Annotated in this window: 58 protein-coding genes, 2 pseudogenes and 1 riboswitch (2 of these 61 running past the window's edge); of the genes and pseudogenes, 30 read left to right on the top strand and 30 right to left on the bottom strand. The window is 72.8% G+C overall.

The genetic code is table 11. The features are described from left to right. The 6 genes and pseudogenes from ACIOD1_RS10575 to metE all read right to left on the bottom strand — a co-directional run. Positions 1-553 carry the 5' end (the start) of a copper resistance CopC/CopD family protein gene (locus ACIOD1_RS10575; protein WP_401901493.1) on the bottom strand. It extends 1,307 nt beyond the left edge of the window, so only the first 553 of its 1,860 coding nucleotides appear in the window; its start codon is at positions 551-553; its stop codon lies off the left edge, out of view. A gap of 301 nt (positions 554-854) precedes the next feature. Further along, positions 855-2,189: a diaminopimelate decarboxylase gene (gene lysA / locus ACIOD1_RS10570; RefSeq protein ID WP_401901491.1), complete on the bottom strand. Its 1,335-nt coding sequence runs from the start codon at positions 2,187-2,189 to the stop codon at positions 855-857. Between the two features lie 12 nt (positions 2,190-2,201). Then, positions 2,202-2,552 (bottom strand): SAV_915 family protein, encoded by a 351-nt coding sequence (locus ACIOD1_RS10565; RefSeq protein ID WP_365612560.1) that lies wholly within the window; start codon positions 2,550-2,552, stop codon positions 2,202-2,204. A gap of 331 nt (positions 2,553-2,883) precedes the next feature. Next, positions 2,884-3,513, bottom strand: a pseudogene (locus ACIOD1_RS10560) (3-hydroxybutyryl-CoA dehydrogenase); the annotation flags it as partial. Positions 3,514-3,521: 8 nt separating this feature from the next. Beyond that, the gene (locus tag ACIOD1_RS10555) at positions 3,522-4,256 is read right to left on the bottom strand and encodes an adenosylcobinamide amidohydrolase (protein ID WP_365612563.1); all 735 of its coding nucleotides are present in this window, start codon (positions 4,254-4,256) and stop codon (positions 3,522-3,524) included. Positions 4,257-4,345: 89 nt separating this feature from the next. Next, entirely contained in the window at positions 4,346-6,670 is a 2,325-nt protein-coding gene (gene metE, locus ACIOD1_RS10550) for a 5-methyltetrahydropteroyltriglutamate--homocysteine S-methyltransferase (protein ID WP_401901490.1), read from the bottom strand. Positions 6,671-6,854: 184 nt separating this feature from the next. Further along, positions 6,855-7,005: riboswitch (cobalamin riboswitch) on the bottom strand. Positions 7,006-7,331: 326 nt separating this feature from the next. Between metE and ACIOD1_RS10545 the strand changes: the two genes are divergently transcribed. From ACIOD1_RS10545 to ACIOD1_RS10535, 3 genes are all read left to right on the top strand, one after another. Continuing rightward, positions 7,332-7,610, top strand: coding sequence for a GlsB/YeaQ/YmgE family stress response membrane protein (locus ACIOD1_RS10545; RefSeq protein WP_365612569.1), 279 nt, complete (start codon positions 7,332-7,334; stop codon positions 7,608-7,610). Positions 7,611-7,923: 313 nt separating this feature from the next. Further along, positions 7,924-8,841 (top strand): helix-turn-helix domain-containing protein, encoded by a 918-nt coding sequence (locus ACIOD1_RS10540; protein WP_401901488.1) that lies wholly within the window; start codon positions 7,924-7,926, stop codon positions 8,839-8,841. Positions 8,842-8,930: 89 nt separating this feature from the next. Further along, positions 8,931-9,077, top strand: coding sequence for a hypothetical protein (locus ACIOD1_RS10535; RefSeq protein ID WP_365612575.1), 147 nt, complete (start codon positions 8,931-8,933; stop codon positions 9,075-9,077). 153 nt (positions 9,078-9,230) lie between these two features. Here the strand turns inward: ACIOD1_RS10535 and ACIOD1_RS10530 are convergent, their stop codons facing one another. Next, entirely contained in the window at positions 9,231-9,731 is a 501-nt protein-coding gene (locus ACIOD1_RS10530; protein WP_365612578.1) for an SRPBCC family protein, read from the bottom strand. A gap of 157 nt (positions 9,732-9,888) precedes the next feature. Between ACIOD1_RS10530 and ACIOD1_RS10525 the strand changes: the two genes are divergently transcribed. From ACIOD1_RS10525 to ACIOD1_RS10510, 4 genes are all read left to right on the top strand, one after another. Beyond that, a complete protein-coding gene (locus ACIOD1_RS10525) occupies positions 9,889-10,788 on the top strand; it encodes a helix-turn-helix transcriptional regulator (protein WP_365612581.1) in 900 nt (299 codons plus the stop codon). Positions 10,789-11,026: 238 nt separating this feature from the next. Further along, the gene (locus ACIOD1_RS10520) at positions 11,027-12,040 is read left to right on the top strand and encodes a hypothetical protein (protein WP_401901485.1); all 1,014 of its coding nucleotides are present in this window, start codon (positions 11,027-11,029) and stop codon (positions 12,038-12,040) included. Between the two features lie 196 nt (positions 12,041-12,236). Continuing rightward, positions 12,237-13,142: an MBL fold metallo-hydrolase gene (locus ACIOD1_RS10515; RefSeq protein WP_365612586.1), complete on the top strand. Its 906-nt coding sequence runs from the start codon at positions 12,237-12,239 to the stop codon at positions 13,140-13,142. A gap of 144 nt (positions 13,143-13,286) precedes the next feature. After that, positions 13,287-14,732, top strand: coding sequence for a carboxylesterase family protein (locus tag ACIOD1_RS10510; protein ID WP_365612589.1), 1,446 nt, complete (start codon positions 13,287-13,289; stop codon positions 14,730-14,732). A gap of 188 nt (positions 14,733-14,920) precedes the next feature. Here the strand turns inward: ACIOD1_RS10510 and ACIOD1_RS10505 are convergent, their stop codons facing one another. Further along, a complete protein-coding gene (locus tag ACIOD1_RS10505) occupies positions 14,921-16,840 on the bottom strand; it encodes an FHA domain-containing protein (protein ID WP_365612592.1) in 1,920 nt (639 codons plus the stop codon). A gap of 168 nt (positions 16,841-17,008) precedes the next feature. On the opposite strand from ACIOD1_RS10505, the gene ACIOD1_RS10500 reads away from it, so the two are divergent. Then, entirely contained in the window at positions 17,009-18,709 is a 1,701-nt protein-coding gene (locus tag ACIOD1_RS10500) for a serine/threonine-protein kinase (protein WP_401901483.1), read from the top strand. Between the two features lie 40 nt (positions 18,710-18,749). On the opposite strand, the gene ACIOD1_RS10495 is transcribed toward ACIOD1_RS10500, so the two are convergent. The 3 genes from ACIOD1_RS10495 to ACIOD1_RS10485 form a co-directional block, all read right to left on the bottom strand. Beyond that, positions 18,750-20,462 (bottom strand): glycerol-3-phosphate dehydrogenase/oxidase, encoded by a 1,713-nt coding sequence (locus ACIOD1_RS10495; protein WP_401901481.1) that lies wholly within the window; start codon positions 20,460-20,462, stop codon positions 18,750-18,752. 141 nt (positions 20,463-20,603) lie between these two features. Continuing rightward, a complete protein-coding gene (gene glpK / locus ACIOD1_RS10490; RefSeq protein WP_365612601.1) occupies positions 20,604-22,121 on the bottom strand; it encodes a glycerol kinase GlpK in 1,518 nt (505 codons plus the stop codon). A gap of 59 nt (positions 22,122-22,180) precedes the next feature. Continuing rightward, complete coding sequence (locus tag ACIOD1_RS10485) at positions 22,181-23,029, bottom strand: MIP/aquaporin family protein (RefSeq protein ID WP_401901479.1); 849 nt, start codon at positions 23,027-23,029, stop codon at positions 22,181-22,183. 246 nt (positions 23,030-23,275) lie between these two features. Here ACIOD1_RS10485 and dhaK point away from each other — a divergent pair, with 246 nt between their 5' ends. From dhaK to ACIOD1_RS10465, 4 genes are all read left to right on the top strand, one after another. Then, entirely contained in the window at positions 23,276-24,280 is a 1,005-nt protein-coding gene (gene dhaK / locus ACIOD1_RS10480; protein WP_401901477.1) for a dihydroxyacetone kinase subunit DhaK, read from the top strand. 57 nt (positions 24,281-24,337) lie between these two features. Then, positions 24,338-24,964, top strand: a complete 627-nt coding sequence (gene dhaL, locus ACIOD1_RS10475; RefSeq protein WP_401901475.1) for a dihydroxyacetone kinase subunit DhaL — start codon at positions 24,338-24,340, stop codon at positions 24,962-24,964. Further along, the gene (locus ACIOD1_RS10470; protein ID WP_401901474.1) at positions 24,961-25,431 is read left to right on the top strand and encodes a PTS-dependent dihydroxyacetone kinase phosphotransferase subunit DhaM; all 471 of its coding nucleotides are present in this window, start codon (positions 24,961-24,963) and stop codon (positions 25,429-25,431) included. The genes dhaL and ACIOD1_RS10470 overlap by 4 nt, the downstream gene beginning before the upstream one ends. 145 nt (positions 25,432-25,576) lie before the next feature. Then, the gene (locus tag ACIOD1_RS10465) at positions 25,577-26,320 is read left to right on the top strand and encodes a carbonic anhydrase (protein ID WP_365612615.1); all 744 of its coding nucleotides are present in this window, start codon (positions 25,577-25,579) and stop codon (positions 26,318-26,320) included. A gap of 417 nt (positions 26,321-26,737) precedes the next feature. On the opposite strand, the gene ACIOD1_RS10460 is transcribed toward ACIOD1_RS10465, so the two are convergent. Together ACIOD1_RS10460 and ACIOD1_RS10455 are read right to left on the bottom strand one after the other, a co-directional pair. Further along, a complete protein-coding gene (locus tag ACIOD1_RS10460; RefSeq protein WP_401901471.1) occupies positions 26,738-27,115 on the bottom strand; it encodes a hypothetical protein in 378 nt (125 codons plus the stop codon). Between the two features lie 133 nt (positions 27,116-27,248). Continuing rightward, positions 27,249-27,485 (bottom strand): hypothetical protein, encoded by a 237-nt coding sequence (locus ACIOD1_RS10455; protein WP_365612621.1) that lies wholly within the window; start codon positions 27,483-27,485, stop codon positions 27,249-27,251. 292 nt (positions 27,486-27,777) lie between these two features. Here ACIOD1_RS10455 and ACIOD1_RS10450 point away from each other — a divergent pair. Further along, a pseudogene (locus ACIOD1_RS10450) lies at positions 27,778-29,226 on the top strand (purine-cytosine permease family protein); the annotation flags it as partial. A 245-nt stretch (positions 29,227-29,471) separates the two neighbouring features. On the opposite strand, the gene ACIOD1_RS10445 reads toward ACIOD1_RS10450, so the two are convergent. After that, positions 29,472-30,755: a DUF3533 domain-containing protein gene (locus ACIOD1_RS10445; protein WP_365612626.1), complete on the bottom strand. Its 1,284-nt coding sequence runs from the start codon at positions 30,753-30,755 to the stop codon at positions 29,472-29,474. Positions 30,756-31,115: 360 nt separating this feature from the next. On the opposite strand from ACIOD1_RS10445, the gene ACIOD1_RS10440 reads away from it, so the two are divergent. Then, a complete protein-coding gene (locus tag ACIOD1_RS10440) occupies positions 31,116-32,255 on the top strand; it encodes an amidase domain-containing protein (RefSeq protein WP_365612629.1) in 1,140 nt (379 codons plus the stop codon). A gap of 122 nt (positions 32,256-32,377) precedes the next feature. Here ACIOD1_RS10440 and ACIOD1_RS10435 read toward each other — a convergent pair whose 3' ends face one another. The 3 genes from ACIOD1_RS10435 to ACIOD1_RS10425 form a co-directional block, all read right to left on the bottom strand. Further along, positions 32,378-32,761 carry a hypothetical protein gene (locus ACIOD1_RS10435; protein WP_401901468.1) on the bottom strand — a complete coding sequence of 128 codons (384 nt, stop codon included), beginning with the start codon at positions 32,759-32,761 and terminating at the stop codon, positions 32,378-32,380. A 320-nt stretch (positions 32,762-33,081) separates the two neighbouring features. Then, positions 33,082-33,693, bottom strand: a complete 612-nt coding sequence (locus ACIOD1_RS10430) for a hypothetical protein (RefSeq protein WP_365612635.1) — start codon at positions 33,691-33,693, stop codon at positions 33,082-33,084. Position 33,694: 1 nt separating this feature from the next. Next, positions 33,695-34,237: a hypothetical protein gene (locus ACIOD1_RS10425; protein ID WP_365612638.1), complete on the bottom strand. Its 543-nt coding sequence runs from the start codon at positions 34,235-34,237 to the stop codon at positions 33,695-33,697. A gap of 199 nt (positions 34,238-34,436) precedes the next feature. On the opposite strand from ACIOD1_RS10425, the gene ACIOD1_RS10420 reads away from it, so the two are divergent. After that, entirely contained in the window at positions 34,437-34,940 is a 504-nt protein-coding gene (locus tag ACIOD1_RS10420; RefSeq protein ID WP_365612641.1) for a hemerythrin domain-containing protein, read from the top strand. Then, on the top strand, positions 34,937-36,016 hold the full coding sequence (locus ACIOD1_RS10415; protein ID WP_401901466.1) for a cation diffusion facilitator family transporter: 1,080 nt from the start codon (positions 34,937-34,939) through the stop codon (positions 36,014-36,016). The genes ACIOD1_RS10420 and ACIOD1_RS10415 overlap by 4 nt, the downstream gene beginning before the upstream one ends. 15 nt (positions 36,017-36,031) lie before the next feature. On the opposite strand, the gene aroA is transcribed toward ACIOD1_RS10415, so the two are convergent. Next, complete coding sequence (gene aroA, locus ACIOD1_RS10410; protein ID WP_401902318.1) at positions 36,032-37,294, bottom strand: 3-phosphoshikimate 1-carboxyvinyltransferase; 1,263 nt, start codon at positions 37,292-37,294, stop codon at positions 36,032-36,034. A 221-nt stretch (positions 37,295-37,515) separates the two neighbouring features. Here aroA and ACIOD1_RS10405 point away from each other — a divergent pair, with 221 nt between their 5' ends. Continuing rightward, entirely contained in the window at positions 37,516-38,001 is a 486-nt protein-coding gene (locus ACIOD1_RS10405; protein ID WP_365612647.1) for a DUF6328 family protein, read from the top strand. A gap of 49 nt (positions 38,002-38,050) precedes the next feature. On the opposite strand, the gene ACIOD1_RS10400 is transcribed toward ACIOD1_RS10405, so the two are convergent. Continuing rightward, on the bottom strand, positions 38,051-38,326 hold the full coding sequence (locus ACIOD1_RS10400; RefSeq protein ID WP_365612650.1) for an isoamylase early set domain-containing protein: 276 nt from the start codon (positions 38,324-38,326) through the stop codon (positions 38,051-38,053). 193 nt (positions 38,327-38,519) lie between these two features. Here ACIOD1_RS10400 and ACIOD1_RS10395 point away from each other — a divergent pair, with 193 nt between their 5' ends. From ACIOD1_RS10395 to ACIOD1_RS10375, 5 genes are all read left to right on the top strand, one after another. Next, entirely contained in the window at positions 38,520-38,843 is a 324-nt protein-coding gene (locus tag ACIOD1_RS10395) for a plasmid stabilization protein (protein ID WP_365612653.1), read from the top strand. Between the two features lie 159 nt (positions 38,844-39,002). Next, complete coding sequence (locus tag ACIOD1_RS10390) at positions 39,003-40,205, top strand: hypothetical protein (RefSeq protein ID WP_401901464.1); 1,203 nt, start codon at positions 39,003-39,005, stop codon at positions 40,203-40,205. 151 nt (positions 40,206-40,356) lie between these two features. Continuing rightward, entirely contained in the window at positions 40,357-40,539 is a 183-nt protein-coding gene (locus ACIOD1_RS10385) for a hypothetical protein (protein ID WP_365612658.1), read from the top strand. Positions 40,540-40,600: 61 nt separating this feature from the next. Further along, complete coding sequence (locus tag ACIOD1_RS10380) at positions 40,601-40,966, top strand: hypothetical protein (protein ID WP_365612661.1); 366 nt, start codon at positions 40,601-40,603, stop codon at positions 40,964-40,966. Positions 40,967-41,342: 376 nt separating this feature from the next. After that, on the top strand, positions 41,343-41,699 hold the full coding sequence (locus ACIOD1_RS10375; protein ID WP_365612664.1) for an STAS domain-containing protein: 357 nt from the start codon (positions 41,343-41,345) through the stop codon (positions 41,697-41,699). Positions 41,700-41,713: 14 nt separating this feature from the next. On the opposite strand, the gene ACIOD1_RS10370 is transcribed toward ACIOD1_RS10375, so the two are convergent. Then, positions 41,714-42,451, bottom strand: coding sequence for a ribonuclease H (locus ACIOD1_RS10370; protein WP_401901463.1), 738 nt, complete (start codon positions 42,449-42,451; stop codon positions 41,714-41,716). 72 nt (positions 42,452-42,523) lie between these two features. Here ACIOD1_RS10370 and ACIOD1_RS10365 point away from each other — a divergent pair, with 72 nt between their 5' ends. The 3 genes from ACIOD1_RS10365 to ACIOD1_RS10355 all read left to right on the top strand — a co-directional run bounded on the left by ACIOD1_RS10365 (position 42,524) and on the right by ACIOD1_RS10355 (position 44,071). Then, complete coding sequence (locus tag ACIOD1_RS10365; protein ID WP_365612670.1) at positions 42,524-42,901, top strand: VOC family protein; 378 nt, start codon at positions 42,524-42,526, stop codon at positions 42,899-42,901. Positions 42,902-43,176: 275 nt separating this feature from the next. Continuing rightward, entirely contained in the window at positions 43,177-43,548 is a 372-nt protein-coding gene (locus ACIOD1_RS10360) for a hypothetical protein (protein ID WP_365612673.1), read from the top strand. Between the two features lie 154 nt (positions 43,549-43,702). Next, positions 43,703-44,071: a PRC-barrel domain containing protein gene (locus ACIOD1_RS10355; protein WP_365612676.1), complete on the top strand. Its 369-nt coding sequence runs from the start codon at positions 43,703-43,705 to the stop codon at positions 44,069-44,071. Positions 44,072-44,233: 162 nt separating this feature from the next. Here the strand turns inward: ACIOD1_RS10355 and ACIOD1_RS10350 are convergent, their stop codons facing one another. After that, entirely contained in the window at positions 44,234-44,581 is a 348-nt protein-coding gene (locus ACIOD1_RS10350) for an SH3 domain-containing protein (RefSeq protein ID WP_401902316.1), read from the bottom strand. Positions 44,582-44,832: 251 nt separating this feature from the next. Here ACIOD1_RS10350 and ACIOD1_RS10345 point away from each other — a divergent pair, with 251 nt between their 5' ends. Further along, complete coding sequence (locus ACIOD1_RS10345; RefSeq protein ID WP_401901461.1) at positions 44,833-45,336, top strand: helix-turn-helix domain-containing protein; 504 nt, start codon at positions 44,833-44,835, stop codon at positions 45,334-45,336. A gap of 40 nt (positions 45,337-45,376) precedes the next feature. On the opposite strand, the gene ACIOD1_RS10340 is transcribed toward ACIOD1_RS10345, so the two are convergent. From ACIOD1_RS10340 to ACIOD1_RS10330, 3 genes are read right to left on the bottom strand one after another with little or no spacing between them, the layout of a single operon-like run. Continuing rightward, positions 45,377-45,724: an Asp23/Gls24 family envelope stress response protein gene (locus ACIOD1_RS10340; protein WP_365612682.1), complete on the bottom strand. Its 348-nt coding sequence runs from the start codon at positions 45,722-45,724 to the stop codon at positions 45,377-45,379. After that, positions 45,721-46,413 carry a hypothetical protein gene (locus ACIOD1_RS10335; protein WP_401901459.1) on the bottom strand — a complete coding sequence of 231 codons (693 nt, stop codon included), beginning with the start codon at positions 46,411-46,413 and terminating at the stop codon, positions 45,721-45,723. Before ACIOD1_RS10335 ends, ACIOD1_RS10340 begins: the two co-directional genes overlap by 4 nt. Continuing rightward, positions 46,404-46,991, bottom strand: a complete 588-nt coding sequence (locus ACIOD1_RS10330; protein ID WP_365612687.1) for a sigma-70 family RNA polymerase sigma factor — start codon at positions 46,989-46,991, stop codon at positions 46,404-46,406. The genes ACIOD1_RS10335 and ACIOD1_RS10330 overlap by 10 nt, the downstream gene beginning before the upstream one ends. 185 nt (positions 46,992-47,176) lie before the next feature. On the opposite strand from ACIOD1_RS10330, the gene ACIOD1_RS10325 reads away from it, so the two are divergent. The 4 genes from ACIOD1_RS10325 (at position 47,177) to ACIOD1_RS10310 (ending at position 49,335) form a co-directional block, all read left to right on the top strand. Then, positions 47,177-47,662 (top strand): Asp23/Gls24 family envelope stress response protein, encoded by a 486-nt coding sequence (locus ACIOD1_RS10325; RefSeq protein WP_365612689.1) that lies wholly within the window; start codon positions 47,177-47,179, stop codon positions 47,660-47,662. Between the two features lie 103 nt (positions 47,663-47,765). Then, a complete protein-coding gene (locus ACIOD1_RS10320; protein ID WP_401901457.1) occupies positions 47,766-47,951 on the top strand; it encodes a hypothetical protein in 186 nt (61 codons plus the stop codon). Beyond that, positions 47,948-48,802 (top strand): DUF6286 domain-containing protein, encoded by an 855-nt coding sequence (locus ACIOD1_RS10315; RefSeq protein ID WP_365612694.1) that lies wholly within the window; start codon positions 47,948-47,950, stop codon positions 48,800-48,802. Before ACIOD1_RS10320 ends, ACIOD1_RS10315 begins: the two co-directional genes overlap by 4 nt. Continuing rightward, positions 48,799-49,335, top strand: a complete 537-nt coding sequence (locus ACIOD1_RS10310) for a hypothetical protein (protein WP_365612696.1) — start codon at positions 48,799-48,801, stop codon at positions 49,333-49,335. The genes ACIOD1_RS10315 and ACIOD1_RS10310 overlap by 4 nt, the downstream gene beginning before the upstream one ends. Positions 49,336-49,425: 90 nt before the next feature. Here the strand turns inward: ACIOD1_RS10310 and ACIOD1_RS10305 are convergent, their stop codons facing one another. The 6 genes from ACIOD1_RS10305 to ACIOD1_RS10280 form a co-directional block, all read right to left on the bottom strand. Next, the gene (locus ACIOD1_RS10305) at positions 49,426-49,695 is read right to left on the bottom strand and encodes a hypothetical protein (RefSeq protein WP_365612699.1); all 270 of its coding nucleotides are present in this window, start codon (positions 49,693-49,695) and stop codon (positions 49,426-49,428) included. Positions 49,696-49,907: 212 nt separating this feature from the next. Continuing rightward, positions 49,908-50,279, bottom strand: a complete 372-nt coding sequence (locus ACIOD1_RS10300) for a low affinity iron permease family protein (protein WP_365612702.1) — start codon at positions 50,277-50,279, stop codon at positions 49,908-49,910. Positions 50,280-50,370: 91 nt separating this feature from the next. Further along, positions 50,371-50,550: a CsbD family protein gene (locus ACIOD1_RS10295; protein WP_365612704.1), complete on the bottom strand. Its 180-nt coding sequence runs from the start codon at positions 50,548-50,550 to the stop codon at positions 50,371-50,373. 353 nt (positions 50,551-50,903) lie between these two features. After that, positions 50,904-52,373, bottom strand: coding sequence for an MFS transporter (locus tag ACIOD1_RS10290; protein WP_365612707.1), 1,470 nt, complete (start codon positions 52,371-52,373; stop codon positions 50,904-50,906). A 90-nt stretch (positions 52,374-52,463) separates the two neighbouring features. Continuing rightward, positions 52,464-53,660, bottom strand: a complete 1,197-nt coding sequence (locus ACIOD1_RS10285) for a glutamate--cysteine ligase (RefSeq protein ID WP_365612709.1) — start codon at positions 53,658-53,660, stop codon at positions 52,464-52,466. A gap of 163 nt (positions 53,661-53,823) precedes the next feature. After that, positions 53,824-54,007: the 3' portion of a class II glutamine amidotransferase gene (locus ACIOD1_RS10280; protein WP_365612712.1), read on the bottom strand. The gene runs 659 nt beyond the window's last position; the window shows 184 of its 843 coding nt (coding positions 660-843); its start codon lies beyond the right edge, outside the window; its stop codon occupies positions 53,824-53,826.

Raw genomic sequence — 54,007 nt, 5'->3', positions numbered from 1 at the left:
CGCCCGCGGCCGGCCAGCAGACGCGGACGAACGTCGCGGCTCCGACGAGCAACGCCAGGCCGCTGTAGGCGACGTAGCGGAAGAAGCCGTACAGCCGGCCGGCCCACGTGTCGGCGGGGGAGGTCCCCGCCACCACCGCGGTGGTCCCGGACGGCTTCCCGACGGAGAAGGTGAACGCGCCGGAGATGGGGTGACCGTCGGCGGAGACCACCCGCCAGGCCACGGTGTAGGTGCCCCGGGCCAGGTTCCCGCGCAGTGCCACCCGGGCCGTGTCGTCCCGGCCGTCGGCGTGCTGCGGCGGCCGCGGGTCGACGCGTTCGTTGCTCGGCGACAGCACGCGCAAGGCCCCGTCGGGGAAACTCACCGATTCGGTGAAGGTGAGCGTGATCCGTTCCGGGGCCGTGTCGAGGACGGCGCCGTCCGCGGGGTCGGAGCCGCTGAGGCCGGCATGCGCGGGGGCGGGGCCGGCCCCGCCGAGGACCAGGGCGCACAGGACGGCGACCAGGGTCAGGACGACCGCGGACATCCTCGCGGGGCTCGATCCGCTGGGCATGAGGGGCGGCCTCCGGGGCGATCGTCATCGGCGGCGCCGGTCGGCGGCGTCCGCGCCGGTCGCCGGGACCGAGGTCGGACGGGGTGCCGGGCCCGCCTGGGGTTCTGGGGCTCAGCGGTGGGGGACGGGCCCCCACCGCAGTGCTGGACGCTAGCCCCGCCCACGACGAGCGCGATCGGGTTGCGCAACTTCCGCCAAAGACCGCCGCGTCGTGCTCGACCGGCCCCTTCCTGCTGTATGGGTACGCCCGTCGGGCGAGGCCCCGCGCCGCTTCGTGACCGGCGACCCGCGCCGGTACGGCCTACCCCCCGATGTCCCGGCCGCGGAAGTCGGCCAGGGTCTCGCGCCGCACCAGGAGGCGTGCCGTGCCCTCGTGGACGGCGACGACGGGCGGGCGGCCGACCATGTTGTAGCCCGAGGCCATCGACAGGTGGTAGGCGCCGGCCACCGGAACGGCCAGCAGGTCGCCCGGGTGGACGTCCCCGGGCAGCTCCACGTCGGCGGCGAGGACGTCGCCCGCCTCGCAGTGCCGCCCGACGACCGTGGCCGTACGCGCCCCGGCGGCGCTCCGTCGGCCGATCAGGCGGGGCGCGTACCGGACCCCGTACAGGGCCGGTCGGGGGTTGTCGCTCATGCCGCCGTCCACGGCGACGAACACCCGCTCCCCGGTGTGCTTGACGGCGAGCACCCGGTAGACGGCGACCCCGGCCGGTCCGGCGACCGCCCGGCCGGGCTCGATGGCGAGGCGGGGGACGGGCAGCCTCGCCGCCGCGCAGCTCGCGGCGAGTTCGGCGCGCAGCCCTCGGGCCAGGACGGCGGGGTCGAGGGCGGCCTCGCCCGGTCGGTAGGCGATCGCGTGCCCGCCGCCCATGTCCAACTCCGGGAGGACGACGCCGTGGCTGTCGCGGATGCGGGCCATCAGCCCCACCATCCGGCGCACCGCGGTGACGTACGGTCTGACCTCGGTGATCTGGGAGCCGATGTGGCAGTGCAACCCGGTGAGTTCGAGTTGGGGTTGGCCCAGGATCCGGGCGATGGCGTGCTGCGCGGAGCCGTCGGCGAGGGAGAGGCCGAACTTCTGGTCGTCCGTACCCGTACGGATCTTCTCGTGGCCGCCGGCCGAGACCCCGGGGGAGACCCGGACCATCACCCGCTGGAATCCGCCCGTGCCCACGGCGGCGGCGATCCGGGCCGTCTCGGACGAGCTGTCGATGACGATCCGGCCCACCCCGAGCCGCAGCGCGGCCTCGATGTCGCGGGGCGACTTCGCGTTGCCGTGCAGGACGACCCGGTCCGCGGGGAAGCCCGCGGTGACGGCGAGTTCGAGCTCGCCCGCCGAACACACGTCCAGGCCGAGCCCCTCCTCGTCGACCCAGCGGACCATGGCCCGGGACAGGAAGGCCTTGGCGGCGTACAGCACGTCCGCGTCGGGGAAGGCCGCGCGGTAGGCACGGCAGCGGGCCCGCACCTCGCCCTCGTCCAACACGTACACCGGCGTCTCGAACCGGTCGGCGATCTCCGCGAGGGACACCCCGCCGACGGCGAGGCCACCGTGCGGAAGGCGGTCGGCGGAGGCGGGCCAGACGGACAGGTCGTCCGCGCCGGGGGCGACCTCGGGCAGAGCGGTGACGGTCATGGAGTTCCCCCTTCAGGCTCGGACGGTGCGGACCGGGTCCCGGTCCGGCCGGTGGGTCGCCGGCGTGACGGCGGGAGCCGACAGCGTCGGGTCGACGGTGATCAGCTCCGCGCCGAGCGGGGCGCACAACTCCCGCAGGAGGGACTCCGACAGGCGTACGCGGGCCTGGCCGTCGCCGAGGGTCGCGGTCAGTCGCTCCACACGGGTGAAACCGACGGCCGTGCGCAGGCCCAACGGCGTGCGGAACAGCCGGATCACCGTCCCCGCCGCGCCCGCGCTTCCCGGCCGGACGGGCACGTACAGGAGCCCGGCCGGGACGGGTTCCTCGGGCTCGGGGTCGTCTTCGTACCGGAACAGACACATGGCGCTCTCCCTGGGGAAACCACGAACGATGGGTGGCGCCCCGGCCGCGGGGAGGCGGTCCGGGGCGCGCTACCGAAGCTATCCCCGGCCCCGCACCTCGCGCCCGCCCCCCTGACGCCACCTTGACGCGGAACGCCCCGCTCCATACACCTCACTGACGCCCGTCGACCGCGGCGGAACGTGGTGAGGCCGGCGGGGCCGGTGAGGCCGGCGCCGGATTCCCACCGGCTGCCCCCGGTTGTGCGCGCGTGCGGTTGTGGGTCCGGCCGTGGAGGGCCGGAGCAGAACGCATCGTACGGCTCGCGATGCCCGTCTCGGAGGGGAATCCCGCTCAGTCCCGGCCGTACGTGTGGAACCCGCGGCCGGTCTTGCGGCCGAGCAGCCCCGCCTGGACCATCCGCAGGAGGAGCGGGGGCGGGGCGTAGAGGGGCTCCTTGAACTCGGCGTAGAGGGATTCCGCGATGGCGGCGACGGTGTCGAGGCCGATGAGGTCCGCGAGCTTCAGCGGGCCCATGGGGTGGGCGCAGCCGAGCACCATGCCGGAGTCGATGTCGGTGGCCGTGGCGAAGCCGGATTCGGCCATGCGGACGGCCGACAGCAGGTACGGAACGAGCAGGGCGTTGACGACGAAGCCGGCCCGGTCCTGTGCGTGGACGGCGGTCTTGCCGAGCGTGTCCCGTACGAACGCCTCCGTCGCGGCCTTGACCCGGGCCGAGGTGTGGAGGGAGGCGACGATCTCCACCAGGGGCAGGACCGGCACCGGGTTGAAGAAGTGGAGGCCGATGACGCGGTCGGCGCGGCCGGTGGCCATGCCCAGGCGCATGACGGGGATGGCCGAGGTGTTGGTGGCCAGGACGGCCTCGTGGTCCTCGACGATCTTGTCCAGGGCGGCGAAGACCGCGATCTTCGCCTCGGCGTCCTCCACCACGGCTTCGATCACGAGCTGCCGGTCGTCGAGGTCGCCGGACTTCACCCACCGCTGACCCCGCCCAGGTCGCTCGTCCCTCCCGGGGCGAGCGGCCGTTCCGGGCCACGACTGCGCAGACAGGCGTGGTACGTGGCCTCGTGCACGGCCCGCGCCAGCCGCGCGCCCCACACCGAACGCGGGCCGGCGAACGGCTCGCCCGGTCGTCCGGCCGCGGGATGCGGCGCGGCGACGCACACGGCGTCGGTCGGAGTGCCGGAGGCGTCCACCCCGGCGTCGCGCAGGGCTTGCACCTTGGCTTCGGTGGCCGTCGCGACCGCGTTCACCAGGGCCGCGTCGGAGAAGGCGACCGGTACGGACACCACGATGTTGATCGTCCCCGCCGACCGGGGCCCCGGGACGCCGGGGGCCGGGTCGGCGGCCCAGCCCCGTACACCGAGCCCGGCGGACGCCAGGGCCCACACGCCGCCGTCCGAGGCGCGGCCGTGATCGGCGACCGAGGCGGCCGTCATCAGGCCCACGCCCGGCCCCGACGCTCCGGCGCGCGCCGCGAGTGCGGCCAGGTGGACGTCCGGATCCGTCCGCCGGTATCCGTGCGCCACCTGCGCGTTGAGCACCCAGTGCCGCTCGCCGATGCCGCCGCCCAGGGGCGCGCTGGAGATCATGCGCCGGCTGTGCCCCGGCACCCACAGGAGCATCGGCAACGTCCGGCCGTCCTCCACGCGCGACAGGAGCGGCAGACGGTCCACGGCGGACAGGTCGAGGGGCGCGTAGGGCATCCCGCACCCTAACCCGCTGATCAGGGCCCCGAAGGAGCAGGTCCGGGGCGGACGGCCCGGCGGGCGTCCGTCCCGGACCCGCCACCGGGTCAGGAGCGGTCGGTCGTCAGATCCGCGCGGACCTCGCGCGCGGCGGCGACGAGGTTCTCCAGGGAGGCGCGGGTCTCGGGCCAGCCACGGGTCTTCAGACCGCAGTCGGGGTTCACCCAGAGCCGTTCGGCGGGGATCGCCGCGAGGCCCTTGCGCAGCAGGGCGGCGGCCTCCCCGGCGCTCGGGACGCGGGGCGAGTGGATGTCCCAGACACCGGGGCCGGCCTCACGGGGATAGCCGTGTGCGGCCAGCTCGTCGGCGACCCGCATGTGGGAGCGGGCGGCCTCCAGGCTGATGACGTCCGCGTCGAGGTCGTCGATGGCCCGGACGATGTCGCCGAACTCGGCGTAGCACATGTGCGTGTGGATCTGCGTGTCCGGCCGGACCCCGCTGGTGGTGAGCCGGAACGACTCGGTGGCCCAGGCCAGGTACGCGGCGTGGTCGGCGGCCCGCAGCGGCAGGGTCTCGCGCAGGGCGGGCTCGTCGACCTGGATGACCGACGTACCGGCGGCTTCGAGGTCGTCGACCTCGTCGCGCAGGGCGAGCGCCACCTGCCGGGCGGTCTCCCCGAGGGGCTGGTCGTCGCGTACGAAGGACCAGGCGAGCATGGTGACCGGCCCGGTCAGCATGCCCTTGACCGGCTTGGCCGTCTGCGCCTGGGCGTACGTCGTCCAGCGGACGGTCATCGGCTCGGGACGGGAGATGTCCCCGGCCAGCACCGGTGGGCGCACGTAGCGGGTGCCGTAGGACTGGACCCAGCCGTGCTGGGTGGCGAGGTAGCCGGTGAGCCGCTCGGCGAAGTACTGCACCATGTCGTTGCGCTCGGGCTCCCCGTGGACGAGGACGTCGATTCCGACCTTCGCCTGGAAGGCGATCACCTCGCGGATCTCGGCGGCGATCCGGTCCTCGTACCCGACGGCGTCGATCCGTCCGGCCCGCAGGTCGGCGCGGGCGGCGCGCAGCTCGTTCGTCTGGGGGAAGGAGCCGATGGTGGTCGTCGGCAGCAACGGCAGGCTCAGGAGGGCGCGCTGTGCGGCGGTCCGCTGCGCGTAGGGCTGCGAGCGCCGTCCGTCGGCGTCGGTGATCGCGGCGGTCCGCGCGCGGACGGCCGGGTCGTGGGTCAGGGCGGAGGAGGCGCGGGAGGCGAGGTCGGCGCGGTTGGCGGCGAGTTCGGCCGCGATGGCGCCGGTGCCCTGGGCCAGTCCCCGGGCCAGGGTGGTGATCTCGCCGGTCTTCTGGCGGGCGAAGGCAAGCCAGCGCCGGAGCTGCGGATCGATGTCGCGTTCGGCGGCGGCGTCCAGCGGGACGTGCAACAGGGAACAGGACGCGGCGACGTCCACCCGGTCGGCGAGACCCAGGAGCGTGCCGAGGGTGGTCAACGCCTTCTGGTGGTCGTTGATCCAGATGTTGCGGCCGTTGACCACGCCCGCGACCAGGCGCTTGCCGGGGAGGCCGCCCACCGCGGCGAGGTCGGCGAGGTTCGCGGCGGCGGCGTCGGTGAAGTCGAGCGCCAGGCCTTCGACGGGGGCGGCGGCGAGCACCTGGAGGGCGTCGCCGAGCCGTCCGAAGTACGAGGCGACCAGCAGCTTCGGGCGGTCGCCGGCGCTCCCGAGGTCGCGGTAGGCGCGGGCGGCGGCGTTCAGGTCCGCCGGGGTGCGGTCCTGGACGAGGGCGGGCTCGTCGAGCTGCACCCATTCGGCGCCGGCGGCGCGCAGGTCGGCCAAGACCCGTTCGTAGACGGGGAGCAGCCGGTCGAGCAGGGTCAGCGGCTGGAAGTCGTCCGCGACGCCGGGGGCGGGCTTGGCCAGCAGCAGGTAGGTGACGGGGCCGACGAGGACCGGGCGGGCGGTGTGTCCGAGGGCCAGGGCCTCCTTCAGCTCGGCGACCTGCCGGGTGGAATCGGCGCTGAAGAAGGTGTCCGGGCCGAGCTCGGGAACCAGGTAGTGGTAGTTCGTGTCGAACCACTTGGTCATCTCCAGCGGGGCCACGTCCTGCGTTCCCCGGGCCATCGCGAAGTAGCCGTCGAGGGCGTCGGCGGCGACCGCCGCGCGGTGGCGTGCGGGGACCGCGCCGACCATGACGCTGGTGTCCAGGACGTGGTCGTAGTACGAGAAATCGCCGGTCGGCACTTCGTCGATGCCGGCGTCGGCCAGCTGCCGCCAGTTCGAACGGCGCAGGTCGGCCGCGGTCTCCCGGAGGGCTTCGGCGCTGACCCCGCCCTTCCAGTAGCCCTCGACGGCCTTCTTCAGCTCCCGGTTCCGACCCTGGCGGGGGTAGCCGTACACGGTGGCTCGTGCTGCCGCGGCTGCGGGCTTCGATGTCACGGAACTCTCCTTCGCGAGATGTGTCCTGGACATCCCGGAGACGGGACGCGGACGCGAAGGAACGACAGAACGGGCGGCCCACATCGCGGAGGGAAGCCGCGCGTGCCGCTCGCTGTGTACGCCGACCCGCCCACGAGGTCACCGAGATTTCCGCACGCGAAACGGTCGCGTGCGGGCAACGGGCAGGTCTTCGGACTCGCGGGCACGCAGGCCACGGGGGCCGGCACCTACTGGCCGTCGCTTCCCAGACCCGTCCCGGGTCCAGTGCTCATGACGGCGGTCGTTCCCACTCACCGCTGCGGGGCAGTCCCGGATTCCCACCGGGTTCCCTCTTACGACGCACCCCGCCTGGCGGACGGGGGCGAACCAGCTGCACCGACCACCCTAAAGCGAGTGATCACCCACTGGCGACCCCCGCCTACCGTCCGAAGGCCGAAACCGGCCGCTCCGACGGAGGATCCGTCCGAATCTCGCGGTCCCGCAGGGCCGCGAGGCCGCGAGGCGGGGGCGCAGCGAGTCGACGTGCGGATGAACTTCGGCGGCGCGTCCGGTCCGGGATCGCCGCTCGCGTTTCGGCGGGTGCCACACCCGTTTGAAAGCGGCGGGACGGTGCAGACGATGCGATGAGAACGGCTGGACACGACGAGGTAGGAGAAGCGTCATGGGCATCATCGCTTGGATCTTGATAGGGCTGCTCGCGGGCGCCATCGCCAAGGCTCTTATGCCGGGCAGGGACCCGGGCGGCATCATCATCACGATGCTGATCGGCATCGCCGGTGGTCTGCTCGGCGGTTGGCTCGGCAAGGTCATCTTCGGTGTCGACTCCATCGACGGCTTCTTCGACGTCTCCACCTGGATCGCGGCCATCGTCGGCTCGGTCATCCTCCTCGCCGTCTACCGCCTCGTGACGGGCAACCGTCGCTCGCACCGACACGCCTGACCCCGCGGGCCGCGCTCCCGGCCCGCCACGACAACGGCTCCGTCCTCTTCGCGAGGGCGGAGCCGTCGTCGTGCCGCCGATCCGTCTACATGGGGTCGCGCTTGAAGGAGGAGGTGGACCAGCGCGCCATACGCAAGGCCCTGGCGGGGGAGGGGTGGGTTCGAACTGTGTGGAGGGCGTTTGACCTGCGGGGATGTGGTGGCGCGGCGTTGGCTCCCTGCTGAGCCAGGCGTGTGTTTGGCTCCACCGGTGCCACATGTGGCACTACGTGGCGACCTGTCTGCAGGTCGCAGGAGCATCCTTCCCCTCTGGGATGCTGTCCGTCGGCAGGAACCAGGGGGCGGGAGCGGGAGTGAGCGCAGGTACGCGGTCAGGCGCAGGCGTGGTCGGTCGTGGGGTTCGGATGACCCGGGTGGGTGCCCGGTGGCGGGTGAGCCGGCCGTGGCCGGCCCGGTTGCGGCCGTTCGTGCACAGCTATGCCGGGTATTGGGAGGCGACGACCACCCCGTACCGGGTGCGGTTGGTTCCCACGGGCCGGGCGGTCGTGGTGATCAGCCTGGGGGAGCCGTTCGCACGGGTGCACCGGCTGGGGGAAGCGCGTGCGGACGGGCAGGTGACCGGCTCGCTCGTCGCGGGGCTGGAGGACGGCCCCCGGGTGTGTGACCATCCGGGCGGGCAGGAGGCGATCCGTCTGGAGCTGACCCCGCTGGGCGCCTACCGGCTGTTCGCCGTGCCGATGAGGGAGTTGACCAACAGGGTGGTCGGGCTCGACGACGTCCTGGGACCCGCGGCCGCCGTGCTGGCGGAGCGCCTCACCGACACCCGCGACTGGGCGGCCCGGTTCGACCTGCTGGACGTCGCGTTGTCGGCGCGGATCGAGCGCGGCCCCGACCCGGCTCCCGAAGTGCGTGAGGCCTGGCGGCTGTTGGCCGACGCCGGCGGGGCTATCCCGGTCGGTCGGATCGCCGCCGAAGTGGGGTGGAGCCAGGGTCACTTGGTGCGCCGGTTCACCGAACAGGTGGGCCTGACGCCCAAGGCGTCGGCCCGGGTGCTGCGCTTCGACCGGGCCGTGGGGCTGCTCACCCGCGAGGGTGCGAACCCCACCGAGGTGAGCGCCGCCTGTGGCTTCTACGACCAGGCCCACCTCAACCGCGAGTTCCGCGCCCTCGCAGGGACCACTCCCGGCCGGATGGCCCTCGCCCGCGTCGCGGAGGGGGCCCTCGCCCTGTGAGCGACGCGACGCGGGCAGGTCAAAGACGCGGGCAGGTCAAATTCGTCCAAGTCAGGGCGACCGTCCCGTCGCTAGTGTCCCGTTCGTACGTGACCCAGAGACGGGAGAACCCGATGGAAGACCTGCTGCGCATCCTCGTGGGCGGGGCGCTGACCGGCGGCCTGATCGGCTTGGCGGGAGCCCTGGGCCGACGCCGCCGCGAGCGTAGGGAAGGCGGCGGACGGGACGGCCGCTGAGTATGCGTCCCTAGGCAGTCTCTTTCGGATCTTGCCGGGCTCACCGCCAAGATCCGAAAGAGACGACCTGGGCCGTCTCTTTCGGATCTTGCCGGGGCCGCGGCGCCCGGCACCGCGCGCCGGCATCGACGAAGGCACACCACCCCCGGAAGTTCACTCTTCGGCGATCCACTGGGCGAGGGAGACCAAGGTGGCTTCGACGCTGGTCGTCATGTAGTAGCGGAGTGCGTCGAGTTCGCCGTGGGTGGTGCCCAGCACCGGGTCGAGGCGCAGGAGTTGCCAGGACTGTTCGACGACGGTTCCGCGCCCCTGGGGGTGGAAGGTCCAGCTCCACCGCACGATGCCGTCCTCGGCGCCGCCGACCACGAAGGCGAAGGCGCTGCCGGGGTCGGCTCGTACGACCTGGGAGCGGGTGGTCCATTCCCTGCCGTCCTTGCGATTGCGGCCGCTGAACCAGGCGCCGGCCCGAGGACCGGCGCCTTGGTCGAACGTGACGTCGGTCGCGTTGGGGCTCCAGCGGCCGATCGCGGACACGTCACTGACCAGGCCATAGACCCGGGCGGGCGCGGCATCGACCCATGCGCGTCTGGTGAAGGCGTAGGCCGATGCGTTCAGGGTCTCGAAGAGGTCGTGTTCGCTGGTGGTGGCGCTCAAGGCGTCCTCCTGGGTGCGTGCACCGGGTGCGTATGGGACGGGGTGCCGGGTCGGCGACACCCACGTCATCACCGGTCGTACCGGGGAGCCAGACCCACCGGTGCCTATCCACAGCTGGGGCAGGCTGCGCGTTTCGAGTCGGCCCATACTCGGATCCATGACCGGAAAATCGCAGCTCGGGGACTTCCTGCAGGCGCGGCGCTCCCAGCTGCGCCCCGAGGACGTCGGGGTGCCCACCTATGGGGAGCGCCGACGTGTACCGGGGCTTCGACGCGAGGAGTTGGCACTGCTGGCGGGGGTCAGCGCCTCCTACTACACCCGCCTGGAGCAGGGGCAGTCGCTGAGCGCGTCGTCCGAGGTGCTGGACGCGATCGCCGGGGCTCTGCGGCTGGACGACTCCGAGCGGCGGTACCTGCACGACCTGGTCCGGGCGGACAGGCGTCGCACACAGGGCCGGCGGCCCGCGCCGGAGCGAGTGACGGAGGCGACGGCCCAGTTGCTGGACGTGCTGGCCGACGTCCCCGCGATCGTACTCGGCCTGCGCAGTGACGTACTGGCGTGGAACCGCCTGGGTCACGCGCTGTTCGCCGGGCACCTGGACCGTGGTGCGCCGGACCTGCCGGGGCAGCGCCCCAACATGGCCAGACTGGTGTTCCTCGACTGTCACACCCGCGACCTGTACGCGGACTGGCCGAGCAAGGCCAGGGCGGTGGTGGGGAACCTGCGCGTGGTGGCCGCCCAGCACCCGCAGGACACCGCGTTGCACGCGCTGCTGGGTGAACTGAGCGCCAGGAGTGCGGAGTTCTCCTCGATGTGGGCCGATCATCGGGTCAGGGAGTGCACCGTCGCCACCTACGAGATGCGGCACCCGTCGATCGGCCCGCTGACCGTCGTTCAGCAAACCATGAGCCACGGGTCGGGCCCCCACACGGTGGTCGCCACCACGGAGGCGGGCTCGTCCTCGCGGGCCGCGCTGGCCCTGCTCGCCCAGAGCATCACCCAGGACACCGTCGCGGCCGACCAGGTGCAGAGGGGGCCCCGGGCCGGCACTGCCTGACCTCCCACCACATCACCGGGCGCTCGGCCGACAACGGCGCGCACCCCGTCCCCACCCGGTACGGCCGACGGCCGGTTGCTCGGCCGTTCATTCGGCTTGTCAGTCGGCCCGTCATTCGACCGATCCTCGCCGGGAGCAGTTCCGGGGTCGCACGCCCCCGAGCCGACCCCTCCACCCGTCCCACCCCGCCCGTGCGTCGGCGTATCGCTGCCGCATGCCCGCAACCAGTGAAGGAACCATGTTCAAGAAACTCTCCCGGTCCGCAGTGTCGACGGCCGTCCTTGTCGCGGCCGCCGCCGTGGCGATCGCTCCGACGTCGGCATCGGCGGCGGCTCCTGCATCGGCTCCGGCGTCGGCGTCGGCGTCGGCGTCGGCCGAGCCCACCCCCCTCAGCCGCGCCCGGATCGCCGCGCATTTCGACCTGTCCAAGGGACAGACGCCGGAGAACCTCGCCCTGGCACCGGGCGGCGTCGCGTACGTCACCTTCGCCAAGGCCCGCCAGATAGCCGAGATCTCCCCCGACGGCACCACACGGATCCTCGCCACCCTGCCCGAGCCCGCCGACGGCGGTATCCACACCCCGGCCCTGGGCTTCCCGCTGACCGTCGGAATCGTCCGTGCCCACGACGGCACCCTGTACTTCCTGTACGCCACCGGCACCCCCGACCTGACCGGCGTGTGGCGGCTTCGCCCCGGCGGCCAACCGCAGCGGATCGCCGCACTGCCCGCGGGCGGCCTGCCCAACGGCCTGGCCCTGGACCCGCGCACCCGTACCCTCTACGTCACGGACTCCGTGCTCGGCACCATCTGGCGCGTACCCACCACGGGCGGCACCCCCATCGCCTGGTCCACCGCACCCGAACTGGCCCCCGCCGGCTTCCTCGGCGCCAACGGCCTGAAGATCCACAACGGTGCGGTCTGGGTCACCAACCTCGACAAGGGCACCGTACTGCGCATCCCCGTCCTCCCGGACGGTCGCGCCGGCCGAGTCCGGACCAAGGCCACCGGCCTGCCGGGGATCGACGACTTCGCCTTCACCGGCCGCGGCGATCAGCTGCTGGCCACCCTCAACGGCCCTGGCCAGGTCGCGCTCGTCCAGCCCGACGGCAGCCACTCCACGGTGCTGAGCCAGGCCGACGGCCTGCAGAACCCCACGGCCATCGCCCTGCGCGGGAAATCCGTCTACGTGACGAGCGCCGCCTACGTCACTGCCCAGGACCCCAACCTGCTCCACGCCCACCTGAACCGCTGAGCGTCGCGGGCACCGACCCGGCGAGGAGATGTACCGGCGGCTCGTCCCCGAACGACCGGGTACCCGTCGACGGGTACGCCCCGTCACGCCACCCCACGCACTCGAAGGCCGGCGAGTACTCCGAGTCCGCGCACTCGAAGGCCGGCGCACTCGCCCCCCGCGTACCCCCAGCCCGCGCACCGAACGGAGAAGCACCATGCAGGACACCCACGTGATCACCCTGGGCGATGTCACCATCACCCGGATCGAGGAGATGCGCGGGCCGATCATGCCCACGGACCAGTTCTTCCCCGACCTGCCCGAGCAGGCATGGAAGGACCAGCGCGCCATGCTCGTGCCCGACCACCTGGGCGCCGACGACGCCATGGTCCATGTGGCGATGCAGACCTGGCTGCTGCGCAGCGAGGGCCGCACCATCCTGATCGACACCGGCGTCGGCAACGACAAGGCCCGCCCGGCCGTCGCCGCGTGGGACCACCTGCGGCTGGACTACCTCGGCAACCTCGCACGCGCCGGGGTGCGGCCCGAGGACGTCGACCTGGTGATCAACACCCACCTGCACGTCGACCACGTCGGCTGGAACACCCGCCTGATCGACGGCGACTGGGTACCCACGTTCCCGAACGCCACCTACCTGATGCCCAAGGCCGACTTCGAGTTCTGGAACCCGGCGAACAACCCGGACATCGCCGGCGGCGTCAACGAGAACGTCTTCGAGGACAGCGTCGCCCCCGTGCACGCCGCGGGCCAGGTGCGGCTGTGGGAGGAAGGCCACACCATCGACGGCAGCCTGCGTCTGGAAGCGGCCCCCGGCCACACGCCCGGATCCAGCGTCGTCACGCTGACCTCCGGCAGCGACCGGGCCCTGTTCGTGGGCGACCTGATGCACACCCCCTTGCAGGTCACGCATCCCGACCACAACAGCTGCTTCTGTCAGGACCCGGCGCAGTCCCGCAGCACCCGCCGCAGGCTCCTCGGCCGGGCCGCTGACCAGGGCGCCCTCGTCCTGCCCGCCCACTTCAGCGGCCACGGTGCCCTGGAGGTCGAGCACCAGGGCAGCGGGTTCGCGATCAAGAAGTGGGCGCCGATCACCCGGTACTGACCCCGATTCCAGCCCGCCGCCGCTCCGGCCACCCCGGAGCGGCGGCACCCACCTGAGCAGCCGGCAGCCGGTGTCCGGCAATCAGCAGCCGCCCACCAGAAACCGCCCACCAGAAACCGGCAACCAGCAACCAGGAGAGCAGAGATGACACCCGCCGATCCCACCACCGTCACCACCACCTCAGGCCCCGTCCGCGGTCGCCGCCACGAACACGGGAGCGTCTTCTTCGACGTGCCCTACGCCGCACCGCCCGTCGGCCGCGAACGGTTCGCCGCGCCGACCCCGCACCAACGGTGGACAGGGATCCGTGACACCACGAGGCCGGGACCGACCGCGCCCCAGCCCGCCCGGGACTCCTTCGGCACCCTCGACATGTCGCCCTACTTCGGCCCGGGTTGGCAGCGCGGCGACGACTACCTCACCGTCAACATCTGGGCCCCGCAGCCGCAGGGGACGCCCCGACCGGTGATGGTGTTCGTACACGGCGGAGGGTTCGTCGCGGGTTCCAACCGTGCACCGCTCTACGACGGCACGGCCTTCGCGCGCGACGGCGTCGTGCTGATCACCGTGAACTACCGCCTGGGCATCCCCGGCTTCCTGTACCTGCCCGACGCCCCGGACAACCGCGGCATGCTCGACGTCCAGGCCGCCCTGCACTGGACCAGGGACAACGCCGCCGGCTTCGGCGGCGACCCCGGGAACGTCACGCTCTTCGGCCAGTCCGCCGGAGCCATCATCGTCGGCGGCGTCCTCGCCGACCCGGCATCGACAGGCTTGTTCCGACGGGCGATCATCCAGAGCGGCAGCGGCACCGGCGCCTTCACCCCCGACCAGGCCGGCATCGTCACCGCGGCCGTCGGACGCGGGCTGGACCTCGAACCCACCGCCAAGGCCCTGGCCGACGTACCCGATGAGCACCTCGTCGCCGTCACGGCCGGCCTGACCGGCCTGGACCTGCGCACCCCCACCCACCACGACCCGCTCGGCGGGATCACCTCCTTCAGCCTGGTCGGCGAGGACCAGCCGGCCACCGCGGTCGCCGCCGGCCAGGGCAGCGAGATCGACCTGTTGATCGGCGCCAATCGCGACGAGGGGGCCCTCTACCTGGCCCCGCCGGGACTGCTCGCGAACACCACCGATGCCGATGTCCGTAACACCGCGGCCAAGTTCCACCGGGATCCCGACGAAGCCGTGCGTGCCTACCGGACACGGCGCCCCGCCGCTTCAGCCGCCGATCTGCGCACCGCCATCCTCGGCGACGGGCTGTTCACGGACGGCACCCGGCGGATGGCCGCCGCCCACGCCGGCGCCGCGACCGGACGGACGTACTGCTACGCATTCGACTGGCGCTCCGACGCGATCGACGGGCAACTGGGCGCCTGCCATGTCATGGAGTTGCCGTTCGTCTTCGACTGCTTGCCCCTGCCATCGCTGCGCGGCCCCCGAGGGCTCCTCGGGAACGCCGAACCGCCCGCCCCACTCGCCGCGCGCATGCACCACTCGTGGACACGGTTCGCCGAGACCGGCAATCCCGGCTGGCCCGTCCACGAACCAGCCGGGCGCCACATCCAGCACCTTGGCGCCGCCTGACCGCCTGACCGCCTGACCGCCTGACCGCCTGACCGCCTGACCGCCTGACCGCCTGACCGCGGGGGCCGCGCCGCACCCGGCGTACCGGCGGTCCGTGTACCGGCGGTCCATCGGGCGGCGCCGATCAGTACCTCCGCTCCGCCTGAGGCACTCCCACCTGTCCGAGGCGGACCACTTGCATCGCCCCTTCAGGCTTGCGGCTGCCGTACAAGGCTCCGCGGGTCCGCCGGGCGGGGCACGAAGACGGGGGAGTCCGACTGGTAGAAGAGGTCGATGTCGGCCTCCTCACCGCCGACGATCAGCGTGTCCCAGGCGCCGCTCTCCCGCAGGGTGCTGAGGGTGGCCGGGGAGATGGACGCGAGATGGGAGCGTAGTTCTTCGTCGGTGGGCAGGCCCGGCAGCCGGGACCCCAGTCGGTCGCGGATCCCCGCCATCCGGTCCAGCAGCGCCTCCAGGTCGCTCCCGTCCGCGGTGTGCGAACCGGCCCCCGCGCCCGCCCCGGCCTCCGCGCTGCGCGCGATGATGTCCCGAATGGCACGGGTGACGCCCTGGTCGTCCGTGGTCACCATGGCGTTCCACGCCCGGCTCTTGTGCCGGTACTGGAGCATCGACATCGCTGCCTCGTGCCGAATGAAGTCGGCGTCCCGCAACGGCTTCCCCTGCCAGGCACGGCTGAGCGACCGGGCCAGTGACGTGGCCGAGGCCAGGCCGCTGTTGAGGCCGCGACCCGGCCAGAAGTGGATGGCGTTGGCCGCGTCCCCCAGCAGGAAGCCGTAGGTGCCGGGGCTGGTCGCGGTGGGCCGGTGCAGCTGTGCGGTGAATCGCGGGCGCTGCACCATGTCCAGCCGGAACGAGGTGATCGCCGACAGGTCGTCCTCGGCCACCCCGAACAGGCTGAGGCCCTGCCGGATCTCCTTCCACAGCGGCGAGCTGCGCAGCAGGGCGGGGAGGAAGAGGGTGCCGTGGGTGGGGCAGCGGAACTCGTTGTCCTCCTCCTGCCGGCTCATCAGGCAGGGGCGGGCGGCGATGCACTCCTCGAAGACGTGGCGGATCGGGTCGATGCCGATGACGCTCTTGGCCTCCTCCCGTGTCAGCCGCATGTTCAGGAAGCCCTCGCCGCGCAGCGAGTTGAGCAGGAAGCGGTTCTGCGACACGGTGAGCAGCACGCTCATCGGGTCCGGCAGCCTCGACTTCACCCGCAGCCCCAGGACGACGTCCTGGAGGTGCTCGCCGTCGAGGGAGTAGATCGAGGCGTCGGCCGCGCCGAAGCGGTCGGCGTAGTGCTCACGCGTGCGGGAGCGGCCGCCCTCGCAGACCACCAGGACGTGCTCCTGCGTGAGCCGGTTCTGCTGCTCCGTCACGTCGAAACGCCGGGCAACGAGTCGGATCGCCGCCCTCCGGTTGGCCAGTTCCAGCAGCCGGTCCTCGATGTGGGCGATCCGGATGTTGCGGGGCGGCCGGCCGTCGACCGAGTCCGGGCCGACGGGCCACATCTCCGAGTAGGCGCCGTCGTCGAACAGCGCGGAGAGCACCTCCTCGGACAGGGCGAGGTACTGCCGGCTCTGGACGGTCACCACCTGTTGGCGACGGAAGTTGCCCTGTGTCTCGTCCTTCCAGACGACCGAGGAACCCTTCCTGGTCCAGCGCCCGTCGTAGAGGGTGATGGCGGTCCGTCCGGGCAGCATCTCATCGAGGGCCAGTGCGAAGGCGAGGCCCACCGGGCCACCGCCGGTGATGGTGACCCGCAGCATGCCGGGGTCCGCGGTGCCTGCCCGGGGGACGTCCAGGAGGGAAAGGTCCATGACCGTCTCCAGGGCGTCCTGCGCCTCGTACAGGAACGTTTCATCACCGATACGGACGCAGTCGTTCGGCCGCAGGACGTGACGGGTGACCCGCTGGTCGTTGACGAACGTGCCGTTGCGGCTCTCCCGGTCGTACAGGACGAACCCGGCGTCCTCCGTGAGGATCTCGGCGTGCAGCCGGGAGGCGTTGGGGCTGACGATCACGATGCTGTTGTCGCTCTTGCGCCCGAAGCTGAGGGGCTCGCTGCCCAGAACCACGCTCTGTCCGGTGAACGGACCCGTGCGCCCGACTATGACCGATGGCACTCCACACCCCTTGAAATGACGCTGCTGATTGTTCGTACGACAGCAACACGTCATCGAGAACGTGTTCGGTTCAATCATTTTCTTGGAATCTTTTGAGTCGTGCTGAACCAGGGGCCCGATCCGTACGTGGTGTGTGCGTCGGCCGGCGACAAGAGGAGAACCGCCCCCATGCGCATCGAGGAATCCGAGACCGTGATGGAGACCGCGCTCGCGGCCACCACCGCGGCGACCAGGCCGGATACGGCCACCACAGAGGCCACCACAGAGGCCACGACCGCGGCCACCACCGCGTCCACGGCCGGGGCCACCACCCGAGGCACGGCCGCCACCGCTGCCACACCCGCATCCGGTCCGGCGGGTGGGGAGCGGCTGATCGCGGGCCGCTACCGACTGCTGTCCCGCCTCGGCGAAGGAGGCATGGGCACCGTGTGGCGGGCCCGCGACGAGTCTCTCCACCGGGAGGTCGCCGTCAAGGAGGTGCGGGCCCCGGCCGGGCTGCGAGCCGAGGACGTCGCGCGGATGTACAGCCGGCTGGAACGTGAGGCGTGGGCGGCGGCCCGGATACCCGACCGCAACGTGATCACGGTCCACGACGTGGTCATGGAGGAGGACCGGCCCTGGATCGTGATGGAACTGGTCCAAGGCCGGTCGCTGGCCGAACTCCTGCGGGACGAGGGGCCGCTCACCCCGCGGCAGGCCGCGCGCATCGGCGCCGACGTGTTGAGCGCGCTGCGGTCCGCGCACGCCGTCGGGGTGGAGCACCGCGACGTCAAGCCGGCGAACGTGCTGCTCGCCGAGGACGGACGAGTGGTGCTCAGCGACTTCGGTATCGCCGTGGTCGAGGGCAGCACCGCGCTGACCATGACCGGCGAGCTCGTCGGCTCCCCCGAGTACCTGCCGCCGGAGCGGGCGCTGGGCCGCCCCTCGGGCCCCGAGTCGGACCTGTGGTCGCTCGGCGTCATGCTGTACGCGGCGGTGGAGGGCATCTCCCCGTTCCGGCACGCCACCGCGCTGAGCACCCTGCGGGCCGTCGTGGACGAGGAACCGCCCGTGCCGACCCGCGCCGGCCCTCTCGCCCCGGTCATCGCCGGGTTGCTCCGCAAGGAACCCGCGGAACGCACTCCCGCCGCCGAAGCCGCGATGGCCCTACGGGACATCGCACACGAACCCGACGCCACGACGACCGCCGCCCCCATCCTGCCGACCGTCACGCCACCCGTCCCCGCCACGACACCCGTCCCCACGGCGACCCCGACCACCACGAACGAACCCACCACCACGACCGGGCGCACCGCCACCACCGCACGCACCGCCACGACCGAGTTCGGCACCACGACCGCGCCCGGGACCACCTCGGAACCCGTGACCGAGGGGCCCGCCCGAGTCGAAGCCGCCGAGGCGCGTGCGACTTCCGCCCAGCCCCGCAGGCCTCGTACGGCGGCGCTCCTCGTCGCGGCCGGCGTGGCGGCCTGCGCACTGACCGCGGGCGGGTTGACCTACGCGCTGTCCGGCAACGACGCGGACACCGCGACCGGTTCGGGCGTAAGAATGTCGGTGGCGGGTGCGAACACGACGTACACCGGCAGCTGCCCGACCCCCGAGGGCCGGGCCCCGGCGTTCACCGCGACCTTCACCGCATCCGAACCGACGCTGATCTCCTACCGTTGGGTGTCCGGGGACGGCTCGGTGGTGGATCCGCACTGGCGCACCCTGTCCATCGGCGACAAGGCCAACCCGACGGGCCACGACACCATACGCCTGACCACCTACACGAAGGCGGGCACCCTCACCACCGGCATGGCCGTGGAACTCCAGAGCCCCACCCGCACCCTCTCCAACCCGGTACCCTTCTCGATCACCTGCCGGTGATCACGCCACCGCCCGCCCGGTACCGCCCGGCGGATGTGCCCTAGTTGACCGGGATGATGTCGGGGGCGCCGAGGCGGACCGCGTCGGCGGTGCGGTCGTCCGGCTGTTCTTGAGCCTCGCGTTCGGCGGCCACCCGCTTCGTGTAGTGGTCCACCTCGCGGTCCCGGTGCGCCCGGTCCCAGCCCAGGTGGGGCGCCATCAGTTCGGCGACGGTCCGCGCCGCGTCCACCCCGCGGTCCCAGGACTCGATGGAGATCCGGGTGCGCCGGGCGAGGACGTCCTCCAGGTGGCGTGCGCCCTCGTGGGTCACCGCGTACACGGCCTCCACCCGCAGGTAGTCGTCGGAACTGGGCAGCGGCTCCCCGAGCGAGGGGTCGGCCGTGACCATGGCGAGCAGTTCGTGGACCAGGGAGCCGTAGCGGTTGAGGAGGTGCTCGATCCGGGCGACGTGCAGTCCGGAGGCCCGGGCCAGGCGGTGCCGGGAGTTCCACAGGGCCGGGTAGCCGTCGGCGCCGAGCAGCGGGACGCGTTGGGTGGTGCAGTCGGGCACCTTCTCGTCCAGGCCGCGGACCGCCTCGTCGACCGCGTCCTTGGCCATCACCCGGTACGTCGTGTACTTGCCGCCGGCCACGACGACCAGCCCGGGGACGGGGTGGGCCACCAGGTGCTCACGGGAGAGCTTGCTCGTCTCCGCGGCCTCGCCGGACAGGAGCGGCCGCAGGCCGGCGTAGACGCCTTCGACGTCCTCGGGCGCCAGCGGCGTGGTCAGGACGCTGTTGACGTGGTCCAGCAGGTAGGTGACGTCCTGGGAACTGAGGGCGGGGTGCGCCTTGTCGAGCGTCCAGTCGGTGTCGGTGGTCCCGATGATCCAGTGCCGCCCCCAGGGGATCACGAAGAGCACGCTCTTCTCGGTGCGCAGGATCAGCCCGGTACGGGAGTTGATCCGGTCGCGGGGGACCAGCAGGTGGACGCCCTTGGAGGCGCGTACGTGGAACTGGCCGCGCGTACCGGCCATGGCCTGGGTGTCGTCGGTCCACACACCGGTCGCGTTGATGACCTGCCGGGCCCGTACCGGCCGCTCGTCCCCGGTCTCCAGATCGGTGACGACCGCTCCCACCACACGTTCGCCCTGCCGCAGGAAGCGGCTGACGCGGGCGCGGTTGGCGGCCAGCGCCCCGTAGGCCACCGCCGTGCGGGTGAGGAACATGGTGTGCCGGGCGTCGTCCACCTGGGCGTCCCAGTACTGGATGGCGCCGACCAGGGCGTCGGAGCGCAAGGCGGGGGCCTCTTGCAGGGCGCGGCGTTTGAGCAGGTGGCGGTGGTGCGGCAGCCCGCCGGATTGGCCGGAGGCCGCCGCCATGGTGTCGTACATCAGGACGCCGGCGCCGACGTACGGGCGTTCCCAGACCCGGTGTTGCAGCGGGTAGAGGAACGGAACCGGGCGTACCAGGTGCGGGGCGAGGGTCCGCAGCAGGAGGCCGCGCTCCTTGAGGGCTTCGGCCACCAGGCGGAAGTCGAGCATCTCCAGGTAGCGCAGGCCGCCGTGGATGAGCTTGCTGGACCGGCTGGAGGTGCCCGAAGCCCAGTCGCGGGCTTCGACGAGCCCGACCCGCAGGCCCCGGGTGGCCGCGTCCAGGGCGGCTCCGGCGCCGACGACGCCGCCCCCGACGACGAGGACGTCGAGTTCGCCCTCCGCCATGTCGGCCAGGGCCCGGGTGCGTGCCTCGGGTGAGAGAGCCGCAGGATCGACCATCGTCTTCTCCTTTCCTCCCCCCTCGACCCTCCCCTCGGCTGCGCCCCAGCGCTCCTACGCCCCTTCGCGTGCTGCTGTTCGGCCGCCCGTTCGGCCGGGCCTGTTCGACCCGGCCTGTACGACCGGCCTGTTCGGGCGGGCCTATTCGACCTTGGCCCAGTCGAGCGTCCGCTCCACCGCCTTCTTCCAGCCCTCGTAGCCCTCCGCGCGCTGCTCCTCGGACCACTGGGGCTGCCAGCGCTTGGACTCCTGCCAGTGGGTGCGCAGTTCGTCGGTGTCCCGCCAGAATCCGGTGGCGAGACCCGCGGCGTAGGCGGCGCCGAGCGCCGTCGTCTCGGCGACGACCGGTCGGCTGACGGGGACGCCGAGGACATCGGCCTGGATCTGCATGCACAGGTCGTTCGCGGTGACGCCGCCGTCGACCTTGAGCACGTCGAGGTGGACGCCGGAGTCCTGTTCCATGGCCTCGACCACGTCGCGGCTCTGGTAGCAGATGGCCTCCAGGGCGGCTCGGGCCAGGTGGCCGTTGTCGTGGTAGCGGGCGAGGCCGACGATGGCGCCGCGGGCGTCGGAGCGCCAGTACGGGGCGAACAGGCCCGAGAAGGCGGGGACGAAGTAGATGCCGCCGCTGTCCTCGACGGTGCGGGCCAGTCGTTCGCTCTCCGCGGCGTCGCTGATGATCTTCAGCTGGTCGCGCAGCCACTGGATCGCCGAGCCCGTCACGGCGATGGACCCTTCGAGCGCGTACACGGCCGGCTCGTCGCCGAACTGGTAGGCCACGGTGGTCAGGAGGCCGTGTTGGGAGCGGACCAGCTCGGTGCCCGTGTTGAGGACGAGGAAGTTGCCGGTGCCGTACGTGTTCTTGGCCTCGCCGGGCGCGTAGCAGACCTGGCCGACCGTGGCCGCCTGCTGGTCGCCGAGGACGCCGGTGATGGGGATGGCCTCGCGCAGTGGCCGGGAGGTGCGGGTGCGACCGTACGCCTCCGGGTGGGAGGACGGGTTGATGGTCGGCAGCATCGACCTCGGGACGTTGAAGAAGCCCAGCAGCTCGTCGTCCCAGTCGAGGGTCTCCAGGTCCATCAGCATGGTGCGGCTGGCGTTGGTCACGTCGGTGGCGTGGATGCCGCCGTCGGGCCCGCCGGTGAGGTTCCACAACACCCAGCAGTCGGTGTTGCCGAAGAGGGCGTGGCCCTGCTCGGCCGCCTCGCGGACGCCGTCGACGTTCTCCAGGATCCACTGGATCTTGCCCCCGGAGAAGTAGGTGGCCGGTGGCAGGCCCGCCTTGCGGCGTATGACCTCGCCCTGTCCTGAACGCTCCAGCGCAGCCGCGATGGAGTCGGTGCGGGTGTCCTGCCAGACGATGGCGTTGTAGTAGGGACGGCCGGTCCGGGGATCCCAGACGACGGTCGTCTCCCGCTGGTTGGTGACGCCGATGGCCGCCAGGTCGGAAGCCGAGAGGTTCCCGTGCCGCAGGGCGTTCTGGATCACGGAGTTGGTGCGTTCCCAGATCTCGACCGGGTCGTGCTCGACCCACCCGGCACGGGGGAGGATCTGGGAGTGCTCCAGCTGGTGCCTCGCGACCTCGTTGCCCGCGTGGTCGAAGACCATGAAACGGGTGCTCGTGGTCCCCTGGTCCACTGCTCCGACGAAGTCAGCCATGGGAGGCCTCCTCTCTTGCGCCGGTCACGTCTCTGTCGCCGTCGCCGGTCACGACGCGCTCACGACTCGTCCGGGGCGGGGATCCGGCCGGGGGGCTCCGGCTCGGCGGTCGGCAGGAACCGACCGATGAAGAACTTGTACAGACCCGCTCCCAGCACGCCGCCGATCAGCGGGCCGATGATCGGGACCCAGAAGTAGAAGTGCCCGTACTGATCTCGCCACGCTCCGCCGTAGCCGGTCAGGAAGCTGGCCAGCCGGGGGCCGAAGTCACGTGCCGGGTTGATCGCGTATCCGGCGTTGGTGCCCCAGGCCATGCCGATCGCGACCACGATCAGGCCGACGATGAACGGGGCCAGGTTGGCGCCGGGAGGTGTGTTGAGGAGGTCGGTGACCGCGAGGATCAGCAGCAGCAGGATCGCCGTGCCGATGACCTGGTCGCGCAGCGCTCCCCACTCGGTGACCGGCAGGTTCGGGTTGCCGTTGGCCGGCAGGGTGGAGAAGACGACCTGCGTCTTGATCGTGTGCCCCGGGTCGGCCTTCGCCAGCGCCTCGGTGTAGTTCCACCGGACGATCATGGCCGCCACGAAGGCGCCGGCGGTCTGGGCCACCGCGTACGGGGCCACTTTGCGCCACGGAAAGCCCTTGAACGTCGCCAGGGCCACGGTGACCGCCGGGTTCAGGTGGGCGCCGCTCAGTCGCGCGGCGACGTAGACGCCGAGGGTGACGCCGAGGCCCCAGGCCCAGGCGATGCTGTCGTGGTTTCCGAGGCCGCCCGCCGGATCGGTGAGGGCTCCGCCGGCCACGACTTGGGCCACCACGCCGCATCCGAAGAGGATGAGGATCATGGTGCCGGCGAACTCGGCCGAGAGTTCGCCGATCAGGCCTGAATTCTTGAGTCGGTTGGCCATGGGGGCCCCCTTCTCGTCGGCCCGAGGGCCGGCAGTCGTACTGCGCCGAATCCCCCAAAAAGCGGTGCAATACGGAATATCTTCCCTCTCGTATGGCACCCATGCACGCGGGACCGTTTCGACCCTCCGCGGGAACGGCACCCTCAACGGCACCCTCGCGGACACGCCTGGTGCGGCCGCACACTGGGGTGAGGCGTGCGGTCACAGCCGCCCGCCGACCGCCACCGGCCACCCGGGAGGTACCCGATGAACATGCTGATCAACAGTGCGGAGACGGTGGTTGCCGATGCCCTTCGGGGGATGGCCGCCGCCCACCCGGAACTCGACGTGGACGTGGAAGGTCGGGTGATCGTACGGCGCGACGCCCGGGAGGGCAGCCGGGTCGGCCTGGTCTCCGGCGGGGGCTCCGGACACGAACCCCTCCACGGCGGTTTCGTCGGGTACGGGATGCTGTCGGCCGCGTGCCCCGGAGAGGTGTTCACCTCGCCGGTGCCCGACCAGATGGTCCGGGCTGCCGGCGCCGTGAACGCGGGGCAGGGGGTGCTGTTCGTCGTCAAGAACTACACCGGCGACGTCCTCAACTTCGACATGGCCGCCGAACTCGCGGAGGAGGACGGCATCCGGATCGAGAAGGTGCTGGTCGACGACGACGTCGCGGTGACCGACAGCCTCTACACGGCCGGGCGGCGCGGCACCGGGGCCACGCTCTTCGTCGAGAAGATCGCCGGGGCCGCCGCCGAGGGAGGCGCCCCGCTGGAGCGGGTCGCCATGCTGGCCCGACGGGTCAACGAGTCCTCGCGCAGCTTCGGCGTGGCCCTGAGCGCCTGCTCCACCCCCGCCAAGGGCAGCCCGACCTTCGACCTGCCCGACGGCGAGCTGGAACTCGGCGTCGGGATCCACGGCGAACCGGGCCGCGAGCGTCGCGCGATGATGCCGTCCAGGGAGATCGCCGACTTCGCGGTGGGCGCCGTACTGGAGGACCTGGCACAGGTGGCTCCGGCCGACGGACCGGTGTTGGCGCTGGTCAACGGCATGGGCGCGACGCCGCTGCTGGAGCTGTACGGGTTCCACGCCGAGGTCGCGCGGGTCCTGGCGGCCCGGGGCGTGCCCGTGGAGCGCACGCTCGTCGGGAACTACGTCACCTCGCTGGACATGGCGGGATGCTCGGTGACCCTGTGCCGGGCGGACGAGGAACTGCTGCGGCTGTGGGACGCGCCCGTAAGGACGCCCGCGCTGCGGTGGGGGTGCTGACCGGCCGCGACGGGGCGGGCGGGGACCGGGTGGACCGAGGCGAGGCGAGGAGATCCCATGCGTGACGCAGACTTCTTCCGGCGCTGGATGGTGGCCGCGGCGGCCTCCGTCGAGCGCGAGGCGGACCGGCTGACCGAGCTCGACTCCCCGATCGGGGACGCCGACCACGGCAGCAACCTGCTGCGCGGGTTCACCGCCGTCCGGACCGCCCTGGACGCGGAGCCCCCCGCCACGCCCGGAGCCGTGCTCCAGCTCGCCGGCCGCACCCTGATCTCGACCGTCGGCGGCGCCTCGGGACCGCTGTACGGGACGCTGCTGCGGCGCACCGGCAAGGAACTCGGTGACGGGGTCGAGGTCGGTGACGAGGAGCTGCGCGAGGCCCTGCGGGCCGGAGTGGACGCGGTGGCGCGCCTGGGCGGGGCCGCGCCGGGCGACAAGACCATGCTGGACGCCTGGACCCCGGCGATCGACGCCCTCGCCACCTCCTACCGGGCGGCCGCGGACGCCGCCGAAGAGGGCGCGGAGGCGACGATCCCGCTGGTGGCGCGCAAGGGCCGGGCCAGCTACCTGGGGGAGCGGAGCATCGGACACCAGGACCCGGGCGCGACCTCGTCGGCGCTGCTGCTGGAGGCGCTGGCGGACACCGCGGACGCGGACGGCGCCGGCGCGGGCGGTGCGTCATGACGGGGGCGGAGGCGGGCGCGGGGGCCGGGGCGGCGGCGCAGCCGGGAGCGGGCGCCACCGGCGCGGGATCCGGGCCGGTCGGCGTCGTACTGGTCTCGCACAGCGCCGCGGTCGCCGACGCGGTGGCCGAGCTCGCGCGGGGGCTGGCGGCGGGCGGTCCGGTGGTCCCGGTGGCCGCGGCGGGCGGTACCGCCGACGGCGGTCTGGGTACGAGCGCCGCGCGGATCGTCGCCGCCGCGCGCGAAGTGGACGGCGGCGCGGGGATAGCCCTGCTGGTGGACCTCGGCAGCGCCGTCCTGACCGTCAAGGCCCTCCTGGAGGACGACGAGCTGCCGGCCGGAGCGCGGTTGCTGGACGCACCGTTCGTGGAGGGCGCGGTGGCGGCGGTCGTCGCCGCGTCGGCGGGAGCCCCCCTCGACGCGGTCGCCTCGGCGGCCGGGGAGGCGTACACGTACCGCAAGACCTGACCTGACCTGATGCGGCGGGCCCCTTCCCGGGGGCGTGGTCGCACCGCCGAGCCGTGCGCGTTTTACCCAAGATTGTCCCAAGGTAGGGCCAAATCGGCTCCGGCGCCGGACCCTCCGAGGCCCGCTCCGCATAGCTTGTGGCGGCGTGACCCCCGATGCGCAGAGCCACGACGGCGGGCGGACCCCGGGGCGGCGTCGGTTCGTCCGGGCCGCCGTGGCGGGAGCGGCGGCCATCGGCGCCGGCCTCGCCGCCGGCGCACCCGACGCCCCGCCCCCCGGCCGCCCCCGCGCGCCCCGCGCCCGGCCGTCCACACCACGGGCGGCGCTGGGGGAGCTGGTCGCGGGGAACCTCCGCTGGCAGACCCTCCACGAGCGGCATCCCGACGAGACGCGGACCATCCGCCGGGAGCTGGTGGCCGGGCAGCACCCCTTCGCCGTGGTCCTGGGCTGCGTCGACTCCCGGGTGCCCCCGGAGCTGGTCTTCGACCAGGGGCTCGGGGACCTGATGACCGTGCGTTCGGCCGGCCAGGTCCTGGACGCGGCGGTGCTGGGCAGCGTCGCCTACGGGGTGCTGGAGTTGGGCATTCCGCTGGTCGTGGTGCTGGGCCACCAGTCGTGCGGGGCCGTGGCGGCCGCCGTCCACGCCGACGAGGAGGGGGCGGAGCTGCCCGGCCCGCTGCGCTACCTCGGACAGCAGATCCGCCCGGCGATCGACCACCGGCTGCGCGGGGAGGCCCGTACCGACGCCGCGGTCACCGCGAACGCACGGCTGGTGCGGTCCCGGCTGGCCGCCGAGCCGGACCTCGCCGCGAGGATCACGGCGGGCGAACTGGCCGTCCTCGCGGCCCGCTACGAACTGACCAGCCAGCGGGTCCAACGGGTCACCTGACGCCGGCCGGAGCGTGCCCACGGCCGCGGACTTGCGCTGGGGGAGCAGGCTGAAACGTCCCGGTCGACGGGCGATGCCCATGAAGCGTGCAGCTGAACGGCCCCCACACGACAGGATTCCGGCGATCCGCCCGATGCCCGGACGGAGTGCGAGACCTCCGCGCCGGACAGCTCCTGGCGCGCACCCGCGAACGAGCTGCCCGTGCACCCGAGTTCCGACCGGTACGACGCCTCGATCGGCTCGACGGGGGCCCTCCACCCGGACTTCGGGTCGGGTCTCAGCGAAGGTCGGCCCTTCGGCATCCCCCTCACGGTCTCGGACGCGCGCGTGCCGGAATCGGTCACCGGACTCGGCAGCCGCCGCGCCCCGGTAGGTCCACCGGAGACGTTCCCCCGGCGCCGGGTCGTCGAGGGCGCGTCACAGCTGGTGGGGCCAGACACTGACATCGCCCCGTCCGACGCGGACTTGGATCCACGCCCCATCGGCGCCGTCCGGGGGCGACGGCCCGGCGACGTCGAACAGGATCAACGTTCCCCCCACGTCCAAGACGGCCGCACCGTCCTCGGTGAGACTCAGCCGCCCTTGGAAGACGATGCGGTCGCCGTCCTCCGACAGCTCGGACCGGGCGGAAGGCGCCGGTCCCGCGTTGAGCGACCAGACGATGTCCTCATCGACGGTCCACTCGACGTGGTGATCACCGGCCACCGCAACGGTGGCGCCTTGCCAGAACACCACGACGGTTCCCACCGCGGAGCGCACCCGGACCGTCATGGGCGTCGCCGGGTCCTGCCGCACCGCCTCGATTTCGACCCACACCGGGCCATCATCCCCGGCCTCCTGGGAATGCGGGAGAGCCCTTGCGGCGGGGCCCCTCACGGCGGGGCCCCTCACGGCGGGGCCCCTCACGGCGGGGCCCTACGGCGTGGCCCTACGGCAGGGCCCAGACGTACTTGCCGCCGCCCACCCAGTGGACCGCCTCCAGGTCGTCGAGGTCGTGGATGGTGATGCCCGCCTCGGAGGCGATGAGGAGCACGTCCGTCATCGACATGGCCCTGCCGACGAACTCCCCGTCCACCTCCACGATGCGGAAGGGCGGGTGGCCGGGTTGCGGTCCGAGGACGGTGACCCTGGCCGCGGGCATGTAAGGCGTCGAGCTTTCGGTCATGCGGAAACGGTTCCACGTCCCGCCCACCGATGCGCGCGGCGACACGAACGGAAAGCCGCCCGCCCGGGCCCGCCCACCCCACCGCGCCGAAGGGCGGGGTCGCGGTCCGCTGCGATGACCGCCAGTCGGGTGACCGCGCCGGGTCCGTCGCGGGTGTCGGGGTGCGCGCGGGCGCGGGGGCCGTCGAGCGCCACGAGGATCTGGAGGGTCGTCACGTACGGCTCCTCCGCACGGAACTCCGCGCGCGGGACCTCGTCACGGAGGGCATGCGCCCAGCACACCGGAGGCCCCCATGGAGTCCACGCCCCCCGACCCGCCCCCGGACCAGGGCGGCGCCCCCGACCCGCCCCCGCCGCCGCGACCGGCCGCGGAGCGTGCGGGCCGGGTCGAGGCCCACGGCATCGACCACATCCCCGACTCCGAGCGCCACGGCCGCCCCCGTGACCTCTTCGCCGTCTGGGCGGCGGCCAACGTGAACTACCTGAGCCTGGTGATCGGCGCCGCGCTGGTGCTCATGGGCCTGAGCCTGTGGCGGTCCGTGGCCGTGATCCTCGTGGGCAACCTGTTCTGGCTGCTCACCGGGCTCGTCGCCACCTCGGGGCCGGCCGCCGGCGCGCCCAGCGAGGTGATCACGCGGGCGATGTACGGGGTCATCGGCAACCGCGTGATGAACGCGATCGGCGGCTGGCTGGTCTCCGTCTGCTACTTCGCCCTCAACCTGGCCGCCGCCGCGACCGCCGCGTTCGCCCTGGTGGAACTGACCGGCATCACCGCGGTAGGCGCGGTCAAGGCCGCCGTGATCGTGCTGATCGCCGCGCTCACGCTCGTGATCAGCGTGTACGGCCACGCGATGATCATGCGGATCTACCTTCCGATCACCCTGGCCCTGGCCGCGGTGTTCACCGTCGTGGCCTTCGCGGTGATCGCGCACACCGACTTCGCCCACCGGCCCGCCGGGCCGCCGCCGACCGGGGCCGGCCAATGGGCCGTCCTCCTCGCCGGAACCACCCTGATCGCCTCCGCCCCCCTGTCGTACGGCACCAGCGCCGACTTCTCCCGCTACCTGCCCCGCACATCCCCGCCCGCGGCGGTTGCCGGCTGGACGGCCCTGGGCGCCTTCCTGCCCAGCGTCGTGGTCGGTTCCCTGGGTGCCTTCGCCGCGACCGCGGTGGACATGAGCGACCCGCAGAACGCGCTCCAGCACCTCCTGCCCGGTTGGTTCTCCCCGGTCTTCCTGCTCGCCGTGGTCCTCGGCACGATCGCCGTCAACGCCCTGACCGCCTACAGCGCGGGCCTCGCCCTCCAGGCCGTCGGCCTGCGGATCCGCCGCTCGGTCAGCGTGCTCTTCGACGGCGTCGTCGCCGTCGCGCTGACCCTGTACGGCCTGCTCGTCTCCGGCCTCCTCGACACCGTCGGCAACGCCCTCCAGTTGATCGTGGTCCTCCTCGGCCCCCTCATGGCCGTCTACGCCACCGACGTCGTGCTGCGCCGGGGCCGCTACGACGGCCTCGCCCTCGCGGACGAGAGCCCCCGCAGCCCCTTCTGGTACACCGCCGGCTTCAACGGGGCCGGGGCCCTCGCCCTCGGCGCGGGCATCGGCGCGGCGGCCCTGTGCGTCGACACCCTCTACACCGGCCCCGTCGCCGCCGCCCTCGGAGGCGTGGACCTCTCCCTGCCCGCCGGGATGCTGGTCTCCGCCGCCCTCTACGCCCTGCTGATGCGCGCCGACCCCACGGTCCGGGCCGCCCGCTCGCTCGGCCCCGTCCGGCTCCGCGCGCCCGTCCGGCGCGGGCGGTCCATCATGGAGGAGGACCGGAGGTGGACCCGTGGAAATGGACGAGTCGCGCAAGGCCTGGGCCATGATCCTCGGCGTCGTCGCGGTGATCCTCTGCGATCTCGCGGCGATCATCCTGATGAACACCGTCGGCAAGTGAAGAGCGAAAGCGGTAGCGGTGCCGCGCTGCCGCGCTACGACGCTGCACGACCTCAGGCGGGCTGCGGCGTGAGCCGCTTGTGCCCCTTGCGGTCGTAGTACGTGGTCATCGCGAAGCCGAACAACAGGGCCAGGACGGTACCGATCGCGATCATGACCCACGACCGCGTCAGGCCGGCATCGCCCCAGGCGTCGAAGTAGAGGATCGCTCGCACCCCGTCGCTGAGCTGCCGCATCGGTTCGAAGTGGGACAGGAAGCGGTAGAAGCCGGGGACCGCCTGGAGGGGCACGGTCGCCCCCGACGAGGGCAGGCCGAGGACGATGAACACGAACATCGACACGAGCTGGCCGATCCCGCCGAACGCGGCGTTGATGGCCTGCACGCCCAGCCCGACGGCGAGGGCCGCGCAGTAGGAGTAGACCCACAGCAGCGGCAGGTGGGAGGCGTCCATGCCGAGGATCACGACGCAGGCCACCAGGACCAGCGAGGAGCTGAGCAGGGTGATGCCCGCGGTCATCGCCATCTTCAGCAGCAGGGTCTGCGTGCGGCTGATCGGCACGGTCGGGCGTCGGGTGTGCCAGGGGCCGATCTCGTTGTCCGCGTAACCGAGCGCCGTGTCGACACCGTTGCTGATGACGTTGCCGCCCATGAACCCGGCCAGTACGAGCAGCAGGGTGTAGTAGAAGGCCGTCAGGCCGAGGCCGCTTTTCGTGCCGATCGGGTGGCCGACCTGGGTGACGACGTTCACCGGGTCGGCGAGCAACAGCTTCGCCGTGGGGGTCGCCCGGTCGCCGACCGCCGCCGTGAGCTGCCCGCCGATGGCCTGCGAGGCCTGGCGCGCGGCCTTGGTCGTGATCTGAGTGGCGAGGGAGGATCCGAGGCTGCCCTTGCCGGGGTTGGTGAGCAGGGTGATCGTCGGCTTTCGGGTGGCGCCCGGCGTGGTGAGCGCGCTCACGTCGTCGGTGAAGCCCGCCGGGACGACCAGGGCCCCGTAGACCTTGCCGGAGTCGAGCTGATCCTGGGCCTGCTTCCGGGTGAGCCTGCGCCACTCGGACTTGCCGCCGCCGGTGTCGGCCAGGATGGCGTTGGTGACCTGGGCGCCCAGGTTGTCCCGCTGCCCGGCGGGCGGCTTGCCGGTGTCGTCGTTGACGAGGGCGATGGGCAGGTCGCGCAACTCTTGGTTGGGGTTGACGATGCCGCCCATGTACAACAACGACAGCAGGAGGGCGAGCAGCCCCGTGAGGATCGTGGGCACCAGCCACAACCGGGGCCGGCGCAGCAACTTCGCGGCGGTGGCCTGGGGGACGGCGGCCTGAGGGGCGGCGGGCTCGGCCATGGTTCTCCGTGGGTTCCGGGCGGCGCGGGGTGCGCACGGCGGGTGGGGGCGGCCGACCGTGGCTGTGATGTCGTGAGTACCGCCGGGTAGTCCAGCATGGGCCCCGCGCCCCCACCACCCGCCGCACGCCTCGCCCCGCTCCCCCCGATGCAGTACGACCCGCACCGGCGGGCGGCGGTCCGGCGCCGCCCGCTCGTCGTCCGGGGGCGGTTACCGGTGGGGAAGCGGAGGGAAGGGGGCGGCGTGTGGGGCGACCGGGGACCGGGGGGTGGCCTCGAAGCGGAACGGGACGAAAGAGCCGTCCAGTTGTGCGAAGATTCCGTGCCCGGTTCGTGTGGACCGGGTGACAAGGGGAAACAAGTGATACCGAAGAGGTTCAGGCCCGCCGCCATCGCGGCCCTGACCGTAGCCCTCGCGTCCGGAAGCCTGTTCGCCTACTCGGCGAGCGCGGGAACCGGCCCCGAGGCTGCCGATCGTGCCACCGCCGACACCTTCGCGCGCATGGCCGACGACGTGCTCTCCCATCGCACCCAGGCCCTGGTCGAGGACCGGGCGGGGCACCGCAACTCCGCCCCGGCGGCGGCGAAGACGCGCATGTCGTCCCAGTTGAAGAAGGACGAGGACGCGGCGATATCCACCCTGCGTTCCCGCAGGACCCGGCTGGCGGACCTCGGCGAGGCCTACACGGGCGCCGACACCCGCGTCTCCGTGGACCGCGCCACGATCACCGGCGGTAAGGCGACCGTCCAGGTCACCGAGCAGTCCACGCTCACCTACAAGAAGGTGCGCGGGGACGAGCCGGCCACCACCGACTTCCGTACGCGCTACGAGCTGAAGCTCACCAGCAAGCGGGGCGGAGGCTGGGAACTGGACTCCATCAAGTCCCAGGAGAACGGCCCCGTCGCGGTCAACGAGCCCGTGGCGGCCAAGCAGAACGTCGTCAAGGACGACGGCAATCAGTACCCCGACGGCACCCCCGCGGCCACCAAGTACCCCGCCACGCCCAAGCCCAAGGCGAAGGCGGGCGGCACCTACGACTACGCCGCCATGGCCAAGTACGCGGAGAAGTACTGGAGCAACTACAACCCCGCGTACCGCAAGTTCACCGGCGCCGGGGGCGATTGCACCAACTTCATCAGCCAGGCCCTGAAGGCCGGTGGCTGGAAGACGGTCCCCGGATCCACCTCGGACTACCGGAACTGGTCCTACGAGAACGCCCGCCAGACCGACTCCTGGGTCGGCGCGAACGAGTGGGCCTGGTTCACGCTGTCCAACCAGCGGGCCGTCAACCTGGCCAACGTCTACCAGACGGACGTCGGCGACATCCTCCAGGTGGACTTCAACAAGGACGGGTCCAAGGACCACTCCATGATGGTGACCTACCGCAGCAGCGCCGGAATGCCGTACGTCACCTACCACTCCACCAACACGTACCGGAAGTCGCTCGCGAGCCTCGTCGCCTCGTACCCGAACGCGACCTACTTCGCCTACCGCACCTGACGGATGCCGCCGGGCCCCTCCCGTCGCGGACGCCACCGCGGCGGGAGGGGCCGGCTCGTGGAGCCGCGGCCCCGACGCCCCTCACGGGCCGGGTTAGAGGACCCGCCGATCCGCGCGCCGCCTCAGCGCCTCGTGGACCAGCCGGCCGACCAGCGCCCCGCCGAACACGACCACCCCGCGAGGCCGAGCGCCGTCGTGCTCCGCCAGGCCTGGCCGGGCAGGGCGAAGAGGCCCTCGATCTCCTTCCGGGCCGTCGGGGACACGCCGAGCCCGTCCCCGAGCCAGTGCGCGAACCCCTGTCCACCGCCGGGGCCGGCCGCGGACACGACGATCAGCAGCGGTACGAGCGTCAGGAACCCCAGGGCCGCGAACCCGAGCGCACGCTGCCACAGGTCGATGTCCCGTACGAGCCCCCAGCGCCGTCCGGCCCGCGCACGACGGACCGCGCTGCGGATCCGGCCCAGGGGCGCGGGCCCGGCCGATCCGCCGGCGGAGGGGGTTCCCATACCCCACCGCTACCCGGCATCGCGTGCGCATCCCCTTCGGTCCGGCTCTGTTCGGATTCCCCGTGTCCTGGGATGAAACGGCCATTCCAGGGCAGAGGCGTGGGTGCCGGGGTGGTCGTCGTGACCCGGCAGGGAACCTGTCGACCTCCAACGATCGGTGGCCACCCCGGTCGTACGACATGGAGAAGGGACCCGGCGGACATGTCCGCCGGGTCCCTTTCGCCTTTCCGATCACGCTCCGGTCCCGCACGCTCCGGTCCCGCGCGGTCCGCTCTCGGGGGCCCGGTCGCGTTCACGGGGCCCCCGGACACCGCGCCGGCTCAGGTGTCGAGCAGCCGGTTCACCAGCGAGCGGTACGCGCGCAGTGCCTGCCGGAGGTCCTCGGTGGCGACCTCCTCACCGCTGTCCCACTGCTTCTCCAGCCCGCTGCGGTGCTCGGCGAGGGTGCCCGCGAAGGTCTGCATGACCTCCGCCACCAGGGTGTCCGCCGAACGCACGGCCTCTCGGGGATCGTCCACGAACCGGCCCTGGATCTCGTGCCACGTCGTGCGGTAGCGCTCCGCCTCCGCCGCGCCCAGCAGCGGCTCGTCCTCACGCTCGGGGTCGCGGTCCGTCCGCGGTACCGGCTCGGGAGCGAACTCGGACTGCTGCCCGGCCTCCTGCCCGAACCCGTCCCGACCGAAGGCGGGCGTCTGCTCGGCCTCCCGGCCCTCGACCCGGTCGCCCTCGACGGGCCGGTCCCCGAAGGGCCGGTCGTCGCCGGGTTCGCCGCCCGGCGCGCGTGCCGGCTCGGCGGCCCGCCCACCCGTCGCCTCGCCCGGGAAGACGGCCGACTCCCGGTCGGCGTCGGCGGGAGGCGCCGGCCGCGCGAGGTCCTCCGTCGTCAGTGCGGGCTCCGACGGCCGCCCGACCTCTTCGTCGCGGTTTCGCATGTCAACGGCTCCTTTGGTCGGAGAGCAGCTCCTCGAACAGGGCGCGGTAGTGCACCATCGCCCCGCGCAGCTCCTCTGTCGTCGCCTCTCCCGCACCGCTGCGCACCTTGACCGCGTGGGCGGCCCGGTACTCCTCCAGCGTGCGGCCGTGCTCGACCGACAGGTCCCGCAACTGCCCGCGGTACCCGTCGGTGGGATAGCCGCGCTCACCCATCAGTCGCGTGACCAGTTCGTCGGCCTCGGACACCGAGTTTTCCGGCCGGTCCACGAACTGCTGCTGCACGCCGGTCCACGCGTCCACGTACTGGGTACGGCGCTCGGGCGGCAGTTCCTTGATGTCGAGTCGGTCGTGACGGGTCTCCCGGGCACGCAGGTCCTTCTCGGCGGACCGCTTGTCGCCCTGTTCCTCGACGGTGCGGTCGTATTCCGGGCCGAACCGTTCCCGTAGGTGTCGCCGTCGGGCCAAGCTCCACATGAGGGCGCTCAGCGCGAGGACGACGACGACCGCCACGACTATGACGGCTATCAGCGTATTGGTTGACATCTCTGGCCTCCGTCCGGGGGCTCTTCGTATTCGATGCGCGGCTGCCCGGGTGCGGGCCGCGCAAACCCGTGGGGACGCCGGGCAAACCCCGGGGCGCCGGGCGGACGGGGGGTGTCCCCGGCGACGGGGTTTGAACGCGCCGCCGGCGAGCAGTCGCCCTGTGAAGCCCCCGGGCGAACCCGACGAGGAGGGACGTGGCATGGCCGCGCACACGCAGGACAACCAGGACGTCGTCGCGCTGATCCTCAAGGACCACCGCACGATGGAGGACCTCTTCCGGCGCATGCGCAGTGTGGAGTCGGACCGGGCGGGCGCCCTCGCGGAGTTCTCCGCCCTGCTCATCGCGCACGGCGAGGCAGAGGAGACCGAGGTGTACGGCGCCCTGAAGCGGTTCAAGGACGTCGACAACGAAGAGGTCGAGCACGGAGCCGAGGAACACGCCGAGGGCAACGAAGCGCTCCTGGCGCTGCTGGAGGTGTCCGAGGTGGGCTCCGAGGCATGGGACTCGCGGCTGGAGGACCTGGTGAAGGCCGTCTCCCACCACCTCGACGAGGAGGAGCGGACGATCCTCAACGGTGCCAGGGAGAACGTGCCGGACGAGCGGAGGGCCGAGCTCGGAGCCGCCTTCCTGCGCGAGCGGGAGCGTCAGCTCGGGACCGACTGCGGCAGCGTCGAGCACGTGCGCGCGGTCGTCGGCGGATGACGACGGCGCCGCCGGGGGCCGGTGAGCACCCCGTTCCGGCCGCCGACCCGCCGGGCAAGGGCCACGGCAAGGACCACGGCGGGGACCAGGGCGGGGGCGGCGGCAAGGGCCATGGTGAGGGCAAGGACACCGAGACGCGCAAGACGATTTGGGTGGCCCTCGCCGCCAACCTCGTCATCTGCGTCGCCAAGGGCATCGGCGGCGTGGTGGCCGCCTCCCCCGCATTGCTCTCGGAAGCGGCCCATTCGATCGCGGACAGCCTCAACGAGGTCTTCCTGCTGGCCTCCCTCAAGCGCAGCAGGCGGCCCGCGGATGCGCGCCACCCCTTCGGCTACGGCATGGAGCGGTTCTTCTGGTCCCTCCTCGCCGCCGTCGGCATCTTCGTCACCGGCGGCTGCTTCTCCGTTTTCCAGGGCATCGAGGCCCTCCGCAACGGAGGCTCCGAAACGCGCGACGGCTACCTCATCGGCCTGGCCGTCCTCGTCCTCTCCCTCGCGGCCGAGGGGACCTCGCTGGCCCGGGCCGTGCTCCAGGTGCGCCGCGCCGCACGGGCCGGTGGCCGGGGCGTGTCGGCGGAGATCCGGGCGGGACACGACCCCGCCCTGCGGACGGTCCTGGCCGAGGACAGCACCGCGTGCGCCGGTGTCATCCTGGCGATCGTCGGCATCGTCCTGCACATGGCGACCGGGGAGATCGCGTACGAGGCGTGCGCGTCCATCCTGATCGGGGTGCTGCTCGTCTACGTCGCCTACACGCTGGGCCGGGCGGCCCGCGGGCAACTGCTCGGCGAGGCCGCCGATCCCGCCGTCCAGCGCGAGGTGCGCGCCTTCCTCACGGAGCAGCCGGAGATCGACACGGTCACCGCCCTGCTGACCATGCGCCTGGGGCCCGACTCGGTCATGGTGGCCGCGCGCGTCGACCTGACGCCGGGCTACGACAGCGAGACCGTCGAGCAGTCGATGGTGCGCATCCGCCGAGAGGTGCGCGAGCGCTGGCAGGAGCTGGACCAGGTGTTCCTGGACGTCACGGACGTGGCGGCGACCCGGCACGGGGCCGCCGCCGACGGACACCTCTGACGCCCCCGGGCCCGTTCAGCGCCGGGCCGCGAGCCCCTGCCACTGCTCGCGCAGCGCCGCGAACGCCTCGTGGAAGCCCGGGAAGGTCTTCCGTACGCACCCCGGATCGTCGAAGGTGACGCCCGGGGTGCGTAGCGAGGCCACCGCGAAGGACATCACCATCCGGTGGTCGCCGTGCGTGGCGATCTCCGCCGGTCCGGGGGCGGCGGGGTCGATCTCGATCCAGTCGGGCCCGGTGCGGACGGGCACGCCCATGCGCCGCAGATTCTCCGCGCAGGCCTCCAGGCGGTCGCACTCCTTGACCCTCGTATTGGCCACGTCCTCGATCCGCACCGGCCCCGACGCGAAGGGCGCGAGGGCGGCGAGCGTGGGCATGGTGTCGGAGACGTCCCGCATGTTGACGGTGAGCCCGTCCAGCGTCCCGGTGCCCGCCACCGTCGTGGCTTCGTCGGTGACGCGCACCCGGGCGCCCATGCGCTCCAGCACCTCCACGAAGCGCAGGTCGCCCTGAAGGGCCCCGCGGCCCAGGCCCGCCACCGTGACCTCGTGGCCCATCAGCGCCGCCGCGGCGAAGAAGTAGCTCGCGGTGGAGGCGTCGGGCTCGATGGCGTAGGTGGTCGCGCGGTACCCGCCGGGCGGAACGTCGAACACCTCCCCCTCGGGCGAGTCCCGTCGCTCCACCTCCACCCCGAAGGCCCTCATCATGGCCAGGGTGATCTCCACGTACGGCGCCGAGACCAACCGCGTGACCGTGATCCGCAGCCCCTGGCGGGTGAGCGGCCCCAGCATCAGCAGGGCCGTCAGGTACTGGGACGACTCCCCGGCGTCCAGGGTGAGTTCACCGCCCTCGATGCCGTCGGCGGTGATGCCCAGCGGGTGGTGACCCTCCGCCTCCAGGTGGCGCACCTCGACGCCGAGGCCGCGCAGCGCCCGGGTGAGCGGGGCGACGGGGCGGCGGCGCATCTGCGCGGAGGCGTCGAAGCGGAAGTCGCCCCGGCCGGCCGCCGCGAGCGCGGGCAGGAAGCGGGCGGTCGTGGCGCCGTCGCGGCAGTACACCCGCGCCTCCCGCGCCGCTGGGCCGGTGGGCGAGCCCTGGACGAGCCAGCGGTCGGGGCGCCGCTCGACGCGGTAGCCGAGGGCGAGCAGACCCTCGGCGAACCCCTCGGTGTCGTCGGACAGCAGTGGCCGCACCAGCGTGGTGGTGCCCTCGGCGGCCGCGGCCAGGAACAGGGCCCTGGCGGTGATGGACTTGGATCCGGGGACGTCGACGATCGTCACGGCAGCGCTCTCTCCCACACGGGTGTTCCTACGGTTGCGCTGGAGATCCTGCCCCGTCGGCGTCCTCGCCGTCGGCCTCTTCCACCCGTTGGACGCCGGCCGCCCCGCAGGTCATGGGGTCCGGCCGCTGCGGCACGGTGGGTTCCGGTCCCCGGAGCATGGGGCGTCGGCTCCGGGGTAGGCGCAGCGTGACCAGACCGGCACGCGGCAAGGGAGGCCTCATGGCGGACGGCACCGAGGTCGGGCGGGACGAGACCGCGGACGAACGGGCCGACCGACAGTGGCAGGAACTCATTCAGGAGATCCGCGTCGCCCAAACGGGTGTCCAGATCCTCTTCGGGTTCCTGCTCACCGTGGCCTTCACTCCCACCTTTCACGGGCTCGCGCAGACCGACAAGACGATCTACATCGTGACCGTCGTGATGGGTTCGCTGGCGACCGGCGCGCTCATAGGGCCGGTCGCCTTCCACCGCATCGTCTCGGGCCGACGCATCAAGCCCGAGGCCGTCGCGTGGGCGGCGCGGCTGACCTTCACGGGCCTGCTCTTCCTGCTGGTCACGTGCACCGCGGCGCTCTTCCTCGTCCTGCGGGTGGCCACGCACAACGCCCTCGTGCCCTACCTCGTGGGAGGGGTGCTGGCCTGGTACCTGCTGTGCTGGTTCGCCCTGCCCCTGTGGGCAAGGATCCGTTACACCGCCCAGGACTGACCACCGGAGCGGGCTCCGGGCGGCCGGGGGGCGGCCGGGGCGGTGGGGCTCAGGTGTGGAGGCGGCTGTTGGGTCCGTCCTGGTCACCGGCGCTGTCGTCGTTGAACCAGTAGTCCCCGGCCGCCAGGTAGCGGAACGAGTGGGTGCGCTCGCTCGGCAGCTCGATCGTGACGGCCCGCTTGCCGTCCTGGCGCAGGCGCATGGTGTGGGTGCCGGGCTGCCAGCCGTTGAAGTCCCCGACCACACTGACGGGGCCGGGCGGGCGGTCGCCCGGAAGGATGAACGTCACTTCGGTGCGGTCCTTGCGCAGTTTGCGTTCCAGCACGGCTCATCTCCTGATGGCGTCGAGGGGCGGGGTGCTCGGGCCCATCCTCGGTGCCACGCACGCGGGCCGCATTCCGGCGCAGCCGTCATCCCGCCCGAGGGGCGTCGGGAACGGCGGGAGCGCCGAATGTGGTGGGGGAGCGCGGGTAGGCGCCCGGTGCGCCCGTACGGGCGACCTTACGAAGGGAGCGACCATGCCTCGCGGGTCCAGCCCCAAGCGCGAACGTCAGTACGAACACATCAAGGAGAGCGCGGAAAAGCGCGGCGAGAGCGCCGAGCACGCCAAGGAGATCGCGGCGCGGACCGTCAACAAGGAGCGGGCTCGCGCGGGCGAATCGGAGACGGCTTCCGACCTTTCGCTGAGCGACATGTCCTCCGGCGAGCGCGGCGGCCGGCGCTCCCACACCGGGGCGCGGGGCCCGACGTACGACCAGCTCTACGAGGAGGCCAAGCGCCGCAACCTGCACGGCCGCTCGTCGATGGACAAGGCCGAGCTGAAGCGCGAACTCGGACACTGAGCCGGCGACGGGGCGAAGCCGGCCCCGCCGCGCACCGGCCGTCCGCGATCCCGCGGAAGGGGCCCTGGGGGCCGACCCGTTCCGCTGCCCGAACGCCCGGTTCCGCCGGGGCGGGGAGGCCGTGCGGTCCCGGCCGCGCGGTGTGAGTACGGTCTGGTCATGCAGAACACCATGGGTCTGGAGCAGCGGGGCCACGTACTCCTCATAGCCGGGAGTACGGCGGTGCACCGGCGGACCGTTCAGGTGGCGCCGAGCGCCAACCTGGCCGCCCTCGGGGTGGTACCGGTCTCGATGCTGTTGAACAGCGACCTCCCCTGCGACACGACGTACCTCGACGGCGCGCGCGATCCGAACCTGGTCCTGACCCGGCTGCGGACCGCCGCGGCCACGCCGGGCCCGCTGTTGGTCTACCTGTCGGGCCGGCTCACCGTGGACCGCCGCAGCGGCCGGCTGCACCTCGCCCTCGCCGGCACGACGGCCGCCTCGGTCCGCTACACGGGGCTGCCCTGGGAGTGGCTGGGCGTGGAACTGCGCGGCCGTCCGGCCGGGTTGACGACCGTGCTGGTCGACCTGGTCGCCGACAAGGCGGCGTGGCCCCTGCTGCGGGAGTACGGCAGCCTGCCCGCGTCCCCGTCGGCCGAGGTCTACGGGGTCGTCTCCCCGCCCGGCTTCGCCGGCAGCGGCAACGCGGTGAGCGGTTACACCCGGCGCTGGATCGACCAGCTGGGCAGCAACCCCACCCGCCCGGACAACCTGCGGCTGCACGCCCTGGCGGCCGGAGCGGCGGCGCTGCCGCCGGGCGCCCTGGTGCTCCCGACCGCCCGGGAACTCGCCGCGCCGGGCCAGGCGCGCAGGACGCCGGGGAGGCCCGAGACCCCCGAGCCGCCCACCCCCGGCCGGGCCGCCGCGGCGGACGCCGGCGGTGACTCCGTCCGGGATCCGCGGCCGCACATCCACGCCCTCGCCACCTCGGGGCGGCACGTCGAGGCCGCCGCTCTGGCGCAGGCCTGGGAGCAGTACGTACTGCGGAACACCGGGTACGGGTCGGCCGAGGCGACCGGCTGGTTGGAGATCCGCGCCGACCTCGCCCGGATGGCCGGCAGCTTCGGGCTCGCCACCGAGCTGTGGACCGGCGCCGCCCGGATCCGGCTCGCGGCCCACCACCCCGACGCGCCGGAGGTGCACGCGGCGGCGACGGGCGCCCTCTACTGCTGGACCCGGGTCAAGGACCCGGAGACGGCCATCGGCGCCGCCCCGGAACTCATCCGCCTCCTGCGCGCCCTGCCGTCCCTCGACTCCCGCCACGTCCAACTGGCGCAACAGCGACTGGAGTTTCTCCACCGCGCCCCGAGCCGTACCTGACGGGGCCCGCGGGGAAGGGAACATGGTCGAGCACGAGGCCTACCTCGTCGAGCAGGGCCCCGGACGGGCCGGTGACCGGCGGGGAATGGCCCCGCGCATCGGGGGCATACGGTCGCAAGGATCACCGGGACGGTCAGCGGAGGTGTTGGCAGTGAGGGCTACGAGGATTCTCGAATGGTTTCCCGCCGGCGGGCCCCACGGCAGCCGCCCGGCCGAGGAGTACGCCGCCCAACGCACCGCGCGCGGCCAGGCGGTGACGGTCGTCATGTGCCTGGAACGGGACGCGTTCCTCGTCGTGGCCTGCGACCACGAGCCCGCCGCGTCGGCCGCGTAGCCGGTCGCCGGACGCGGCCGAAGAGGGCACCGGCGGGGCGGGTGCGGGCTACCCTCCGAGGATGGAACGCGCAGAGGTTCTCAGGCGGGTCATCGGCATCCTCACCGAGGCCCAGGAGATCCGCCGGGCAGCGGAAGCCGGCGAGGACGACGACGTACCCGAGGCGGTGGCGGGAGTCGCCACCCAGTTGCTCAACGAGATGCTGCCCTCGATCAGCGTGCCCGCCGAGTCCTCCCCACGGCAGGTGGCGCGCCTCGTGGCGGAGGCACTGGGCCCGGCCCTGCACACCATGGTGGCCGGGTTCAGCCTCGCCTTCACGAGTCTCGCGATGGCCCATGACGCCGGCCGCACGGACGTCTCCTCGATCGAGGTCCTCCAGCAGCTCGCCCTCGAAGTGGAGGCGGGAACCTACGACGAGGGGGCCTGAGGGCCGTCCCGAAATGCTGATGTCATATGCCTGTCCGTCGACCCGGGCTCGTGCATATGGTGTGGCTCCGGACGATCCCGGGCCGGCGCCCCTCCCGCCCTCCCCAGCGGGAGGGTCGCCGTGCGCGAAGGGCCGTCCCGGCGTCTGTGGGCCCGAAGGACCGGCGGAGCCGGCGCGTCGTCTTCGTGCCCGCGCGCCCGGTGGCCCGCCGGTCAGCCCCCGCCGGCGGTCGGCACCTTCCCCCGCCGGTGGTCGACCGCCCCTTCGCGCGCGGCGCGGGCGAGGCACCGTACCCGCCCGTCCGCCGTGCCGCACGGGCTCCCGCACTCCAGTAGATTCGTCCTGCAAGCAGGACCGACCAAGGATGGGGGAGGACATGGCCACGAACTCCGCGCCCGGCAGCGTCGAATTCGCGACCCACGGGGAAGCGCGCGTCGTCGTGATGGCGGGAGAGTTCGACATGGACCACCTCGGGGGCCTACGGGAGGCGCTCGATCCCCTCGCCGAGGGCGTGGCCCGCTACGTCCTCGACGTCACGGCGGTCACGTTCACCGACTCGACCGCGCTCAGCGTGATGCTCCAGCCCGTCCTGGTCAGGCCGGTGATCCTGGCCGGAGTCACCCCCGGGCACCTCGCTCGGCTCCTCGAAGTGACGGGCGCCGACCGGGTGTTCGCCTCTGCGGCCTCCGTGGAGGAGGCCCTGGTGATGGCCGTGCCGTCCCGGCGCGCCTGAGCGGCCTCCACCGGTCAGTCCTCGGCGCCGCAGTCCGGGTGGCCCCAGCGCGAGGCGAGCTTCACGATGGTGTCGCCGGCCGCGTAGGGCTTGCCGCACGGGCAGCTCCCGGGGAACTTCGCCTTGACCGAGGCACGGGTCCGGGCGCCGCCGCCGGCCTTCGCGGACGGGGTCGAACCGGAGTCGCCCTGACGCGCGGAGCGACCGCGGGTCGGCGCGCTGCGTGCCGGTGTGCTGCGTGCCGGTGTGCTGCGGGTCGGAGAGGGGACGGGCACCGTCGTGTGGCCGAGGGCGGTCCCGGCGGGCTCCTGGCTGAGCGCGGCGTCGCCGGCGGCCTGGTCGGCGATCGCGTTCAGGTGGTCACCGTCCTCGCGGTGGGCGGGGACGTAGCGGAACTCCACGTCCCGCTCCTCCAGCAGCGCGTCGATGGCCTCCACCAGCTCCCGGTTGGCGACCGGCTTGCCGGCCGCCGTCTTCCACCCGTTGCGCTTCCACCCGGGCAGCCACTGCGTGACGGCCTTCATGGCGTACTGGGAATCCATGCGCACCTCGACGGTGCGACCGGGCTCCACCGCCTCCAAGAGCCGCTGGAGCGCGGTGAGTTCTCCCACGTTGTTCGTGGCCCGGCCCAGTGGCCCGGCCTCCCAACGCTCGGGGCGCCCCTGGGCGTCCCCGATCACCCACGCCCACCCGGCGGGCCCGGGATTCCCCTTCGCCGCTCCGTCACAGGCGGCAATGATCCGTTCAGACATGCCCCGATCATGCCTCACGCCCGGTGGTGGCCCGTACCGCATGCGGTCACGGGCGCGGGGCAAGCGCGGGCCATGACGGTCAAGAAGACAAGCGTGCTCGTACTGGACTGCGCCGAGCCCCAGGCCCTGGCCCACTTCTACGCGGAGCTCCTCGGCGCCGACGTGAAGGTCTCGCAGGATCCCGACCTGGTGGAGGTGGTGGGAGGCAGCGGCGTCCACCTCGCCGTCCGCCGTGACCACGGATACGCGCCGCCGAGCTGGCCGCGCCCCGAGGACTCGCAGCAGGCGCACCTGCGGATCCTCGTCCACGCCGAGGACCTCGACGAGGCCGAGCGGGAGGCCGTCTCGCTCGGAGCCCGGCCGATGGCCACCGACACGGAGGGGCCGCGCGACACCCGGCTGCTCAGCGACCCCGCGGGTCACTCCTTCACGCTCGCCGCCACCGCATAGGCCACGGAGCCTGCTGCTGGGTAGAATGTTCGTACTTTTATGCATATGCAAGGGTTGGCCAATCCCTCGCACTCGCGGCGGCGAATGGGTGGTAGGACCGCTCGACCCGGGCTGGTCAGCTGGTCATGCGTGATGTGCAGGAGATGAACATCATGACCGTTTCCATCCGATTCCGTCATATCGCCGCCAGTGTCGCCGCGACTGGCCTACTCGCCGGAGGAGGCCTCCTCGGAGCCGTTGGCACCGCGTCGGCCACACCGACCGTGACGCCCTCCGTGACCAGTTCGGCCCCCACGGACGACAGGGGCAACGGCGACGGCCAGGGCAAGGGCCAGGGCAACGGCAAGGGCCAGGGCAGCCGTCACGACGACAACCGTCAGAACGGCCGCGGTGACAACGGTGACCACGACAAGCGCAACGGTCACGACCGCTGCTCCTGGGAGCGCGGTCACTGGGGCAAGAGCTGGGTCAAGGGCCACTACGAGAAGAAGTGGCACCCCGGCACCTGGCACCCCGGCTACAAGGACCACCACGGGCACTGGCATCCCGGCTGGCAGGGCAAGGGCTGGTACCAGAACCACTGGGTGCCGGGCCACTCCGTCGGCCACTGGGTGCCGGGCCATTGGAACTGCCACGACAAGTGGTGACCGTTCCGGATCGTGTCCGCGACGCATGAGGCCCCCGGGACGGGGCACGCGAGGTGCGGGGCGGCGCGACGACGGCCGCCTCGCAGGACTTACGGAATGAGGAAGGGCGGCGGAACCTTCGCCGTCCTCCGTCGACCGGAGGAGTTGTTCTCGCGTGACTGAGCATGTGTGGAGTTACAAGTCGACCGCCGGCCCCCTGGCCGGTGCGGATCTGACCGGATACAAGGTCGAGGCGACCGACGGCGGCATCGGCAAGGTGGACAAGCACTCCGACGAGGTCGGTGACGCCTACCTGGTGGTGGACACCGGGGTCTGGATCTTCGGCAAGGAGGTCCTGCTGCCGGCGAGCACCGTCGTCAGCATCGACCCGGAGGAGCGGACGGTCTTCGTCGACCGGACCATGGGCCAGATCAAGGACGCCCCCGAGTTCCACCGCGACAAGCACCTGGGCGACCCGGGGTACCGGGAGGAGCTGGGCGACTACTACGCCCCCACCGCCCCCTTCGGCATCCCGCACACCTGACCATCTTGCGCACGGCCGGACCGGCGGCCCCGACATCCCCCGCGCGGGGGGCGTCGGGGCCGCCCGGCGTTTCGCGCCCCCACGTCTCGCGTACGGTGCCGCGCGAGCGTCGGAGCGGCGCCGGGGGGTGGTCGCGATCGGCTCCCGGGAGGGGTCCGGACCTCAGCAGGGGCGGACCGGCTGGAGGTTGTGCACGTAGCGCGCCGAGACCCAGCCTTTCGAGCCGTGCAGCCGGTACCACACGGGGTTGCCGTCGACCCAACCCCCGCGCTTCTGGCAGGCGAGGAGAACCCGCTCGTGCGGGTGCAGCTGCTTCACGACCTCGGAGTAGGCCGTCGGCTTCTCGCGGACGTTGAGCGGTGCGCGGGACTCCACGACACCGACCGGGTACGCCGCCGCCCGGGCGCGTTCCGTGCTCTCGTGGCCGCCGGCCGCCCAACCCGCCGTGCCCAACGGCCCGATGAGTACGCCGACCGCCAACGCGTACGTCGTCAACGCCTTCTTGACCATCGCCACCACACTCCCTGTATCGCCTCGGCCTGATCCGGCGGCCCTCGCCGCCGAACACCGAACGACTATCCACCCCAGGTGCGGCGGACCGGCGCGAACACGCCCCCGTTGGTCCGTACGGCCCAGTGGCCCGGCCTGGATAGGGGACGGTGGAGGGCGCGGAGGCCCGCGCGGAAGGCCCCGGCGGCGGCCGTACGGGTGATCTCCGGCGGCTGCCCATCACGGCGGTCCGGACGGATTGTCCTACGGTCATGACTACTTCGAGCACCCTGTCGCTCCGGACGGCGCGACGCGCGGACAAGCACCCCCTCCCCGACCCCCACGACCGCCGCGGGCTCCGGGAGTCGTGGGGGTTGACCCCCGGGCAGGTCGCGGCGGCCTTCGGGGTGACGGCGGCCACGGTCCGCTCCTGGGAGTCCGGACGCACCGCGCCCACCGGTCCGCGGCGCGAGGCCTACCGGCGCTTCCTGCTCGGCCTCGCCCAACGGGCCGAGGCCCGCAGCGAGCCTGTCGTCCCGGACGGGTGTCGGCCCGCTCGGCCGGCCGCGCAGGTGCCCGATCCCCGGGAGTCCGGCGAGGTCCGCACCGGGGAGGTCCGCACCGGGGAGGTGCCGCGCCAGGGCCCGCCGGCCGACCTCCCGCGACCGGAACCCGCCCCGTGGGAACCGGGTCTGGGCGCCGCCGCGGCGACCCTGTCGGCCTGGGTGATCGTGCTGGTCCTGCTGGGCACGTACCTCCCCGGATGGATCGACTGACCGCCCCCCAGCCCCAGAGCTGTGCCTCACACGATCCCGGTCACACGATCCCGGTCACGGTGACGCGGACCGGGATCGTGCCCGCCTCGGCCGGGCACACCGCCAGGACCGCCTCCCGCACCGCCCGGGTCACGTCGAGCGCCCGGTGTCCGCGCAGCAGGACGACGTGCACCTCGACCGCGGTCGGCCCGCCGCCGGCCGGCCCGCCGATCCGGATCCCCGAGGAGCCGTCACCGGACGTCCGCCGGGGCGAGCGCCCCGCCCGGGACGCCGCGCCGGCGCGCAGGCGCTCGCCCAGGCCGGGCCTGAGGAACGCGACGCCGGGCACGGCCAGGACCGCCTCGGCCAGGAACGCCCGGGTGAGCTCGCCGCCGTGCGTCGCCGTCATCGCCGGTCCTCGTCCTCGTGCTCGTCGGTGTTCGCGTCCGGTTGCGGTTCGGGTTCCTGGTGCAGGTCGGTGACCACGACGTCGACCGCCGTGACCCGGAGGCCCAGGTCCCGCTGCGCCGTCTCCGCGATCGCCCGCCGGACGTGGTCGGTCGCCCCTCGCAGGTCCCGGAACATGCCGAGCGTCACCTCGATCCGTACGCGTACCGGCGTCCGGGCCGGCGTCCCCGTGTCGGGGCGGTCCGCTTCCGGACCGACGCGGCAACTGCCGGCCCGTACCCCGGGCACCCGCTCGGCGGCGGCCCGGAAGGCGCGGGCGGCCACGGCCTCGTGGATCCAGGCGTCCTCGTCCGCCTCGCCCAGCGGGAGCGTCCGACCGGGGCGCAGTTCCGTGCGCACCAGCTCCATGACGCTCGCGGTGAGCCGGGCGGCGTCCACGTCCACGTCGGCGGCGCCCAGCCGCTCGTGCCACTCCCGCCGCTCCTGGAACACGGCGTGCCGCAGCAACCGGAAGTCCTCCAGCGCGGCCGCGCAGTCCGGGCAGCCGGCCGTGTGCGGATCGGCGGGACGGGAGGCGGCTCCCTGGTTGTCCCACAGGTCGGCGAGGTCCCTGCCGCACGCCAGGATCCCCTCGTGGTCGGGGTCCTCGCCGCCCTCGTCCCGCGGCGGACGGATCTCGTTCATCGCCATGCGCCCATCGCCTCCGTCAGACAGCGGCGTGCCCTGAAGACCCTGGCACGTACGGCTTCCTGGGTGATGCCGACCACCTCGGCGATGGCCTCGTACGGCATCCCTTCGATCTCACGCAGGACCCAGCAGGCACGCTGCTCCGCCGAGAGCCCGGCCATCGCCTGCCCCAGCGCGCGGACCGCCGCCGTGGACTCGGCCGCGCGCGCCGGGGAACTCTGGTGCTCCGGGGCGACGGGCTCCGGGACGTCGTCGATGTCGGTGACCGGACGGCGGGCCCGCAGCACGTTCAGGCAGCGGTTCGTGACGATGCGGTGCAGCCAGGTGCGAAATCCGGCCTCGCCGCGGAACTCGGGCAGCTTGCGCCACGCGCTGATGAACGCGTCCTGGACGGCGTCCTCCGCCTCGGTCCGATCGCCGAGCAACCGGTACGCCAGGTGGACCATGGCCGACCCGTGGCCGCGCACCAGTTCCTCGAAGGCCTCCTCGTCGCCCTCCGCCGCCCGGACGGCGAGCAGGGCGTCGTCGGGCCGCTCCACCGGGTCGAGGCGGTGTGGCTCGTGGTCCCGCTGTGCCGTCACGCGGCGGCTCCTCTCGCGTCCACTCCGTCAGACACCGCCCGGCACGCGCTTGTGACGGGCGATCACGAGAAATCCGCCGAATCCATCCTTTCGTGCCGAACGGGCCCGGCCCGTAACGAAACGGCTCTCCGGAGTGTCAGACGTAGGCAGCCCCCGTCCGGGCTGCCCGACGAGAAGGAGCAGCGATGAGCACCCAGGAACTGGCCCCGTCCGGCGACGTTCGCGAGGACCTCGCCACCACCCTCGGCGCCGGCCACGGCGGCGTCTCGGAACCGGCGCCGACGCGCGGCAGGACCTCCATCGCCGACATCGTCGTCGTCAAGATCGCGGGCCTCGCCGCCCGTGAGATCCCCGGCGTCCACGACATGGGCGGCGGCCTCTCGCGGACCCTGGGCGCGGTGCGCGACCGGGTGCCCGGCGGACGCCCCAACGTCGGGCGCGGGGTCAAGGTCGAGGTCGGGGCGCGGCAGGTGGCCATCGACGTGGAGCTGGTCGTGGAGTACGGCGTGGCGATCCCGGACGTGGCCCGCGACGTCCGCGAGAACGTGATCGCCGCGGTCGAGCGGATCACGGGGCTGGACGTCGTGGAGGTGAACGTGGCCGTCAACGACGTGCACCTGCCGGACGAGGACACGGCCGGTGAGGCGTCGGGGGAGTCACGGGTCATGTGAGTCACGGGCACCCCAGTCGCGCCTCGCGCGAGTCGCACGTGATGTGAGCGGGCCCGGGGCACGACCGCCACGGGTTCCGGATGCTGTGGACGGAGTCGAAGAGATGGGCAAGGACGTACTCGGGCTGCTGGTGGGCATGGCGCTGGCGTTCGCGGGGTGGTTCGGCGGGTTCGGGGCCTTCCTCCTGGTCACGGCCCTCGGCGGGCTCGGATTCTGGGTCGGCGCGCGCCTGGAGGAGGGCATGGACCTCCGTGACCTGCCGGTCGCCCGTGACCGGAGCCGAAGGTGACACCGGGCGGGCGGGGCGTCACCACGATCGCCGACCGGGCCGTGCGGAAGATCGCCGAGCGGGCCGCCCACGAGGCCGTCGCACCCTCCGGGGGCGCGGTGTTGGACGGGGAGGCGTCCGTACGCCACGACAGGGCGGTGGTCTCGCTGCGGCTGGCGCTGCCCTACGGCGGGTCGGCCGACGCGGCCGCACGGGACGTACAGCGCCACGTCGCGACCCGGACCGCGCACCTGACCGGTCTGCTCGTGCCGTCGCCACGGGTCGGGGTCCGGGAGCTGACCGCGCCGGCCGGATCCGCGCCCGCCGACGCGGGACCCGCCGCGGACCCCGCGGACCGGGAGCCGGGGCGGGTGAGGGGGCGGCCGTGGTCCGAGCGGTGCGGCCCGACGGTCCTACTCGCGGCGGCCGTCCTGGGATGCGCCGCCGCCGTCGGGTCGGTGCGACACCCGTTCGCGGTGCTCGACGGGCACGTCCACATCGACGTCCTCGGTTCGAACGGCGCCGCCGCGTGGTTCGGCGGGGCGCTCGCGCTGCTCGGTCTGTGGTCGCTGGTGCTGGCCGTCACCCCGGGTCGGCGCCGCGACCTCGTGCTGGCGACGGACGGGTGCGGGGCGCGGGCCGTCATCGACCGCCGGTCGGCGGGGCGTCTGGTGGGCGCCGCCGTCACCCGGGTCCCCGGCATCGGGAGCGCCCGCGTACGGATGGGACGCCGGCGCCTTCGCGTGCGCGCCGCGCTCGCCTTCGGCGACCCGGACCCGGCACGGGCACTGGTCGCCGAGGCCACTGCCGCCGCCGTGGCGGACCTGGGGCTGCGCCGCGCTCCTCGGACCAGGGTCACGGTGCGCCGGTGAACCACACGCGCACCTTCCTCAACCGGCTCGTCCTGCTGTGCGCGGCCGTGGTCCTCCTGGCGGCCGCGCAGGCCCTGCTCGGCGTCGGGCCCGCCTGGCAACCGGCGGCGCGCACCTGGTGGTGGGGCTTGCCCGGCAGGGCCCGGACGGCATCGGTGGCCGCCCTCCTCGCCGCCGGGGCGGTGTCGGCGCTCGCGCTGCTCGCGCTCCAGTGGAGGCACCGGATCTTGGCCCGACTGCCCCTGCGGGCCTCCGGGACCCTCCTGCGCGGCGGCGCCGTCGCCTCGGCCGTGGCCCGCCGTCTGGAGGGCGTGCCGGGGGTGACGTCCGCCCGGGTACGCCTCCACGGCACCGCGGACCGGCCGCGCCTGAGGGTCCGCCTGGTCGTCGAGGACACCGCCGACCCGCGCCGGGTGATCGCCGGAGCGACCGGTCGGCCGCTGCGCGAGGTCCGGCTGTTCCTGGCCCCGCGACTCCTGGAGGCGGAGGTACGCGTTACCGTCCGCCGCCCCCGGTCACACCGGGTCCGCTAAGGGCTGTCCCGTAATCCCTGGTGGGCGCGCGGGGTCGGGACAGCCCTTGGGCCGTCCCGCCGTGAGGTGGGGGTCGGAGGTGGGAGGCGCCTACGGGGCCACCCGGCAGGCGCTCACCGCGGTCCCGTTCGTCACGCCGTTGCCCTGGGTCAGGCTGGTCACGCATCCGGTGTGGTCGCTCGCCCCCTTGGCACAGGCCGCCCGGACGGAGGCGGGGGCCTCGCCGCCCTGGAGTTCCCGCTCGACCTGGTTGATGCAGGACGAGACGTCCGCGTGGGCCGCGGGGACGGTGAAGGCCGCGCCGCCCAGGGCGAGGGTCAGGCCGGTGAGGACACCTGCGATACGGGTCGACGTGCGCATGGGACGCACCTGCTCTCCGGGATCGTCACGGCCCGGAACCTGGAAGTGCCGGGTCCGCGTGGAACGGCGCCGAGCGCGCACGGCCGACTTCGACCACCGGGCCCCGCCCCGGACCGTCTCGGCAGGTTTCCCCTCCCTCGTCCGACGCTAGAACAGCCCCTCGCGCCCCGCACTCCAGGGGCACTCGGGTGGCAGGTCCGGCAAGCGGCGGCTCAGACCTCGTCCTCCATGCCGATGGCCTTCTCCAGGTCGCGCGAGGCCCGGCCCGGCTCGCCGCGCTGTCGTTCCAGCAGGGCGGCGGCGATGGCGTCGAGCTTCTGCTGGATCGCGTGTTCGGCGCGGCGTTCGGAGTTCTTCAACAGGGCCAGCAGGAGAAGGGAGACGGCCGCCATGGTGTCCCCGACGAGTAGCTGCCAGCTCGTGGAGAGGCCGGCGAAGTGGACCGCCAGGAAGGCCGCCACGAGAAGCACGCACAACGCGGAGAAGCCGGCCGAGCTCGTGAAGTTCGACGCGAGCTCGGCCAGCTTCTCGAAGCGGCCGATCCGTCCGTCACCGTGCTTCTTGGCGGGGTGCTCAAGGCTCATGCCGGGCTACTGCCCGCGCATGTGTTCGGCACACGCCCGCAAGAGCGAGGAAACGGGTCGGACCGCCGAGGTGTCCCGGCGGGGGACGGGGTCAGGACTTGTCCCTGGCCTTCTTCATCTTGTCCGAGGTCTTCGACATCGTCTCCTCGGCCTTGCCCTCCATGCGCTCCGCGCTGCCTTCCGCCTGCATGCGCGTGTTGTCCATCGCGCCGCCGGCGCTTTCCTTGATCTTGCCCTTGACCTGCTTGGCCTTGCCCTTTGCCTTGCTCATGACGGGGTCGTTCCTTCCTGATTGGGGGTGCTGCCACTCTGCTTGCGCGGCAGCGGGCCCGCAATTCGTACCGGACCGTACGGGTTCGTCCCCTGGGGATTCCCGCTCAGTCGGGCGGTTCCGGCACGGCGGGCGGCTCCTCGGGCGAGGGCCGGGCGTGGGCCGGACGGGGGTCGTGGGGCTTCGGGGCGGGACGCGCGGGCTTGGGGTCGCGAGGGACCGGATCCGTCCGTCCGGGCGTGGGTCCGGGGCCATCGGTTCGTGCCGCGTCGTGTTCGGTGGTCTGGTTCGTAGGAGTCACCTGCGGGTTCCTTTCCGTCCGTACGTCCCGCCCCTGCCCCCTCGCGCGCGACTCAAGCGGAATCGGGTGCGGGGCGGGCGGAGAGCGGGGTGGCGATCTGCTCCAGGGACCGGCCCTCGGCGGCGACCGCGTAGAAGACGGCCACCAGTCCGGCGGCCACCATCAGTGCGGCTCCGATGCAGAAGGCGAGCACCGCGTCGGACACCTTCCCGCTGGAGGTCAGCCCGGAGAAGATCAGCGGGCCGGAGATGCCGCCCGCCGCCGTGCCGATGGCGTAGAAGAACGCGATGGCCATCGCACGGGTCTCCATCGGGAAGATCTCGCTGACGGTCAGGTAGGCCGAACTGGCCCCGGCCGAGGCGAAGAACAGCACCACGCACCAGCAGGCGGTCATGGTCAGCGCGGTCAACTGCCCCGCGCCGAACAGCCAGGCCGTGCCGAAGAGGAGCAGTCCGGACAGGATGTAGGTGCCCGAGATCATGGGCCGGCGCCCGAGGGTGTCGAACAGGCGCCCCAGCATCAGCGGGCCGAGGAAGTTCCCGAAGGCGATCACGGCGAAGTAGTAGCCCGTCACCCCGCTGGAGACGTCGAAGAAGGTGACGAGGATGGAGCCGAAGCCGAAGGTGATCGCGTTGTAGAGGAAGGCCTGACCGACGAAGAGGGACAGGCCCAGTACGGCGCGTCGCGGATAGGAACCGAAGACCGTCCTCGCGATCTCGCCGAAGCCGACGCTTGCCCTCTGGGCCACCGTCATGGACTCCTCCGGCTCGGGCAGTCGGATGCCCTTCTCCGCCTCGACCCGTTTCTCCACCTCCGCCACCAGCGTCTCCGCCTCCTCGGCCCGGCCGTGGATCAACATCCAGCGCGGGCTCTCGGGGACGTGGCGCCGCACCAGCAGGATGACCAGGCCGAGCACCACCCCGAGGGCGAAGGTGAGGCGCCAGCCGAGCCACGTCGGGAAGATGTCGGTGTTCAGGGCGAGCACCGACAGGAGGGCGCCGGCGACGGCTCCGATCCAGAAACTGCCGTTGATGATCAGGTCGACGCGCCCGCGGAACCTGCTCGGGATCAGCTCGTCGATCGCCGAGTTGATGGCCGCGTACTCGCCGCCGATGCCGAAGCCGGTCAGGAAGCGGAACAGGAAGAACCACCAGACCGAGAAGGAAAGGGCCGTCAGCGCCGTCGCCGTCAGATAGAGGGCGAGGGTGATCAGGAACAGCTTCTTGCGGCCGTACAGGTCGGTGAGCCGACCGAAGACCAGCGCGCCGGCGCAGGCACCCGCCACGTAGAGCGCGGCGGCCATTCCGGTGACCTGGGCGTCGGTGATCGAGAGCCCGCTGCCGTCCTCGGAGAGCCGGCTCGCGATGCTTCCGACGACGGTCACTTCGAGCCCGTCCAGGATCCAGACGGTGCCCAGTCCCGTCACGATCATCCAGTGCCATCGGGACCACGGCAATCGGTCCAGCCGCGCGGGCACTTCGGTGGTGATGGTGTCCGTCTTCACTCCGGTGCGCTCAGGCATGCTCCGGCGTTTGCCCGGGCCGCCCCACGGCAAACGCGGCGGGAAACGGATGGAACCCTTCCGGCGCGGGCCGACCAGGCCGACGTCGTTTCAGGCCGCCGCCACGGTCTCGGCGAGGGCGTCCACCACATCGCTCAGCCGTCCGTGCCCGCGGTGGGCGGCCCTCTGCCGCGCCGCCCCGCCGCCTTCGGCGCGTAGGCCGTCCAACAGGGAGTCCACGAGGGAGAGGTCGCCCGCGGCGGCGAGCCCGGGGGCCGCCCGTTCGCGCAGCCGCTCGACCAGGGACCAGGCGGGCAGCTCGATGCCGTCGATCGGATCCAGACCGGGGCCCTCCAGACCGTGCACGGCCGCGAGCCGGTGGGCCTCGTGGAGCCGCGCGAACCCCAGGCTCGGGGCCGGGACGCCCTCGCACGCCTCCGGGCGCAGGGTGGCGGCGAGCCCCCGTACGAGGACCGCCAGCAGCACGACGGTGTCGAGCCGGGCGTTCACGTCGGCGACGCGGATCTCCAGCGTCGGCACGTGCTCGGAGGGGCGGGCGTACCAGTAGATCATCCGCCGGTCCATCACGGCTCCGCTCCGCACGAGGGCGTCGGCCACCCTCTCGTACTCCGCCTCGTCGAGCACCGGCGCGGGTCCCACGGTCGGCCAGCGCGCGTACTCCACCGCCCGCCAACTGGCGTGACCGCTGTCCTTGCCCCGGTCGAAGGGGGAGTTCGCGGCGAGCGCCTGGAGCGAGGGCAGCCAGGGGCGCATCCGGTTGGCCAAGTCGAGGGCCTCCGCCCGGCCGTGCACCCCGACGTGGACATGGCACCCGCACACCACCCGGTCGTAGTTCCCGAGGATCTCCGAGAAGTGCGCGGCCATCTTCCGGTAGCGGGGATCACCGGTGACGGTCAGGGGATGCTGCGGCGCTATGACGGGCGTGCCGGTCGCCGACAACAGGCAGTGCTGGGATGCCGCCGCGCGCACCATCTCGGCCCGCAGCCGTGCCAGTTGGGCGCGGAGCTCGGCGGGGCTCGCCGTGGGGTCGGTGCACACCTCCACCTGGGCGGTGAAGAACTCCGGCTGGACCAGAGGCCCGAGCGCGTACGAGGCGGCTTCGATGACGCGCGGCCCGCGCCCCACCGGGGCCCGGCTGCGACGGTCGACGAGCAGGAACTCCTCCTCGACACCCATCGTGAGCGCGGCGGCCGGGACGAGCGCGTCCGCGAGGGGCGCGGGGGAGGGGAGTACCGCGCCGTCGGGGCCGGCGGTGGTGGGGGCAGGGGTGGACACGGTCTGTGCCATGGGTGGGCCCTTCCATCCGTAGGGGCCGGGCGTCGGGCATCCGCAGGGACCGGGCGTGGGGCCGATCACGTGGTCGCGCCGCCGGTCACGTGGCCGGTCGGGCGCTCGCGCGCGGCCCCGTGGGGGGCGCATACCCCCCGGAACGACCCTCACTCCGACCCCGTCAGCCGGGGTCCGGGAGGAAGGGGAGGTAGTCCGTGTCCGCCACGGAGGGGACCACCACGTAGCTGGCCTCCGGAACCTCGTTCCACATGCCGGGCAGATCACCCAGTGGCTCGGAGACCACGATGCGGCTCGCGTCGGAGACCTCCCGGAGGTAGTTCAGTTCCGGGTGGAGGTGACGGACG

It is taken from the genome of Streptomyces sp. NPDC088097 (assembly GCF_044741845.1).
Lineage (GTDB): Bacteria > Actinomycetota > Actinomycetes > Streptomycetales > Streptomycetaceae > Streptomyces.
This window is presented reverse-complemented; position numbering and strand designations above follow the sequence as displayed.

What these genes read in the sequence shown, in the direction of transcription:
- lysA (WP_401901491.1), bottom strand. Translation starts at nt 2,189, where the DNA reads ATGACCGTCACCGCTCTGCCCGAGGTCGCCCCCGGCGCGGACGACCTG.
- ACIOD1_RS10565 (WP_365612560.1), bottom strand. Translation starts at nt 2,552, where the DNA reads ATGTGTCTGTTCCGGTACGAAGACGACCCCGAGCCCGAGGAACCCGTC.
- ACIOD1_RS10555 (WP_365612563.1), bottom strand. Translation starts at nt 4,256, where the DNA reads ATGCCCTACGCGCCCCTCGACCTGTCCGCCGTGGACCGTCTGCCGCTC.
- ACIOD1_RS10545 (WP_365612569.1), top strand. Translation starts at nt 7,332, where the DNA reads ATGGGCATCATCGCTTGGATCTTGATAGGGCTGCTCGCGGGCGCCATC.
- ACIOD1_RS10540 (WP_401901488.1), top strand. Translation starts at nt 7,924, where the DNA reads ATGCTGTCCGTCGGCAGGAACCAGGGGGCGGGAGCGGGAGTGAGCGCA.
- ACIOD1_RS10525 (WP_365612581.1), top strand. Translation starts at nt 9,889, where the DNA reads ATGACCGGAAAATCGCAGCTCGGGGACTTCCTGCAGGCGCGGCGCTCC.
- ACIOD1_RS10520 (WP_401901485.1), top strand. Translation starts at nt 11,027, where the DNA reads ATGTTCAAGAAACTCTCCCGGTCCGCAGTGTCGACGGCCGTCCTTGTC.
- ACIOD1_RS10515 (WP_365612586.1), top strand. Translation starts at nt 12,237, where the DNA reads ATGCAGGACACCCACGTGATCACCCTGGGCGATGTCACCATCACCCGG.
- ACIOD1_RS10510 (WP_365612589.1), top strand. Translation starts at nt 13,287, where the DNA reads ATGACACCCGCCGATCCCACCACCGTCACCACCACCTCAGGCCCCGTC.
- ACIOD1_RS10500 (WP_401901483.1), top strand. Translation starts at nt 17,009, where the DNA reads ATGCGCATCGAGGAATCCGAGACCGTGATGGAGACCGCGCTCGCGGCC.
- ACIOD1_RS10495 (WP_401901481.1), bottom strand. Translation starts at nt 20,462, where the DNA reads ATGGTCGATCCTGCGGCTCTCTCACCCGAGGCACGCACCCGGGCCCTG.
- glpK (WP_365612601.1), bottom strand. Translation starts at nt 22,121, where the DNA reads ATGGCTGACTTCGTCGGAGCAGTGGACCAGGGGACCACGAGCACCCGT.
- ACIOD1_RS10485 (WP_401901479.1), bottom strand. Translation starts at nt 23,029, where the DNA reads ATGGCCAACCGACTCAAGAATTCAGGCCTGATCGGCGAACTCTCGGCC.
- dhaK (WP_401901477.1), top strand. Translation starts at nt 23,276, where the DNA reads ATGAACATGCTGATCAACAGTGCGGAGACGGTGGTTGCCGATGCCCTT.
- dhaL (WP_401901475.1), top strand. Translation starts at nt 24,338, where the DNA reads ATGCGTGACGCAGACTTCTTCCGGCGCTGGATGGTGGCCGCGGCGGCC.
- ACIOD1_RS10470 (WP_401901474.1), top strand. Translation starts at nt 24,961, where the DNA reads ATGACGGGGGCGGAGGCGGGCGCGGGGGCCGGGGCGGCGGCGCAGCCG.
- ACIOD1_RS10455 (WP_365612621.1), bottom strand. Translation starts at nt 27,485, where the DNA reads ATGACCGAAAGCTCGACGCCTTACATGCCCGCGGCCAGGGTCACCGTC.
- ACIOD1_RS10445 (WP_365612626.1), bottom strand. Translation starts at nt 30,755, where the DNA reads ATGGCCGAGCCCGCCGCCCCTCAGGCCGCCGTCCCCCAGGCCACCGCC.
- ACIOD1_RS10435 (WP_401901468.1), bottom strand. Translation starts at nt 32,761, where the DNA reads ATGGGAACCCCCTCCGCCGGCGGATCGGCCGGGCCCGCGCCCCTGGGC.
- ACIOD1_RS10430 (WP_365612635.1), bottom strand. Translation starts at nt 33,693, where the DNA reads ATGCGAAACCGCGACGAAGAGGTCGGGCGGCCGTCGGAGCCCGCACTG.
- ACIOD1_RS10425 (WP_365612638.1), bottom strand. Translation starts at nt 34,237, where the DNA reads ATGTCAACCAATACGCTGATAGCCGTCATAGTCGTGGCGGTCGTCGTC.
- ACIOD1_RS10420 (WP_365612641.1), top strand. Translation starts at nt 34,437, where the DNA reads ATGGCCGCGCACACGCAGGACAACCAGGACGTCGTCGCGCTGATCCTC.
- ACIOD1_RS10415 (WP_401901466.1), top strand. Translation starts at nt 34,937, where the DNA reads ATGACGACGGCGCCGCCGGGGGCCGGTGAGCACCCCGTTCCGGCCGCC.
- ACIOD1_RS10405 (WP_365612647.1), top strand. Translation starts at nt 37,516, where the DNA reads ATGGCGGACGGCACCGAGGTCGGGCGGGACGAGACCGCGGACGAACGG.
- ACIOD1_RS10395 (WP_365612653.1), top strand. Translation starts at nt 38,520, where the DNA reads ATGCCTCGCGGGTCCAGCCCCAAGCGCGAACGTCAGTACGAACACATC.
- ACIOD1_RS10390 (WP_401901464.1), top strand. Translation starts at nt 39,003, where the DNA reads ATGCAGAACACCATGGGTCTGGAGCAGCGGGGCCACGTACTCCTCATA.
- ACIOD1_RS10380 (WP_365612661.1), top strand. Translation starts at nt 40,601, where the DNA reads ATGGAACGCGCAGAGGTTCTCAGGCGGGTCATCGGCATCCTCACCGAG.
- ACIOD1_RS10375 (WP_365612664.1), top strand. Translation starts at nt 41,343, where the DNA reads ATGGCCACGAACTCCGCGCCCGGCAGCGTCGAATTCGCGACCCACGGG.
- ACIOD1_RS10370 (WP_401901463.1), bottom strand. Translation starts at nt 42,451, where the DNA reads ATGTCTGAACGGATCATTGCCGCCTGTGACGGAGCGGCGAAGGGGAAT.
- ACIOD1_RS10365 (WP_365612670.1), top strand. Translation starts at nt 42,524, where the DNA reads ATGACGGTCAAGAAGACAAGCGTGCTCGTACTGGACTGCGCCGAGCCC.
- ACIOD1_RS10350 (WP_401902316.1), bottom strand. Translation starts at nt 44,581, where the DNA reads ATGGTCAAGAAGGCGTTGACGACGTACGCGTTGGCGGTCGGCGTACTC.
- ACIOD1_RS10345 (WP_401901461.1), top strand. Translation starts at nt 44,833, where the DNA reads ATGACTACTTCGAGCACCCTGTCGCTCCGGACGGCGCGACGCGCGGAC.
- ACIOD1_RS10340 (WP_365612682.1), bottom strand. Translation starts at nt 45,724, where the DNA reads ATGACGGCGACGCACGGCGGCGAGCTCACCCGGGCGTTCCTGGCCGAG.
- ACIOD1_RS10335 (WP_401901459.1), bottom strand. Translation starts at nt 46,413, where the DNA reads ATGGCGATGAACGAGATCCGTCCGCCGCGGGACGAGGGCGGCGAGGAC.
- ACIOD1_RS10325 (WP_365612689.1), top strand. Translation starts at nt 47,177, where the DNA reads ATGAGCACCCAGGAACTGGCCCCGTCCGGCGACGTTCGCGAGGACCTC.
- ACIOD1_RS10320 (WP_401901457.1), top strand. Translation starts at nt 47,766, where the DNA reads ATGGGCAAGGACGTACTCGGGCTGCTGGTGGGCATGGCGCTGGCGTTC.
- ACIOD1_RS10305 (WP_365612699.1), bottom strand. Translation starts at nt 49,695, where the DNA reads ATGCGCACGTCGACCCGTATCGCAGGTGTCCTCACCGGCCTGACCCTC.
- ACIOD1_RS10300 (WP_365612702.1), bottom strand. Translation starts at nt 50,279, where the DNA reads ATGAGCCTTGAGCACCCCGCCAAGAAGCACGGTGACGGACGGATCGGC.
- ACIOD1_RS10295 (WP_365612704.1), bottom strand. Translation starts at nt 50,550, where the DNA reads ATGAGCAAGGCAAAGGGCAAGGCCAAGCAGGTCAAGGGCAAGATCAAG.
- ACIOD1_RS10290 (WP_365612707.1), bottom strand. Translation starts at nt 52,373, where the DNA reads ATGCCTGAGCGCACCGGAGTGAAGACGGACACCATCACCACCGAAGTG.
- ACIOD1_RS10285 (WP_365612709.1), bottom strand. Translation starts at nt 53,660, where the DNA reads ATGGCACAGACCGTGTCCACCCCTGCCCCCACCACCGCCGGCCCCGAC.